Consider the following 56623-nt stretch of genomic DNA (forward strand, 5'->3'; position numbering starts at 1 on the left):
ACGAAGCGATACGGCGCGCCAGCATGTCGACGAAGCCATCGAGCTCGGCGTCGGGAAGAGCGCGGTTCACATAGCCATAGCGCTCGGCGAGTTCGCCATCGATATCGTTTCCGCTGAGCAGGATTTCAAGCGCGCGGCCGCGGCCGATGAGACGCGGGAGCCGCGCCATCGGCCCCCCGCCCGGCACGAAGCCGGCTCCGATCTCGAACTGGGAGAGGATGGCCTTTTCACGGCTGGCAAAGCGCATGTCACTGGCCAGCGCCAGCTCGCTGCCGACGCCGGTTGCACGGCCACGGATCGACACGATCGAAACGACCGGAGCCTTGCTGAGGCGGACAAGCATGTCGGGTAGTTGAGGAAGGCCCGTCGGTCCGAGTGGCAAGCTCGTTGTCTGTTCGAGTGGCACGGTGAAATCGTAATGTGTCAGGAAGAAGCCTGGGATGGCGCTGTCGAATACAACGACCTTCAGGGCGGGATCGCTTTCGATCGCCGTGATGACGCGATTGAGGGGCGCCATTGAATCCGGTCCGTAAATGTTGAACGGCGGCTTGTCGATCGTGACCCGCCAGTAGGCCGGTGTCACCTTGGCGATGCGAAACTGTTCGCTCTGTGCGGCCGACACCTCTGCGGAAACCGCCACAGGTGGCTTGGATAGAACCGCACCGGCAATCGCCAGTCCCGCCAGTGGCAACGTCGTCATGAGCAGGCGTGTGAATTTCATTTGTCCGTCCTTTCGAAAAAGCTGTTCGGGACGGAAGATACGCAGGTGCGGGCGGCACTCCAATTGCACCTAGGTATTGCAAGCTCCGAAGGAAATGACCAGCGCACTTACCTTCCGCGAACACGGCCCCGAGGCCAAGCTCGTTCGCGATAGCTCGCCGGAACTCGTCAATTGTCTCTTTGAAGAGTGGGACCAATCTAATCTCGGTAGGCAGACCTATCTGGAATAGCTGCTGGGGGCCTTTGCTGAGGGATACCTCGGGATACCAGTGCACAATTGAATGACCCGCTCACACAGATCGCCTATATTGAGGTATTAGGTCAAAAAAACGCAGGTTTTGCGAATTGAAATCCATGTCTAGTTTCTTTTCCTGCAGCATTTCAGATTATGCATGTCGTCAACTTGCAGAAGTCGAAATCTAAGAGCAGTATCTTAAAGCATTTTAGTCAAGCTTTTGATGTAGAATTCGAGAGATTCAAAAAATGATCTACTGAGTAGGCGTTTTTTGTGGAAAGTTTATTATGTTGTGTCGAAGAGAGTTCTCACTGAATGTGTCAACATCACCGTTTGGATTTCGGAGGCTAAATCAACATCCGAGTTCTGCTTGGCCTACTAGCGATACAAATCTCAAGCCTGTTCCGTTGGTTTTCGAGTGACGGCTGAGACGTTGCACACCAAAATCGCGACAAATCACTCTATAACCAGCACGCTGCCGCTTCCGTGGTGCTTCCGTAACCCAAAATTAGGATCAATAGCATCAGGGTTAGTGTTGTTAAGTGATTGTATCTATGATATAAAATTGGCGCACCCGACAGGATTCGGACCTGTGACCTCTGCCTTCGTCAAGCGCGCACCTCCACTCGTTCGTTCGAAGATGGTAAGGCCTAAACGAGCCTCCATCTGGGAAATTGTCCGACTAAGCGTGGACTGTTTCACGCCAAGCGCCTGGGCAGCTTTTCTGAAACTGCCATGACTTTCCGCCGCCGCGGCAAACCGCAAATGCCTGATCTCGATGGAACGTCCGAGTTTGGGCGAACTTTGTTTCGGTAAACCGTCCTGCCTCGGCTTTTTGGTCAAGAGTTCTGTCGCTCCAGTTCGAAGGTGAGTGGAAGGTTTCCGCGCATCTCGACTGCTCGATGGTGAGAGAAGGGGGCTGGCCGTTCCCAGGAGCGACCAAAACAAGGAAGTCCGGTGAACGAACTGCCACGCGGGCGCACAGAGAAAATGGCCGGTGGGCGCACACGGCTGCCGGTATGCCCACCGGCCAAGTACCAGGAAAGCGTGGTTTCAAGCCGCTTTCCTGGTGGGGAGGACCTGAGAATAGCCGAACGTCAAAAAGCTGAGGATTTGGTCTAGTAGAACTTCGCTTTCTATCACTCTGGCAGAGCGGCGGTCACAAGAATTTCGATAAGGATGTCCGGTGACGCCATCAAGCACTGTGCTGTGGCTCGCGTCGGCGCGGCGCCGGAGGCTGTCCATGCGTTCCAGATTTCGTTCATGTCCGCGAAATCCCGGGCGATATCCTTGAGCCAGATCTGCGCAGTTAAGAGCCGACTCTTGTCAGTGCCGGCCTGCAACAGATAGTTATCGACCGTCGAAAGGACCTGCCTCGTTTGTCCCTTGATGTCCTGACTACGATCTTTAGCGGTCATGCCACCAACAAAGACAGTTCCGTTGAAGATGACAACGCGGCTGCTGCGCTGATCGGTCTCGATGCGATTTATCGTAGTCACGCTGTTTCCTCATATTTTACTGTATCAAGGAGTGTTTTCACTTGCTGTCAGCGACAAGTGGTTAGTGGTGGAGCACTTGGCTCAGAAACAGTTTGGTTCGCTCGTGACGGGAATTCTTGAAGAAATCCTCGGGGTTGTTCTCTTCAACAATTCTGCCGCCATCCATGAACACGATCCGATCGGCCACCTGACGGGCAAAGCCCATTTCATGTGTGACGCAGACCATCGTCATGCCTTCACCGGCCAGTGCGACCATGGTGTCGAGCACCTCCTTGATCATTTCAGGATCAAGTGCAGAGGTCGGCTCGTCGAACAGCATGACACGGGGCCGCATGCAAAGTGAGCGAGCGATCGCTACCCGCTGTTGTTGGCCACCGGAGAGCTGAATGGGGTATTTGTGGGCTTGCTCGGGGATTTTGACTTTCTCGAGAAAGTGCATCGCCACCGCCTCGGCGTCCTTCCTCGACATCTTCCTCACAAAAATCGGGGCCAATGTGCAGTTTTCGAGAATTGTCAGGTGGGGAAAGAGATTGAAGTGCTGGAACACCATGCCAACCTCACGCCGCACCTCGTTTATGCTCTTCATGTCGTCATGCAAGGGATGTCCCTCAACCTCGATCGTGCCGGACTGATGCGGCTCAAGCGCGTTTATGCAACGGATCAGGGTGGACTTGCCCGAGCCAGACGGTCCGCAAACAACGATGCGTTCGCCGTTTTCAACCGTCAGGTTCACATCATGCAGCACCTGATAGGCTCCGAACCATTTGCTCAGATCTTGAATGCAGATTGCTGGCACATCAGGAACGGGCTTCTTTAACAGGGCTGTCACTGCTCTCTCTTTCATTATCTTAGGCAGACTTGAGGATGACGCATTTGCTTCGCCAAGGTATTCGAATTGCATTCACCTTGCCGCATGCGTCGCAATATCGTCTTCTTCAGCAGGATCATCCGCCAGCTCAGCGGCAATCACGCCCAAAGACATCGGCTTCAAGGGCGGACGTATCCGAAAGTAGCCGGTTTGTTGCATGGACTGGCCAAGGGTCTCTGCGACGACTTCGCTAACAGCCAGCCCGCAAACCCGTCCCTGACAGGGCCCCATACCGGCACGAAGCATGAATTTCACCTGATTTGGTCCCGGTGCCCCGTCGCGAACCGCCTGTCGAATCCGACCTGCAGTCACCGCTTCGCAGCGACATAAGACAGTTGTGTCCGCCGGTTTACGCAGGTGTTTCGCGGGCCTGTAGAGACTGTCGAGAAAGGGGCGCGTGGAATTTGCGCGGGCAAGCGCACGCCTCAAACCAGACGTCTCCAGACCCGCGATATGGCGGCCAACAAATGTCCCTTCAAGCCAGGCAACCTCGGCACCACCAATGCGCGCGCCGTCACCGGCCATATAGAGGTCTTTGTCAACCCGCATTTCCTGATCCCGGTCGGGAAGAAATGCATGCTGCGCAGTGCTCCAGGTGTGAGGGAGACGCAAAAGACGGCTTGCCTGCTGATTTGGGACCACCCCGCCATGCAGCCCGACGGTCTCAGCTTTTATGCACCGCTCACGACCCCGCCAATCGCGGAACCTCAGCGCCCGCGCCCGGAAATCTCCATCGATGTGCAAGTCTGTTGCAGCCAGATGGATCGGGACACCGGCTTGGCGGACCTTGGTGATAAGGCCGAGACCTTTTTTCAAGGGTCCGGGATATCTTAAGGCGGAAGGCAGCTTCCAGGACGCCGAAAGGTAATCCATGGCTCCAACGCATTCAACAACCGCTAGCGGCGGCGTGCCGGCTTTGATCATCTGGGCCGCCAATAGCCACAAAAGCGGACCGGCTCCGGCCAGAACTGCCTTATCCGAACTCAATTGCGCGGATTTAAGCAAAATTTGCAGTCCGCCGGCCGTCATGACACCAGGGAGTGTCCATCCGGGTACTGGAATAGGGCGCTCCACCGCGCCTGTTGCAAGCAGAAGCCTGTCAGGACGCACGATCCGGGAACCGTCCGGTCCGGCACAGTGCAGTACAATCCCATCATCGTCTATCTCGATATGCCACAAGGTATGCTGCGGCAGATAGTGCGCTCCACAGGAGAGAAACTGCTGCACGCGGTCCCGCCCCTCCACATATTCGGGACCCATGCGTTCCGCATGAGTCGGCGCAGCGCTACCTGCGGCGCGCCAGATCTGTCCCCCGGGCTCGAGCTGATCGTCAATGACCGTAACATCAAGACCCGCCTCACGCGCGGCGATCGCGGCCCCGAGGCCAGCCGGGCCGGCTCCGACAATACCCAGATGAAGTTTGGTGCCTGGTTTTCTCATTTGCGAGCGCCCCGCTGCGTGCAGATACGCATGCCTTCGGTCAGTCTGACTTGGCATGCCTGCCGGTTGGGGATGCCATCCACTTCGACCAGGCACTCAAAACACGTTCCCATCATGCAAAAGGGGGCTCTTGGCTCGTCCGTCACTGGGTGTATCCGGCTCGACCGGACACCTGCTCCGATCAAAGCCGCGGCCACAGTGTCTCCAGATCGCCCGGTCAGTTCTCTGCCGTTCCATAAAAAGCTTATTTCCTGCCCATTCCCGGCAGGTGCGGCATTAATGCGCTTGAACATGAAATCTCCGGGCAGACATGGCTTCAACTTGAGGGGTTATGGCGCTCTCGGCGATCATCGGTGCCAGGCGCATGGCATGTACTGGCGCCAGGGTGACACCCGAGTGGCAATTCGCAGCGAAAAGGCCTGGATAACCGGGGAAAGTATCGTAGATGGGGAAACTGTCTTCGGTCATGGAGCGGATACCACCCCAAGAGCGCACGAGATTGATTTCCGACAACCAGGGGAACATCTGAATGCCGCGGCGGGCGACTTCACGGATCACTGATGCTGATGACCGGTCATCTGATCCGGCTTCCGGCTCCTTGCTGTCACCCAAAAGGATGGTACCTGCCTCGGTCTGCCTCACCTTGTGAGTGGGGAGGGCGATGCGTGAGGTAACACGCTCGGAAACAAGAATCTGTCCTTTGAGGGGAAACACGGGAATGTCCAACCCAAGCGACTGACCGAGAGCCTTGTTCCCGGTTCCGGCAGCCAGTACGAGCGAAGGACACTCGAAGCGTTCCTCACCAGAATGAACTGTCCATATTCCACTCTTCTGGCTGAGGTCGGTAACCTGGCGATTCGACAAGATCCTTCCGCCGGACTTGAGGATCGATCGCTGCATCGAGAGCAAGAGAGCGTGCGGACTGACGTGGCCGTCCTGCCCGCAATATCCGGCACCTACAACATCAGACCCAATGCCGGGCAGTAATTCAGCCGTTTCCTTATGATCTAGAATTCGAAGATCGAGCGCGTTTCCGCCTTCGATGCGCCGCATCCTTTCAAACAGCGCGCGCCGATCGTCCAGTTCCGCTTCGTTCAAACACAGGTGAAGGCCGCCTTCTCCAAGGAAGCTGCAGGAAATGCCTGTTTCGTTGAGCAAATCGTCCTGGAATTCCGGCCACAGATGCAGTGCTTCACGTGTCCAGCGTGCGTAATCCGGCAGGCTATCGCCTTTCGACTGCCCCCATACTAGACCGAAATTCGCCCGTGCAGCCCGTTCGGCTTCATCGGATCCATCGAGAACGGTGACGTTAAGGCCTAGGCGTGCCAGGCCCACGGCAATGGCCGATCCGACCATGCCACCACCGACAATAAGAGTGTCGCACCGATGGGTCATTCGTTCGGCCTCGCGATCAACTCGAGGAACCGCCGGCTACGCTCCGCCTTGGGAGCAGTGAAGAAGTCGTCAGGCTTGGCTACTTCAACGATTTCCCCCTTGTCCATGAAGATGATCCGGTCCGCCGCGCTTTTGGCAAAACCCATTTCATGAGTGACGCAAATCATCGTCGTTCCCGCTTCGGCCAACTGGCGCATCACAGTCAGCACCTCACCAACCATTTCCGGATCGAGTGCGGAGGTGGGTTCGTCGAACAAGATCGCCTTGGGCTGCATCGCCAGCGCACGGCAAATCGCGATACGCTGTTGCTGACCACCGGAGAGTGCGCCAACCGGCGAGCGTTCCTTCTCGGCTAGTCCCACCAGTCTAAGCAACCGGCGAGCCTCAGTTTCAGCTTCCGCGCGTTTCATTACGCCCGCCCTCACAGGTGCCAGAGTGATATTGTGAAGAACGTTAAGATGAGGGAACAGCGCATAGTTCTGGAATACCATTCCTACCTCGAGCCGCACCTTGCGCCAGCTCCGTTCGGAATGGCCGTTGACCTTCTCTCCCGCGATCCGGATCGTGCCCGAGGTTATTTCCTCAAGTCCGTTGATGCAGCGGATCAGCGTGGACTTGCCGGAGCCCGAGGGCCCAAGCACAACCACGACCTCTCCTTTCGCAACGGTCAGGTCAACGTTGTTCAATGCACGAATTCCGCTACGAAACTGCTTGCAGAGCGAAGTAACTTGAATGAGAGGTGCCGTCATCATTTGACCTCTCCAGATGTGCGGGTTTGCCGGTTTCGCCTGATAGTGCGAGCACGGATGAATTGGTAATGGTTCATTAGCCTCTCTCCACCGCTGGAATCGGTTCTACCATCGGTTCGGATTCAGCTACGGTTTGATGATGCACTGTTCTGGCGGACACGATGCGTCGCTCCATCCAGGCTGTAAGCATGTTCAAACTGAAGCAGATTACAAAATAGACGCAGAGAACAAATGCGTAGACAGCGAACGCTGGGCTGTCCCCGGTCATCATCGTGGTGCGTTCCACGATGATTTTCGCGGTCCGCAGGAACTCAGCCGTTCCGACCAAAGTGGCAAGTGATGTCGCCTGTATCAGAAGAGAGAACAGGCCCGTGAAAGACGGCAATATCGGCAGTAAGATCTGCGGTACAAGCACGAGAAAAAGCGTTTCCCAGGACCGCAATCCGAGCGCGAGTGCACTCTCGCGCTGATGCTTGGGAATGGCATTGAAGCCACCTCTAATTATTTCAGAACCGTTTGCGCTACCCCAGCTTGTGAGGCTCACCAAAGCGCCTGTGAAGGGGCTAAGAGATAGGCCAATCAACGGCGCGCCGAAATAGACGAATAGCAGATTAACAACCAAAGGTATGTCGCGAAACACTTCGACGTAGATCAGAGCGACCCACCTGAGAAATCGGTAGCGCGACACCGACATAATGCCGAATACGAGTGAGATGATTACGGTCAAAAACAAAGTGAGCGAAGCCAGTTGGAAAGTAACGAATAGTCCACGTCCCAACAGCGGTAGGCTGTCGATAATCAGTTGCATATTGTCCACCTCACGCGGTGCGGAACGGCGCATGCAGCACCGTTTCAAGCCGCCGAACGCCGCCGGAAAGCAACAGAACGATGGCCAGATAGATCACGCCAATCGAAAAGAACATCTCAAGAGTTCTGAAATCCATGGAAACACGGTTCATCGCAACGAACGTGAGTTCCGCGACACCGATTGCCTGCAGATAGGACGAATTCTTGAGAACAGAGACTGCTGTGTTCAGAAGGGCTGGAATGGCCACTCGCAGGCCGATTGGCAGCGCGACAAGCCGCAGGTACTGAATAGGTCTCAAACCGAGTGAGAATGCAGCTTCCCGAAGGCCTTTGTCTACGGCAGCCAGGCCCCCTCTAATGTTCTCGGTATTGTAGGCGCCGCCCCATAGCGAAAGAGCTAGGACACCGGACCAGAAGCCGTCCAACCCCAATCCCAGTGATGCCAGCCCGTAATAGATGAAAAAAAGTTGGACGAGCAGTGGAGTGGAACGAATAAAATGCACATAGGCGGAAGCAAGCTGTGAGAGCAGCGGGATTTTGAACAAGCGGACGCTTGCGCAGACCGTGCCGATGACGACCGAGAAAGCGATCGATATCAGGCTGATCAGGATTGTCATCCAGAGGCCGCTAAGGAGATCTGGCGCCGCTCCCCAAATATAGGGAAAATTGAAGTCGTAGTTCATGTGCATTCTTCCGGGTAGCAGAGCATCGTCAATTCGGAAGAGCGAGGGGGATGCTCTAACACTTTAAGATCGCTTGTCTCTCAGTAACTCAATCGTTTTAAATTGAGTGTCCGATGATCGAGGGAGCGGACCTGTTCAGCAGGTCCGCTCCGCCGTGGTATAGGGAGGAGTCCCACGGCACTTATTCGGTCGGCTTTTTCGACATATCCCAGAAATTCAATTTCACATCGATATCGTCGCCTTCATAGTAAGCTTCGAACCACTCACGGAATTTGCCTTCAGCGGCCATCTTGCTCAGTGATGCATTTACGAAGTCGAGGAATTCGCTTTCGCCCTTACGGACGGCCGCAGCCCGCAGTGTTATTTTGAATTGCTCATCAAGCAGTCGCAGTTTTTGGTTTTGAGCTGTTAGGGTCATCAGCACAGGCGTATCGTGGGCATAGCCTTCCACGCGTTCTTGCAGGAGAACCTGGATGCTGTCCGAAACACCGTCGAGCAATGTACGTGTGATGTTGGGGTAGTTTTCCTCGAAGTACGGAATTGCCAAGGCTCCCTTCACAAACACGACGTTCTTTCCGTCGAGATCCGCGACCGTCTTGTAGGGATCATCAGCACGCACAACCATGCCTTGGGATGCCCAGGCATAGGGCTGGCTAAAGTTCACGACTTCGGCCCGCTCGGGGGTAATGCCCATGGTGGCGATCAGAAGGTCCACCTGCCCGCCAACGAGTAGCGGAACGCGGTTGGCACTGGTGACACAGACGATCACCGCCTTTGCGTCGTTACCGAAGGCATACTGGGCAATCTGATGTCCCATGGCCACCTCGACTCCCACAGGAGTTCCGGAATTGTCGAGGAAACCCTCCGGCGGATAATCACATTTCGCACCGACACGGATAACACCTTCGTTCTGGATGGCCTCGGGTACCGTCGGCAAATCTTGAGCGGCGGCAACTGTTACGCTAGCGAGAACCGCAATTACGCCAGCGGCAATCTTTGGAGCGGAAAGTCTTAACGTCATGAAGATCCCCTTCTTGGTTGGCTTTCCAGCCCTGTCGAAACATATCTCTGAGTAGGGCTGTTATTAAGTCAGCGTATGTAGCCCCTCGTTTCTTCGTCGAATTGAGCTTCCTAGTTTTCGGGCTTAGTGTAAATAAAGTCAAAGAATAAAATATCATTAAGATATAACTTCAAGTCATGCATATGGGCGGCGCAAATATCCTCAATATCTGGAGGTGTGCGGACATCCCGAAATCACCGGCGAGCCAACAGTTCAGAAATGATTTTGTTAATTCGATCATGCGACAGCTGCGGCCGCGCCAGAGAAAACTGCCCATCTACGGCGGGCATTCATCTGCAATAAGCAGCGTTTTGGAATCGCCAGGACAACGAACAATTTTCGTCAGATTGATCTGATCCATTGCTGGTCATGAGTAGCCCTAGCGCGACCAGATGAGCCGCGACTTCCTCAGATTTTTTCCCTCACCTAGCCGCGCAAGGTCTCTCAGATAAATCAATACCCTGGAAAAACAGCCTTGCTCCATGAAACTGGTATCATCCGAAGGGACACCTAAGGGGGTATCTACCCCGCGAGCCGCACGGCCTAATTGACCGGGGGCACATTATTGGTGATAAAAACCTGCGAGTTAAGCAGAAGCGCGGCCATGCTAACGGCTTGAGTGAGTGCGCAAATTACAACGCCAGCGGAATCATAGAGCCCTACGGTATGGCATTCTTCAAGAGTGCCGCTGGTGACATCGAACACCGTAGTGAAACCAGCGTTTCGCAGTTGTGCGAGGATTGGTGCTGGGTCATAGCCGGCATTCTTGATAATCTGTGCTGCGGGCTCCTCCAATGCTCTGGAGATGCATTTCAGGGCGAGTGGATCATGAAACTCAAGTTCCGTTTGCTTGCGGACGGCATCCATTGCTTGCAATAGACTTACACCACCTCCAACTATCGCCCCGCTTTTGCGAACCATGGCAACAGCACGAAGCGCTGTGCTAATCCGGTCACGAGCTTCCTTGGCCTCGATTTCTGTGTGCCCACCGACATTGATAACAACAGACCGGCCTTCAAGATTGGCTAGCCGTTGCTCTAGCGCTTTATGGCCTCCTGAAGTATTCACCAATTCGGTACGTAATCCTTTGCAATGCTCTTCCAATGGAACCGGCCTCGGCCCAGGGTGCTGTATCAGCAGCACGTTGCGGTCAAAATGCAGTTGCAGGTCGGCCATCGTGCCTGCGGCACCCTCAATTCCGAGTGTTTGAACAAACTCCTTGCGATATACCGAAGCACCCGTCGCAGCCGAAAGGTCCGCAAGGAGGTCTTTTAACAGGAGGCTCGGCTTTGCCGCCTTGAAAGCAAAGATCCGGGCAACGTCCTCGCTCCGGTTCAAGACGAGCCCTGCCCGGGCTGCTCCTAGAATGTTTTCCGCAACGACGACGAGAGGGCGGCCCTTGGACGCCATTTCAATTACCGGCACAAGGGAGCCGAAGTCGTCAATCACCCCATCAAAAAGGTAGAATATCGGATTGTAGAGCGTTTCAGCCGTAACCTTCTTGGAAATTGCTAGTTCGGTGCATATGGGTGCAAGTTCCACGCGAATACCCTCAATGGTTACCATTGTGGTTTCACTCCGGTTGGCCACCTGTGCCAGCACCATTCCGTTTCCCGCCGAACTGACCGCCCGTGCAGCCAAACGTCCGAGCACACTATCACCGTTGGCGGCGTTTGTAGCCAACCGTTCAAGCTGACTGTTATCGCCTAACGATTTAGCGTTGCGTTCAAGCTCATGTGTGGCCTCAGCGGCAATGGCTTCAAGGATGGCTGTAAATTGACCGGCATCCACGCCTGATGCCAGATACCGTTGCCCTTCCCGCATAAGGGCATGGAACAAGATGCTGGCCGTGGCCGTTCCATCACCAGCAATATCACTGGTCTGAACGGCAAGATCCCGCACGAAGGCAATGCCCATACCCTTGAGGTGAGGCATTGGACTAAGCGCACGGATGGCGCTGACGGCATCCCTCATGATGGGGACGCCATAAGCCCGGTCAGCAACGACATAACGCCCCATGGGCCCTATCGTTATCGAAGCGATACGCGCCGCTAGAGTTATCCCTTCCATCACGCCGGAGACTGCGTCCTTCCCGGAATGAACTGTTTTTCCCATCCCCGTACTCCCTCCGGCCGGAAGGCCTATTCGGCAGCCAGCACAAACGGCGCCGGGGCCTGGTCCAAATCAGGCTTCAGCACGATGGTGTCCTGATAGCGCCAGCGAAGGGTTACTTGCTCACCTTTTCCGGGGACGAGGCGGGCCGAGTCGCTCAATTCTTGGCAGGTGAAGGTCGACCCGTCCGCAAGTTGAACGTAATGTTTGAGCACTCCCCCGAAGCTGATGCTGTCTACGAGATGGCCGCTCAGAACGTTCCAGCCGGCTTCAGCCACTGCCGTGGTGCTGCTCAACGATAGGCTTTCCGGACGGATCATGACGATCGCCTGCTGGTCTTGCCCGATTTGTGGGGTGGGGCGCGATGAATGAATGGCTCCGGTATCACATTGAACGGTACAGCCGCTAGCCGTTGCGGTCAGCTTGCCTTGCGCGACATTGGAGTCGCCCAGGAATGTGGCTGCGAACACCGTCTTGGGTTCGAAGTACATTTCCCGTGGCGTGCCCAACTGCTCGATCGCCCCTTTGTTCATTAGAACAATACGATCCGACATGGTGAGCGCCTCTTCCTGATCATGTGTCACATAGAGCGCCGTAATGTTGAGCTCTTCGTGCAGGCGCTTGATTTCTAGCTGCATTTCTTCACGCAGTTTTTTATCGAGAGCGCCAAGCGGTTCGTCCATCAGGATGATCGACGGCTTATAGACAAGGCAACGGGCGATCGCGATACGCTGCTGCTGGCCGCCGGAAAGTTCGGAAGGTTTGCGCAACGCCAAATTGGGCAGTCTGACTGTCTCCAATACTTCGCTAACCCGCCGCTTTATTTCTGCTGCGGCCACCTTTCGCACGCGCAATGGATAGGCCACATTTTCAAAGACGTTCATGTGCGGCATCAGGGCGTAATGCTGGAACACCATTCCCAGCCCGCGCTTGCCGGGCGAAGTGTGGGTGAGGTCCATTCCATCGATAATCACTTGCCCGCTATTGGGTGTGATCATGCCCGAGATAAGATTGAGGATTGTCGTTTTGCCGGATCCGCTTGGCCCCAGCAGGGTTACAAACTCTCCGTTCTTCACCGTAAGATTGGTTGATTGAAGGGCGGTAAGGTTGCCATATGTTTTTGAAACATTGACCAGCTCGACTTTGTTGTTACTCACGTTGCCTCCTGAAACAGCGTCATTCCTGATTGGCTGAAGCGTCTCCGCATGGTGTGGAGCGCGGTGTACCGGTGTGTTTGATCGATTTACGTGCTGACGGCTTTGAGCTTGCGGGATTGCCCCATCACCACGATGATCCCCACGACGAGCGCAATGATGGTCAGCAGTGTCGAAATTGCCGCCAGTACAGGCGAAATCTCGACGACGATCGAATCATACATGCGCACCGGCAGCGTTTTGGTGGAGATGCTTGTGAGGAACACGGCCAGGATCAGTTCGTCGAACGACAACAGCAACGCAAAGAGAGCGGAAGACACAAGGCCGTTTTTCATCAGCGGCAATGTCACCGTCCAGAACGTGTAAATTCTGCCCGCACCCATCGTGTAAGCAGCCCGCTCCAGCACCGGATCGACATCCCGCAACGTGGTCAGCAGCATGACGATAACAAATGGGGTCACGTAAATCGTGTGCGCCGCAATGAGGCCGATCGTCGTGCCCTGCAGACCGATTGTTGCAAAGTAGATGTACATCCCAAGAGCAACCACGATCAGCGGCACAAACATCGGGCTCAGCAGCAGAAACGTCAGAAGCTTCTTCCCGGGAAAATGGGATCGCGAGATGCCGTAGGCAGCCGTAGCGCCGAAGAACAAAGACAATGCCGACGAAAAAACGGCCACAATCAAGCTTTGCAAAGTCGCCCGCATCCATGATGTGCCGGTGAAGTATTGCTCGTAGAGGAAAAGCGAGAACTGGCGAGGCGGGAAGTACAGCTCGTTCTCGCCGCCAAACGACATCGGAATGACGATCAGGCTTGGCATAAGCAAAAAGGCCAGAATCAGCCAGGCAAACACGACCAGGGGCAGCGACGGCCGGAAGCCGCCAAGGGCATCCCCTTGAGGAATATTGACGTTGGCCATGGCTTAGGACTCCCCAAACAATTGACTACCGCGCACGCGGGAAAGCAGAACCAGCACTGAGCCGGCCAGCAAAAGTAAAACGATGGCCAGAACCGCAGCCATATTGAAGTCAAGCACATGATGCAGATGAAAGTGGATTAGGTTGGACATCATCATGTCCTGGCGGCCACCAAGAATTTGCGGAACCGCATACTGACCGAGGCACCGCATCACCACCAAAAACGCACCGGCAACCACACCGGGCAGGCTCAGCGGAAATATGATCGTCCAAAAGATGCGGCGGCGGCTCGCTCCCATCAGTTCGGCTGCTTTGTGGATCGCTGGATTCTGCCCCAGCAGGCTGATCAAAATCGGGAAGACCAAAAAGGGAAGCATGTCGTGCACAATCCCGATCACCACACCGAGTTTGTTGTACAGGAGCTGCAAATGGACATCTAATCCCAAAAGTGCCGACAATGTTGTATTGATCGCTCCATTGCGGCCCAAGATCACAGAAAATCCAAAGCTCTTGACCAAGATCGAAGTATAGAACGGCAGCAACAGAAACAACGACGCGTAGACGCGTTTTCCTGGCGATAGCTTAGCCAAGTAGTAAGCCAGTGGATAACCGATCAGGAGCGTAACGATCGTTGACAGAAACGACAGCTCAACCGTATTGTATAGCACGCGGAGATACACAGGGCTTTCAAAGAACTTTTGAAAGAACTCCAGAGTCCAGGCGCCGCTGTTTTCATCTTGTATGCTGGTAACGAAGATAAAAACGAGCGGAATAACGAAAATAAGCGCCGCGAATACGGCGAAGGGCACGATAAATGCCATGACGACTCCCACGACAAGAATGAGAGACAGCAAGGTGTTCACCTTGCTGTCGACAATGGCTTAGTTCAACTGCCAGAGTTGAAAGCGACCACTCACCTCTTCAAGGTTCTCACCCCAATATGCGGGATTAATCCGGATATTGTTGGGGTTGCTCCAATCGGGAAGGTTGGCCTTCGCTTCGTTCGGAAGAGCCTCGTAGCTTGGCTTGTCAATCGGGCCATTCCCAAGGAACTTGGAGTAGTAGGCGACGTTGGCTTCCTCGTTGGTCAGCCACCAGTCGATGAACTCGATACACAGATCATAGTTCTTAACGCCCTTAAGGATCGAGAAGTTTTGCGGTTGAAGAACCGAAAGATGAGAAGCAAAGCCAACCGGGAAGTTTTGTCCTTGCGCAATCGCGACCCGGCCACTGAACGTGTAGCAATAGTCCAGTTCTCCGGTCATCAGATGCTCGATGGTCTTAGGCGTTTCTGGTACCCAGATATCAACTCTGTCTTTAACCTTGTCGAGAAAGGCGAATGCACGGTCGAGATCGAGCGGGTACAGGTCGTCGGGCGACACGCCGTCCGCGACCAGCGCTATTTCGAGTGTTTCCGATGGACGGGTCAACAGCCCGCGGCGACCAGGGAATGCCTCCGTGTTGAAGAAGTCCGCCCACGTCTGGGGAACCTTGTCGGCGGGAACATTTTCCGAGTTGTAGCCAAGTCCGCCGGTGACGCTTTGGAAGGCTACCGTGTGGTCCCACATCCAGTCCTTCGTTACAAAGCGGTCGGGATGCAGCCGTGTATAGTCAATCGTCTCTAGCAGCCCTTCTCTTGCAGCGGATAGCGAGTTCGTAGCGGTATCATTCGTGACATCGAATTCAAGATTTTCGGTATCCACCATCGCCTTCATCCGGGCCAAGCCGCGTGCGCCGAGGTAGTTTTGCACTTCAACACCGGTTTCCTGCATGTAGGGCTCAAGATAAAACTGCTTGCGCCCTTCATGTGTCTGTCCGCCATCGTCGGCCACACGCAGCACAGCTGAAGCCTGGGCGCGGCCCGGTGTGACAATCAAGGGACTGGCCATCAAACCCGCCGCCGCAGCAGCTGCCGTTCCCTGCAGGAAGTTGCGGCGGCTAGGATTCCGGACCGCCTTAGGTGCTGCACCAATAACTCGTGTCATTTCCTTTTCCCTCACTCTGGTTTGCGCCGCCTTTCAGGTGTTCATGGTCGAACTGCAGCGTTGGCTGGTTCGCAGTGGTTTTTTGGATCTTGAATATGCGACGCCCAGACTAGGATGTTTCGACACTTGTAATGATGTCAAAGAATAAATATTCATTAAAATATAACTTGAACTCATTACAAGGATAGAGGGAAAATCCAGATGCCTGACATGCGTCCTACACACCGGCAAATTGAGGCTTTTCGGGCTTTGATGCTCAGCGGTTCAATGACTGAAGCAGCTAAGCTCCTATCAGTTACTCAGCCCGCCGTTTCCAAGATCATCTCTCAACTGGAAGAAGAACTTGGTTTTGCCCTCTTCGACCGGCGACAAGGAAAACTCAGTCCCACGGATGATGCGATAAGCCTCTACTCGGAGGTTGAACTGAGTTATAGCGGGCTTGAACGCGTTGTCCGCGCAGCTAGGCGCATAAAAAATCGAACAGGCGGCAATCTTCGGCTAGTCGCCATGCCGGCAATGGCTGCAGAGTTCATAGTCAAAGTAGTATCGAACCTCATCGAAAATGGGCACGATAATGCGCATCTGTCGCTACACGCCTACGGCTCAGATGAGATCGTCGACCTTGTTGCTACCGGCTTGTACGATGTCGGCTACGCTACCACGCCGGTCGATACGACGCGGGTCTCGACCGGTCCAATACTAACCATTCCTGCCTTTTGCATTCTCCCTCCTGGCCACGCATTGGCCGCAAAAACGCAACTATCTGTGTTCGATTTTGAGGGAGAACGGTTTATAACCACAGCGGAAGGGCAGCCGAGCCGTATCCGCACTGACTCTCTATTTTCTTCAATGAACGTTTCACGTCAAATGTTCATTGAGGCCCGTTGGGCGTTGACAATTGCAGAACTCGTTCATGCAGGCCTTGGCTGCAGTATCGTAGACGGGTTCACAGCATCCCAGTTCGCCGACCGGGGCGGCATCGTGCGCCCTCTCAAAGAAAAGCTAGATTTTTCATTCACCTACGTAATGCAGAAGTCGGAATCTAGGAGCAGCATCTTAAAGCATTTCAATCAAGCGTTTAATGTGGAATTCGAGAGCTTCAAAAATCAATTATTGAGTAGGCGTTTTATGTAGAGATTATATGATGTTGCTTAGAAGGTAGATCTCGCTACATTAGTCAATACCTCCGTTTGGATGTCGGGGGCCAAATTGGATGAAGATCATCGATAACGTATGCATGAGCATGACGAATGCCGTCAATATTTCCCTCTGAGATCCAATGAGGGTGGTTGTTAGGCAATTCTGGGTGCATATGCAGCAAATACCCGTCGTCGGGTGTCTGCCAGTGGAACATACCCGTCAACAAAGCCGCCATACTGATGAACGCAAGAACCACGAATGTCGGGGACAATCCAATCGCGGCACCCAGCCAACCTGCCAGCGGATAGGTGACGAGCCAGCAGGCGTGCGATAGAGCAAATTGAGTCGCGAATAATGCAGGCCGGTCCTCCGGATGTGAGGAGCGCCGCAGCAAACGGCCAGATGGCGTTTGCGCGGCGGAATAGCCAATTCCGATCACGAACCAGAGCGATAGAAGCGTGGCAATGCCGGCCACAACAGTACCTGCGATGAGGCCGGCGACCATAATAGCAACGCCGGTGAACATTGCCGTGCGATCCGAGATGGTTTCGAGAAGGCGCGGTAATGTCAGCGCAGCCACCATGGATCCGCCGCCGAATGCCGCCAACGCTAAAGCAGTCGATTGCTGCAACAGACCGAACGTGCCTTGCACTATGACCACAGTGTTGACGACGATCATCGCACCGGTTGTGGCGACGGCCATGTTGACCGCCAGCAAACCGCGCAACCGGGGTGTAGCCAGATAGATGCGGAGCCCGCGCATGGTCCGTTCAAAGATAGGGCGCGGCGTGCTCGGCCTTGGGTTGGGGAGAAGGACCGAGACAATTAAAACGGCCGATGCGAGGAAGCCGATTACTGTGCCCGCGAACAGCGCAGGAAAGCTGACCAGCGTGAGCAAAAAAACAGCCAGCATCGGGCTCGCCAAGCTTTCCAGATCATAGGCCAGTCGCGACAATGACAGCGCTTTTGTATATTCCTTCTCGTCGGATAGAATATCGGGGATTGTCGCTTGGAACGTCGGCGTAAACGCCGCTGAGGTCGACTGCAGCAGGAAGATCAGTACATAGATTTGCCAGACCTCGGTGACGAATGGTAATAGCACCGCGATACCGGCGCGCACGAAATCAAGGCTGACCAGCATCGTGCGCCTGGGAAGGTGTTCAGCAAAGGCAGCTGCAACTGGCGCTACGCCGACATAGGCAATCATCTTGATGGCGAGCGCAGTGCCGAGGACCGTTCCTGCATCGGCCCCCGCAAAATCGAAGGCCAATAGCCCGAGAGCGACAGTTGCCAGTCCCGTGCCGATCAGGGCGATGATTTGTGCGCCGAAGAGATGTCGATAGGTGCGGTTCGAGAGAATTTTGAGCATCGGCGTTTCACAGATACTTTGTGATCGCCTTGAACTCTGCGATTGATTGTTTCTGTTCTTCTGGCAAGGTCTTCGCCGCTTCGCCCAGGCAATGATCAAGGTGGTCTCGGATCAGCGTTTTCTTGGCTTCCGCAATCGCTTTTTCGACAGCATGAAGTTGCTGTGCGAGGTTGAGGCAAGGCTGGCCGTCCTCGATCATGCCGATGACGCTTTGCAGATGGCCTCCTGCGCGTTTGAGACGCTTGATTATGGCGGAATGAGTGGAATGGGCTGCTTTTGTCATGCATAGATCTTATCCCCCTGGGGGGATAGAGTCAAAAGCACTGAGCGTAACAGATACTCTCGTTCTGTGCTCGTCCTGTTGATTTTCACCGAGAACTGGCTCAGACGCACATTTGCTGACGTGTAGCTCTTAGGATGCGCCAATCAAACGTGTGCCTTCGGAGAGTTAAGTGTCATTGATCAGGATGTAGCCGTCGAATTGGTTGATCATGCCCCAACCGGCGCTTTCGTTTAGCGAAAACCGTTTCAAATCGTCCAATTGAAACGGTGCGACGTGTCTAACTCACTGAGAATTCTGGTGACCCCGGCGCGATTCGAACGCGCGACCCTCAGATTAGGAAAGAAAGCGTCTACAAATCTTGAGCGATTCACGTCTCGCCTGTGATGCATACCAACTCTGCATCGATTTGTTCTGCGACATATTCGTTCAAAAAGTTGATCTGCTGACCATCACGCTGAGCAACCTCAATCCCCAGACGCATCTCGGCTTTGCGCTATTCGATCTGACACGCATTGAGCACGGTCAGACATGGGGTCAGAATTCGATTGTCACGTCTGCTGTTGGCAGGTTTCTTGAGGTCCTCGATTGCGCAAGACTGACTGTCGCTGCAGCCTTCGTCAAAGGTGCGGACGATCTTCGATTTCTGCGCAGAATCCTTCGGTGTGACCGAGAGTACTATATCTCAGATTGCCGGAACCCGCCGCGCCCAGGCTGCGATCCGATCGGTCCGAAAGACCCGGCCACGCGTTATGTTTTGGAAGACTTTCCGTTTGTCCTCGTACCCATCGTCTACCTTGGACAGTTGTGTGGAGTTGGGACACCGCTTCACCAGTGCGGTATCGACATCCTGAGCGCTTGCTACAGCCGCGATTTTTCGGCAGATAACGACCTTCTCTCCGAAATCGAGCAACTGGATTACAAAACTCTTCCAGAGATCACCCGTGACGGATACCCGGATTGCTGAGTGATGACGCCTGCATTCTGCGCAGGATCCTTGCCCAACAGATAGGTTATCGAAGCCGTCACGAGACCGAGGTTGAAAGTGGTCATGGCGAGACGTTGCGAAGACAGGCTGGACAGATGCGACTGTGAAGTCGCGCCGATTTTCAGGAGCGCTTCGATGGCCTCATCCGGATAGGCAACGTAGTCGGTTTTCGATTTGTGCTTTTTTGAGCGCCTGGTTCTTGCCGGGACGCCGACAAGGCGGCGCCCGTTGACCGGATGCGGATACTCCTCAGATCTCAGTGGAAGCGCATTCCCTTCTGGCGGCTTCGCGCCTTCATCAATATCCAGATCGATGACGCCGAAGCTGCGATCCATGTCGTCTCCTCCGAAGGTCATTGAACGCTTGGCATGACTTCCGTGAGGACAGGCACATGATCTGAACCAAAGTGCCGTCCGCGCTCCGCGAATTCCGGATCCGGAACCGTTTGCGCCGCCTTTGCCTGCGACGCCAGCGGGCCGGCGATGTAGATGTTGTCGATCGGGGAATCCGCAAACTCCGTCCTGACATATGTCCGGCCGAGACCTTCTGTCAGCGCTCTGAATCTGATGCCGTCGATCAGGCCACTCTGCAGGATCCAGTGGGTTTCGTCGTAACCTTCGCTGCCCTGGCACGTATCGGGGAAGGCACGGCGTTCACAGGTGGCTAGCGCCACACATTCGTTGCCCTCCAGTTCAATGTCCGAACCGGTGCGCGAGGGTTCGTTCAGCGGAATGTTGAAATCACCGAGGATTAGCGCTGACTTTCCGGCTGCGATGTCCTGACCGGCGAGATGGATGGTTGCGCTGATGACGTTTTCCCGTTGTTCGGCATTGCTGATGCGTCCGGCGGCAACCAGCTGCGCGAAAATGTCCTCGCTCGGCCGATCTGTTTCGGACATGCGGCAGGCCTCAGGCGTACCTGACTTAAGGTGCACGCCGTAGACCACGAGGTCTCCGGGCAACTCGATGCGCAGGACGCCCCGGAATCCCAGATTGATGATGTTCTTGTTCACCGCCCGGGGGACGGTGAGCAGTTCTTCCGCGGCTGGAATGGCATGGTGCCCGGAATGCGTCTGCGGAGCCCGGCCGTTCAGGCTCGAGGTCTCGAACTCGGTGGCCGATACAATCGGCAGATTGGAAATGACGGCCACTTCCAGTGCTTCAAACCACTCCGCACTGTCGTCACTCCAGTCCGAGATTGCGATATCCGCGTCTCCCATTCCCATGAAGCGTGCAATCTCTCTGGCGGCTGACAACGACGTGACTTCCTCCAAGACGAGGACATCGGGTCTGATGGTCTTTCCGGCGGCAATCAGCGCTCCCTTGCGCCGGGCTACGTCGCTGTCGGTGCCCTTGAACACGTTCCAGGTCACGACCCGCAACGGGTCTTTTGCGAAGTCGCGTTCACCTACCGGTGTTCCGGATGCCGAAGAGGCGGGATCCGGCAATGGTATCGACTTCACGACCGACGTACCCGACGCCAGAAACGGACGCATTTCGAATTCGGGCGAAGAAGGGAGTTCCGCGACGCGTTCACATGAGGGGCGCACGTCTTCGCGCGTTGCGCCTTGGCGATACTCGTCGAAGTGCATGACCAGCGTCCCGACATTGGGCACCATATCGCGGTAAATGCCGTGCTTGAAATACTGGGTCATGCGTTCGGGCAGCGTTGCGCCGAGCGCGTATCCGAGATTGCCCCGAACAGTGACCACATGCCTGTCGTTGGCCCAGATCTCGATTTCGCCTGGCGTCTTCGGTCCGGACTGGTTGTCTGTCCGTCCGCCCTTGATGCGATATTGCATATCAACCCAGTTGTCGGTCGGGTCGGGCAGCGTCGGTGAGGGTCCCAGTTCCCAGTCGAGATCGGCTTGGGTGTATTGGAATTTAGGTTCCTGGATGCAGTTGAATTCGGGAGCGTATTCGCTGAGCTGTTTCGCCAGCGGCAACTCCGCCGTGTCGTCGGCAATCAGCGATCCGACGCTGGACAGGGTCTTCATTACCGAAAACAGTCCGGGATTGCGCATCGCCATCGGTGCGAGCGATTTGGTCGCCTCCACGATGTCAGTGGCGTCCCTGTCTGTGGGGTTGATCTCCGCCAGAATGCGCTGCAGCTCTTCGATCGCATGAGGGTTGCCCGTGCTGCATGCCACCGTGCGCCGAGAGTCGTTGTCCTGAACGGTGATATGGAAAACGCCGTTGTCGTAGCGTTGAGCCAGGAACGGACTGTCGTCAGCCGGTGACTTCCACTGGTTTATAACGGTGCGCAGGCTGTCCGTACGGTTGGTGTCTCCGGACATCTTGAAGGAAAACCCGTACCAGCGTTCGTCACCCCATTGCGGGCGGTGCGGTTTGCGGTCGCGCACTTCCGCTCTCTGGCATGTGTCGCCGCAGGTATCGTTATGACTGTGTTCCCGGGCGGTGATCCGGGACGAGGTGCGACCGCATCGCCTGTCGTCGTCGGCATAGGCCAACTGGCTGTGCGGATCGTCTGCCCGGAAGTAGATGTCCTTGTAGTCCCAGACGGATGTATCCGGGGTCTGGTATTCGAATGTGTCCGAGATGAACTCCTCGGCCAGTACGTGTTGTGCTGAAAGCGCGAAAAGCGGGATGATCAAAAGGAATATACGAAACATTGCAATTCTCCCCACCTGCAATGGCAAGGATAGTAACGCAAGGTAAAGGGAATGCAACCTGGGATACTTTCCGGAGAAGCCGCGTCGAAGCGCAACCGGGATTTCGGCAGAAAGACGGGTCTTCCGAAGCCGCCCGCCGGTAACTCGTCACCTCATCATCCGCGCAGCTCGGATCCATCTCTAACGAAGGCGCCGGTCTGCTCGGGCATCCACTGTGAAACGGATGCTTGCAAAACCACCGCCAGGATACATTCTTGTTCATTGCAACCTGCCTGTTCGATGAATTCGAAATTGCAGCCGGATCAATTCAAGGTGCCGTGCCGGGGGGAGACGATGACAAGGAAGACACTCAAGCGCTCGCTCAATCAGTCCCGAACCCGAGCGACCGGGCGACGCGGGAAGAAGGCTCCTGCCTTCATTGCCGAGGCGCACGGGACGGTGAAGACCGTTCTTGCCGCGACCGAAACCCTGCCGGAGTTCCGACTGTCCGAAGACCTCCTCGACGGCGAGAAGAAAATCAGGCTGGTTCGGCAGGGCATCGTTCTCCTTCAGCAAAACTACGTTCATCTTCCTCTCAAGGAAAGCATGCACGCTGTTCGTCCTGTTCAGGCGTTGAAGCTGTTGCTGCAAAGACTGGAATCCTCGAACGATCTGATGTCAGACCTCGAGTTCCACGCGGAGATGCTGAAGACATTCACCTCCGTCCGGGACCTGCACACGAACTACTTTCTGCCGGCGCCCTACAACGAGAAGACGGCCTATGTTCCGTTTCTGATGGAAGCCTATTTCGAAGGCGGCGAGCGTCGCTACCTCGTTTCCCACATGGTCGCCGGATTCAGCCAGCCGCCCTTTGTGCCTGGCGTCGAGGTCACATCCTGGAACGGCGCGCCGATCGACCTGGCCGTCGCTGCGAATGCCAACCGCTTTGCCGGTTCCAACGCCGAGGCACGACGTGCTCGCGGCATCGAACGAATGACTATTCGTCCTCTGATCCAGTCGCTTCCTCCCGACGAGGATTTTGTGCTTGTCGGATTCAGGACTTCCGATGGAAAGGACCATGAAATCCGCTTGAACTGGCTGGTGTTTTCGCCGGATCCGACGGGTTCGGTGGTTGCTCAGTTAAAAGATCATGGTGCTTCCGCGTTTGCGATTGGGATCGACATTGATGCGCAATTGGCGGGCATGGCCAAGAAGATGCTTTTTGCACCACAGGTTATTGCAGCCTCGGAAGCGGTGAAAGGGAACCGACCTTCGAACAAGGGCAGAAAGCCCGGCGAGGGTGATACGGTCATGTCCGACATGCCGGAAGTGTTCAGTGCCAAAACAGTCAGAACCGAAAAGGGTGAATTCGGGCACATTAGGATTTTCACGTTCAGCGTCGACGATGCCGATGCATTCGTCGGCGAGTTCGTTCGGCTGACCGAGCTTCTGCCGCAGAACGGTCTGATAGTCGATGTGCGTGGAAACGGCGGGGGACTGATCTATGCCGGCGAGTGTCTGTTGCAGTTATTGACGCCTCAGAGCATCGAGACCGAGCGAATGCAGTTCATCAACACGTCGCTGAATCTCGACATCGTTCGAAAGAACTCGCCCTCGTCCTCTGTGGCTGATCTGGATCTGAAACCCTGGAAGGCCTCGATGGAGGAGTCCGTTTCGACGGGCGCGGTCTATTCACGTGCCTACCCGATAACCGATGTTAAATGGGCAAACGGAATCGGGCAGCGATACCAGGGGCCTGTCGTTCTGATAACGGACGCGAAGTGCTATTCAACAACTGACATATTCGCCGCTGGATTCCAGGATCACGGAATAGGGCCCGTCATCGGCGTGGATGGGAACACCGGTGCAGGTGGTGCCAATGTCTGGACGCATTCTCTGCTGAGGCGGCTGACCGGCCGAAACGGGCCCTACGAGAGCCTTCCGAACGGTGCAAACATGCGCGTCGCGATACGCCGTACGTTGCGGGTGAAGGATCGCTCGGGAACTCCCGTCGAGGACCTCGGCGTTCAGCCCGACATTCTGTACAAAATGACGCGCAATGATCTGCTCAACGGCAATGAGGATCTTGTCAGATTTGCCGTGGACGTACTTTCGAAACTCCCGGTCAGAAGGCTGCGGGCAGAAGTCACCGGTCGACAGGATGACAGCCTCACGATTTCGATCAGTACCGGTAGCCTTTCGCGTGTGGACGTCTATCTGGGCAAGCGTCCCATCGGAGCGCTGGACGTGACCGATGGAGACAATGAACTGACGATCGAAGGCGTCGCACACCCGGAGACACTGTTCCTGCAGGGATTTGCAGATGACGAGCTTGCGGCGGCATGGAGACTGGACATCTAGCTCTTTCGTCCGGCTCCCAGGCAATTCGAGAAAAGGTTGGGAAAATACATGGCCGACTACACCAGAGTTCATCCAAGCAGTCGACATTTTGCGCACCTGATTGATCTGTTTCTGTTCAAGGGTGCGCCGACAAATGAGGATGAAGACAATGAAGTCTCCGTTCTCATCAATCACGGATACATTGCCGGCTATTGTGCCAAGAGGTTTCAGCCTCTTTGGTCAGCCTATCGGGTCGCTCGTGCCGATCGGGACGTGGGATATGACCGTCCGCATCTCTACTATGCCGACGAACGCATTCCAGTAGGTCAGAGGCTGACTTCCAGGACGTTCGGGAAAAAGAACGGCATATCCTATCATGTCGGGCACATGGTTCCCAATGAAGCGATTAATCGTCAGTTCGGACGCCTGGCTCAGCTCGAAACGTTCCTGATGACCAACATGAGCCCTCAAAGAGGCAGTCTGAACACCGGGGTCTGGCTCGATCTGGAAGACAAAATCAGAAACATCGAAGATACTCGAGACAAGGATCATGTCTGGGCGATCGCAGGTCCGGTCTTTGGCGATGACCCCGAAACCATCGAGCGAGACGGGGTCAGCGTGCCGATCCCGTCTGCCTATTACTATATCTCCGTAGATCCTTTCCGTTATCCCTGGGATCGAGAGTCGAATGTGGACATTGCCTGTTTCCTGTTTCCGCAGGATGCGGTTCCCGGCACCCCTTTGGAAAACTTTCTGGTGGACCTGCTGGACATCGAGGAAGCGACAAGACTTAGGTTCTTCCCCGGCTGGGACTATTCAGTCGATCTTTCGTCAGCGATGGCGACATCCGCTGTGGCGCAGGTGCGCCATCGACTTCTGCGTCAGCTGTAGCAACACACTGCTCCCGATACGGACCGGGTTCAGCGAACTGGCCTTGCGTACGCACGTTTCCCGAATGGAAATGGCTCGAGAAACGAGCCACGCCGCCTCTCCTGCCCATGACCTTCATTCAGGCACCTTGCCGCACCCTGAACGAAAAGGGATTGTCACCGAAATCCCAGCTGATGGCTCCCGTGCGGCAGCGCGAGGACATAATTGGTTAGATCGCGGAACGGGATGCGGAGAGTGCTCGCATCCAGAACGCGATCAGTGAGACCGAAATCCAGATCCTTCGGATCGAAAGGGAATTCAGACAGACGGTGCTGACCGAACTGCGGCAGGTCGAACAGGAAATCAACAGTCAACGACATGACTCAGTAGCTTCATGCCACACTTGAACAGCTCAAGCGCGTCGACATCACGGCACCGGTTGCCGGCATCGTTCATGAACTCAGCGTGTTCACAATCGGTGGTGTCATCGGTCCTGGCGATCCTGTTCTACAAATCATTCCCCAGGACGGGAACTACGAAATCGAGGCGAGCATCGAACCGCAGTTTGTCGACGAGTTGCATCCGGGACAGGCAGCCAGGCAACGCTTTTCGGCATTCAACCAGCGCACCACGCCTGAAATCGAGGGAGTGCTGAAGACTGTCTCCGCCAATGTGGTTGTTAACGAGCAGACCGGCCAGTCCTTCTACAGGTTCGCATCGCCATTCCGGAAGCCGGGCTGGCTCTTTTGGGCGATCACACATTGGTTTCCGGGGTGCCCGTCGGGGTTTTTATCAAGACCAGGGACCGGACCGCACTCAACTATTTTATTAAACCGATGATGGATCAGATCAACAGGGCCTTCCGTGAGGAGTGATGAACACGTTTTCAGCCAAGTACTCTTCAGGGTCTTCCTCGTCAGCGTAATCATCTGCCTGCAGTCTTTCGTGGAGGATCTTGAACGCCTCTGAAGTGTATTTCAGGAAGATAGACCGAGCGGGTCATGCTTGTATTCAGAAGGTTCAAGATTGCCGCGCAACTTGTCGGCCGCGTTGAAGAGATCGGCTGCGAAATCGAGATCGGATTTGGTGGTTGCAGATGTAGACATGAATTTTTTTGGTCGATCGGTGGGACATAGAGCGAAGAACACTCTTGCCCCCAAATGGACGATTCGGTGAGAGTGTAACAAGAATCAAGTCATGGTTGCACTGTTTTGATTGAGAGCAGATGGTCGAGGGAACATCACTGGAGATCGCCAGGTATCTTGTCGAACGGGCGGGAGCAGGAAGCGGTGCGCGCACCACATACGAGCAGGTGGCAGAAGCAATAGGGTGGCCTCATCCTACTGGCCGTGGTCTTGGCAAGCACCTTGGGGAAATTCTCGAATATTGCCACGAGAAAGGGCTGCCCGCGCTTACGACCATTGTTTGTCAAAAAGGAACAAGAAGCCCTACGGCCAAGGCTCTGGAACACATAAGGAATGCTCTGGGCGATATCGATATCGCAGCCGAGCAGGATAGGGTTTTTGCTTTCGATTGGTCCGATGTTGATGAGATAGCGCCAATAAAAGGCGAACTGCTTTATGGCCGCTCCGTTTGGCTGACGTCATTTTGGGGATTTGATCCCAAGAATTGGGGTTGCATTGGTTTTGCTACAGAAGCGAAGAGAAACTTCTTCCTTAAAAATTTCGTAGCAGGGGGCTTGGTCGTCATCTATGTCACGAAAGGTAAAGGCCCTGAGAAGATGCGCGGCAAGGTCGTCGGAATTCTCGAGGTTTCTCACAAGGTAGGGAATGCATCAGAATTTATCTCTGGAGACCACTGGGCAGCTAAGGAAGCGGATCCCGAAACTCGAAATAAATGGCTACATGCTGTTGAGGTAACGCGGGCTTGGCGTATAGCGGAAGAGGATTGGCAGCCGGTCGAGCACCTCTTCCCTAAGACCTATAGATCCAATCATCCGGAATATATCGGAGCACAAGGCGTTCCGATTGATCCTGGCGAGGCGAACAAACTTCTAAGCCTTACGCTTTATGAGGTGCAGGCCTATGGGCAAAAAGGACGTATTGATAGCGGTATTCAGAACCTACAAAACGTCCTGAAGCCAAGTCGGGCGATCCAGCCCGCTAAGGAACCTTATTGGGTGGGCGAAACCGACGGTCCAAAGCACCTATATATTCTCAAGCTGTCAGGTAACCTCTCAGCCTATCTAGGTAGATCGGCGGAAGAGTTAGAGGACAAGCTGATCGTAAAGGTTGGCTTCTCAAAAAGCCCCTTGGCGCGACGTGATCAGATCCAAAGTGCCTACCCTGCTGGAACGTTCAATTGGGAAGTTCTGTTCCCGAAGACGATTCCGGACGAACCTCCCTACCCAAATGCCGAAGTCGCGATTGCTGGCGAAGACGCGATGAAAAAACGTCTTCAGGAAGATGGTGGAGAAAGCCTCGGTGGAGAGTTCTTCTTTGCGGAAGAAGGTTTGGTGCTGCGTACTTGGGCCGCTGGTGCAAACGCAGCGGAGAAGAAATTGGGAGAGGTCGAAAAAAATGAATGAAACCGCGTGTGTCCCTGCTTTGTATATAAATCTCGTATCGGTCGCCGGAAGCTGGGCAGCGATCATCACCGCTATCGTCGCTTTCTTTGGGTATGGAGCATATCGCTGCGACATTGTGAAAAAGCGGCTCTGTCTTGAAAAATACCTCAAGAGCGAACAGCTGAAGGGGAGCGATAAGGGCCAACGGTCAATTCTCCACATAGTGGCAAGAATTGGTATGACTGAGACAGAGATCCTCCAGGCGAGCTTTCGCAGCAAGCACATTTTGCGAAAAATTGCCTCAAATGATGGGACCGGCCGTGCTGAAGCGATCCTCATAGAATGGGTCGAATAACCGCTTTGGTGGTTACTTTTCGAAAGTCAACATTCACGAATTTAGGCTAAGTTATTGAAAAATATGGTGCGCCAAAAGAATTCGAACCTGTGACCTCTGCCTTCGGAGGCTTGCAGCACAGAAAAGGAGTGACAGGCGAAAGTCGGACCTTCTGCCAATCGTACTCAACTGCTCTAAACGTCACTCTTATATCTGCGCCGGCAACAGCGACCTGGAACGCATCTGCTTGACCTCACGAACAGACAAAACTTCACCGCCCTTCAGCAAGCGGGCAATTTCGACCGCTACCTGATCAGCAGCAATGACGAGCGCAGTGTCGAGATGCACATATCGCTGAGTTACACCGCGTGGTGCATGTCCGAGGAGGCCCGAAATCGTCAATTCGCTGAAGCCCTGTGAAGCGGCCATGCTTGCGAATGTGTGCCTTAGAACATGTGGGGTCACATCTCTCAGTCCGGCCCGCCTGCATACCCGATCAAGCACACGCACGACACCGATGAAGTGACCTTCCCCGATATCGGCTGGAAAGACGAATGGAGTCGAATTGGATTTCGCAGTTTCGAGCAGATGTGCGACGGCCGCATCTCCGATGGCCCGCAATTGCGGTCCTGATTTCGTTTCGGGAAAGGCAACGCAGTTGTTTTCCGGCTCGATCCAGTCTTTGCGCATGCCGAGGACTTCCATTCGCCGGAACCCGGTCAGAAACATGGCGCGGATCGCAGCAAGACCGGTCGGATGTTCTCCTTCTTGTTCCATCTGCATCATCACTTTGCCGAGGTGGCGAATTTCCCCTGCGCTCAGTCGGCGTTTGAGTTTTTCCGAAGCGATTACCCTGACACCGTTTGCCGGGCTTTGTTCGATCAGTCCAAGGCGGCGTGCATGATTGAGTAAACTGCGCAATGTGCTGATCGCTCTTCCTGCGACCCCGGCTCCACCTGACGTTTGCCCGCCGCGGCCCGGGCGGGGTGGACGGGCCGTTTTCCCCGCTGCGATGTCGCCCTGAAGTCTTTCAATGTCAGCAAGCCGTAAGTGACTGATGATACGCGTACCGATCAAGGGTTTGATGTGCTGTTCGATCCGGCTGCGATCGCCTGCCACGGACGAGGCTTTGATCGGTCGTCTGTTACGGCCGAGGAGACGGCCAGCTTCAGCCTCTTCGAGGTACCAGTCACAGATTTCCGCGACTGTCATGCCCTCACGCGCGGCCCGGCGTTCGGCCGAAGGGTCGCTACCGTCTATCACTGCGGCCAGCTTCTTTCTGGCAAGGTCGCGGGCGTTTTCAACAGTCAAGACACCGAACTGCCCGATGACGAACCGGCGAGTTCGTCGTTCCGAGTTTCGGTACTGGATCAGGAACGTCTTGGTGCCCGATGGCTTGACGCGAATCCCGAAACCACGGACTTCGGTGTCCCATATGAATTGGTCGCGTTTCGGGTCTTGCTGCAGCGCATCGACAAGTCTCTTGGTGAGTTTGGGCATTGCCGGTTTCCTTTTTTCTTTAAATGTCGTTTGAAGTCAGTGGACTGCTGCGAACGAGGAGAGCGGTGACAGCGAAATCTGCTTCCCCACGCAGGTGCAGCATGAGCGGGGAAGCAGGGGGGAAGCAGATGAATGGAAATCAGGGGTTTTTCTAGCGTACCGGCGGCGGAGCGCCAGTCAATGTAAGCTATTGACTGATCGTAGGTTTTCGCGTTATTGCGTAGAAAAACTTGGTGTGGCGAAAACGATCTGGTCCGGTTGCCAAGGTTGGGGTCGAGGGTTCGAATCCCTTCGCCCGCTCCAGTTCGGCCGAATGGCCCGAGAAACCGGCTTTCGAAAGAAAGCCGGTTTTTTCGTTTTGGGGCTCATTTTCTTTTTGAGACTTCAAGCGCCGGTTTCCGCGGGTTTCGCAGCGGTATTTCACGTTTCGCATAAACATTGATGCAAACACCGGCGGCAGCCTGAACGAAGTGTCAGGCGGAGTGGTCTAGTGTCGGGTTGCGAGCGACGGAGAGGCGGTCTGAGTTGTGGCTGCCGCCGCTGTTTGCATTGCCTCAAGTACCCAACCTTGTTGCGGCGGGACCAGCCGGTTCCGTCGCAGCACTCGTTTGGGAAGGTTGCTGCATGCGGCAATGTGCGTTTCATGTGCTGTGACACCCCGGACAATCGAAGCGCAGATCCGGGGCCTACTCGCTCCCGGAACATTGGTTTGCGTGGTGCACGCGTCTAGTCCGGATCTGAGAAAGATCTCTTCAGCAAGTTGCAATGAGAGTAGGCCCCGGCTCTTCGCTTGCGCGCGGCCGGGGTGACGCTGAGTATGTTGCCTCACCAGGGGTTTCAACGGCGAAGCAGGGCTGTCTTGCTTATCTGGTCAAGCCTTCAAGAACCGTCCGTTCTCGACATGGGACCGTTCGGCAAGGTCGAGGGCGACCTGCAATCTCGCACCGTGTTCGAAATCCGGATCGGCAGGTAGGCCGTCCGTAATGGCTGCAGCGAAGCGCTGGTAGACGGTCGGCACCGGATCGACGGTGATGTCCGTCCAGGTGCCGGTCTCCAGGTTTTCGCCCGCACAAAGGCGCAGACCTTCGACCCTGTTTTCGAACCGGACTTCCAGCCCGCCCCTCTCGCCATAAAGCCTGAGGCGCAGGTCGTTGAGGTGGCCGGAGGCAAAGCGGGTGGCGGCGATGGTGCCAAGGGCGCCGTTCTGGAGTTCCGCCTGCAGGGTGGCGCTGTCATTGGCATCGAGCGTATAGACGCCGATGCGTCCGCCGTCCGCCTTGTCGAAGGTCTTCAGGCGGCAGGAGAGTTCGGAAACCGGGCTGCTGGCGGCAAAGGTGACGAAGTCCAGGATATGAATGCCGACATCGCCGAGCACACCCTTGGAGCCGTGTTCCGTCGACAGGCGCCACAGCCATTGCGGTTCCGTCTTCCAGTCGCCCCAGGCGGGCTGGGTCAGCCAGCTTTGCAGGTAGGACGCCTCGAAATGGCGCAGCGCGCCGATGGTTCCGGACCGCACCAGCTCTGCCGCCTTTTGCAGGACGGCGACATTGCGGTAGCTGAGATTGACCATGCCGATGAGGCCCTTGGCAGCGGCAACGTCGGCCATTTCCCTGGCATCGGCCGCGTTGGTCGCCAGCGGCTTTTCGCATAGCACATGTTTGCCGGCGTTCAGCAGCGCCAGCGTCGTCGCATGATGAGCGGCATCCGGAGTGACGTTGGCGGCGGCATCGAAACCGCCCCAGGCAATGGCGTCCTCCAGGCTGGCGAAGCTTTCGGGGATGCCGAAATCGGCGCAGAACCCGGCCAGCACCTCCGGCCGGTTATCGACCCCGGCGACAAGCTCGACACCGTCGATCTTCTGGAAGGCCTCGGCATGGGTGCGGGCCATGTTGCCGGTTCCAAGGATCAGGATCCGGAGGGGAGAGAGGGAAGAGTTCAAGGGGAAACTCCCACGGCAGGAAACGGGTGGCGGACCGGCGGTCCTGCCGCCGGTCCGGACTTTCTTTCGTCAGCGGTAGCCTTCTTCGCCCGCTGCATGGAGCTTCGGCCCGCGTTCCTCGATCTTCTCGGGTGCGGCATCGACCGGCACGTTGGGCGCTCCCACCGGGTCGGCGAGGCGGGCCATCGGGTTGAAGGCCCATTTGACGCCGTTCTTCAGGACGGTCTGAACATGGGCGTTGTGATAGGTCGGGTAGGTCTCGTGGCCGGGCCGGAAATAGAAGACGTTGCCGGCGCCGCGCTTGTAGGTGAGGCCGGAGCGGAACACCTCGCCGCCCTGGAACCAGGAGATGAAGACGGTTTCCAGAGGTTCCGGCACGCCGAAGGGCTCGCCGTACATTTCCTCCATTTCCAGTTCGAAACTGTCCGGCAGACCCTTTGTGATCGGGTGGTTGCGGCTGGTGACCCACAGGCGCTCGCGCTCACCGGCCTCGCGCCAGGTGAGATTGCACGGGCCTCCCATCAGCCGCTTGAACGGCTTGGCGAAATGGGCCGAATGCAGGAAGACGATGCCCATGCCGGACCAGACGGCTTCGCAGACCCGCTCGGTCACCTCGTCGGAGACATCGCCATGGGCGGCATGGCCCCACCACAGCAGCACGTCGGTTTCGGCAAGGCGTTCCGCGGTCAGGCCGTGTTCCGGCTCCTGCAACGTTGCGGTGGTGGCGGTGATCTCGGGATCGAGGTTCAGGGCATCGGCGATGCATTGGTGCATGCCATCCGGGTAAATCCCGGCGACGATCTTGTTGTGATGCTCGTGGACGTTTTCGCCCCAGACGACGGTTCTGATCGGCATTGCAGCCTCTCCCGTGGTTCAAATGTGCATGTTTTGGCAGATGGGTTGTCAGCGCTCTAACCTTGTCTCCAAAGCGCTTTGGGTAGCGGTATCACCGGTATTTTGGACTGTCAAACACACAATCGCCTGAAGCAAAAGAAAGGTGGAGTGGCCGGCGGGCGGAACAGGAATTTCAGCCGGTAGTTCAAAGGGGGCTTAGTCCGCTGCCGCGGAAGGGGCCATAGGGCGCAAACCTTCGTTTCCCCCGATTGTCGTCCCTAGCGGCGCGAAGCGCTGACCCGGACGTCAGGGCGCCCGGGAGGACCTTTTGGGGCAAACCGGCTGGCCGTGAAGTTTCCTGTGCCTCGTTTTCACGGGGATGACACCCGAAAGAGTGTCCGACACCGTGCAGAACCGACAACCTAAACCGATGTCCCGGCTGCCAGTGGCGCAGCGCGACCGCACGCCGCACTGGCACGCAGTCAGATAATCTGTAACATACCATGTGTTATGGTATGGAAATCGAAATGATACGGGAGCTGGACATGAGCGTGAATTATCTTCTTCTGGGTGCTGCCGGCCTGTCGGCGGCGGTCTGCCTCATTCACACCTTTGCCGGCGGGCGCACCATCGCGCGTCCGTTGCTGAAGGCGCAGGATCTGCATCCGGTGCCGAAATACGTCACCTACTATTGCTGGCACATCGTCACCATCGTGCTGGCGATGACAGCGGTGATGTTCGCACTTGCCGGTCTCAGGGCCGAAAGCCTCGATCTCGGCTGGACCGCCACCGCGCTGACGGCTTCTTTCTGTCTGCTCGGGCTTGCGGTGCCGCCGCTGAAGAAGCAGAAATACGCCCATATGCCGCAGGGCTGGCTGTTCCTGCCGGTGGTCGTTCTGGGTGTTCTGGGCGGAGTGAGCTGAGCTGAAAAAGAGGTTCGAGAAGACGGACTGGCTGAACCTGGGGCTCAGCCAGTTGGCAAAAAACGGCCCGCCGGGCCTGACGGTGGACGCGCTGTGTGCGGCCGCGTCGCGCACGCGCGGGTCCTTCTATCACCATTTCGACGACCATGGCGCCTTCATCGCCGGGCTGATGGAGGCGTGGAAACAGCGGCACACGCTGGATGTCGCCGAGGCGGCGCTGGCAGAAGCCGGCAAGGACCGCGCCCAAAAGCTCTCAAACCTTGCCAACCACCTCAATCACGGGCTTGAGCGGGCCGTTCGTCAGTTTGCGCAGGGAAATGACATTGCGAGAGAGGTCGTCCGAGAGGTGGACGATCTCAGAACCGGGTTCATCGCGCGGCTTTATGAAAGCAGCGGCCTCGGTGAAGAAGATGCCCGGGATATCGCGCGGATCGAATATGCGGCCTTTGTCGGCAGCCAGATTATCTGGCCGGATATGCCCGCTGCCGAGCGCATGGCTCTCGACCGGCGTTTTGCCGGGCTGGTTGAAAAGGCGATTGGGCTGGAAAAATAGGCGGTTTCCGGGAACCGCCGCCTTCTCTGCCGTTATTCCGCGCAAAGGGGAGCGCAGACCCGGGAGACCCCGCGCGGACATTAGGTGCCAAACGGCAGCCTATGAGGTTTCCTGGGTCCCCGTTTTCACGGGGATGACAGGAGAAGGACGTGGCGGGCCCAGTAAACGAGCCCCGGGAACGAACCTTGGGAACGATCCCCGGGGACGAAACCAGGGAACGAGCCCGCCCTCATTTGCAGCTTTTCCCTCAATAGCCCGCAGCCAGAGCGCCCGGGCGGCGCGGGTCGGAAGCGCCGGCGAGGATGCCGTCAGCGAGCATGATCGACTGGGTCGAGCCCATGGCGTTCTGGACGTCGACCTTGTGGCCGCGGGCTTCCAGCAGCTTGATCGTGTCCGGCGACAGCCCTTCCTCGATGCGGATTTCGTCGGGCAGCCATTGATTATGAATGCGCGGGGCGGCGGTGGCTTCGGCAATGTTCATGCCGTGATCGACGACATTCAGGATGATCTGCAGCGTCGTGGTGATGATGCGGCTGCCGCCGGGCGAGCCGGTGGCGAGGAACAGCTTGCCGTCCTTGAAGACCAGAGTCGGGCTCATGGAGGAAAGCGGCCGCTTGCGGCCCTCAATCGCGTTGGCGGTGCCGCCGACAAGTCCGTAGGCATTGGGGACGCCGGGCTTGGCGGAAAAGTCGTCGAGCTCGTTGTTGAGCAGGACACCGGTACCGTCCGCCGTCAGGCCGACACCATAGGAGAAATTCAGCGTGTAGGTGTTGGAGACCGCGTTTCCCTGGCTGTCGACGACGGAGTAGTGCGTGGTCTGGTCGCTTTCATAAGGGAAAGGATCGCCGGGCTTGACGTCGATTGAGGGCGTTGCCGCATCCATGCGAATGGTCTTGACGAGCTCGGCCGCGTAACTGGGCGACGTCAGTCCCTCGACCGGAACCTCGACAAAGTCCGGATCGCCCAGATATTTCGACCGGTCCGCATAGGCGCGGCGCATGGTTTCCGACATCACATGGATGCTGTCGGCGGAATTGGGGCCGAATTCTTCCAGCGGATAACTTTCCAGCATGTTGAGGATCTGGACGATATGGGTGCCGCCTGAGGAGGGGGGCGGCATGGAGGCGATATCGTAGCCGCGGTAGCTGCCGGTGACCGGTTCACGCCAGACGGCCTTGTAGCCGCTGAGATCCTCCACGGTCATTCCGCCGCCTGCAGCCTGCACCTTTTCGGCGACCTTCCCGGCAATCTCACCGGTATAGAAGCCGGCCGCGCCCTTGTCGGCGATCAGTTGCAGCGTTTTGGCAAGATCTTCCTGTTTCAGGGTCTCGCCGGGAAGATAGGGCAGGCCGCCTGTCTTGAAGAAGATCCCGGCCGAGGCCGGATCGGCAAGCAATCGTTTGGCCGATGCGACGAGCGAGGCCGAGAGATCCGGCGTTACGTTGATGCCCTCTCCGGCCAGGGCAATCGCCGGGGCGACCAGCTCGGCCCAGGTCAGCTTGCCGCTGCCGTGTTTTTCAAAAGCTTCGGCGAAACCGGCGACGGTTCCCGGAACGCCGACAGCGAGGCCGGAAAAGCGCGATTTCTGATCGTCCGGTTCGCCGTCCTCTCCCAGGAACATGTCCCTGAAGGCCGCGGCCGGTGCCATTTCCCTGTAATCGAGGGCCTTGGTCTCGCCGCTGCCGGCCAGATGGATGAGCATGAAGCCGCCGCCGCCGAGATTGCCCGCGCGCGGCAGGGAGACCGCCAGCGCAAACCCGGTGGCGATCGCAGCATCAACTGCATTGCCGCCCCTCTTCAGGATATCGACCCCCACCTGGCTGGCAACGGCCTCCTGGCTCGCCACCATGCCGTTCTGGGCGGTGACAGGCTGGAAGCGGTCCCTCAGGGAATAGATCGGCGTATCCTGGGCGAGTGACGGGACGGCGCCCGCTGTGCCTATCGCGAGTCCGAGGGCCACGGCAACGGCCTGGGTTTTCAGAAAATGCTTCATGGGTCCCTCCGGAAGTCTGTTTGGCAGGAGTTTGCAGGAGGCCAGCGGGAGGAGCAACATGGAACACGCAGAGATTGCATTTTCAGGGTTGATCCAACGCAAGGTCTTTTGTGGAGATAGGCGGCATTCTGGTCTGTGCAAGATCGCACTGCTTGCGGTCCAGGTCGGAGGAGGTTTGATGTCCCTTGCATCCGGAACTTTGAAAAAGCACCGGGCCGCCGCGTGCGGTCTCCTGACGGCAGCCGCCGCTGTTCTTGCCGTGGCTGGATCCGGCATGGCTCTCGCGGGAGACGCGGCGACCGGCAAGGCGCTGGCATTGCAATGGTGCGCGGCCTGCCACCTGGTGGCCGAAGACCAGCCGAAAGCCTCCAGCGCAACGCTGCCGAGCTTTTATGACATGGCGAAGGACCCGGACTGGTCGGAGGTCAAGCTCGCGACCTTCCTTGCCAATCCGCATCCGACCATGCCGAATATGGCTCTCAGCAATACGGAAATCGCCGATCTTGCGAGCTATATTGGATCGCTGAAGCCTTGAAGAACCTGGCTATCCCAAACAATCCCGACACCTCATCCTGAGGAAGAGTGTTAGCGCTGTCTCGAAGGGTGGGCGGCACACTCCTGACCCCGCGGCCCATCCTTCGAGACGGACCTTGCGGTCCTCCTCAGGATGAGGTGGTGGGGTCCTTGTGCTGCCTTAATCCAGACGAGATCTCGCAGGAGAATGAAACGCTCAACGGTGGTTGCTAAACCTCGAACTCGGCCCGCATGGCGGCATGAAACGAGCCGGCATAGCCATCCTTGTCCGGGTGATAGACCTCGTCCGGCAGACTGGCATTGAACACCTTGAAGCCTGTGGTCCGGTGGGTCATTGCGGCGCTGGCGAGAATGTGGTCCAGCGCCTGGCCGCGTCCCTTGTGAATGACGGTTGTGCGCTCTTCGGCCGGCAGGGCCGCGTCGAGCTGGTAGAGCCGGCGTGCGGCAAGGTGCGGGGAGCCCGTGTCGTCCGGGTCGGCGCGAAGGAGCCGCAGCGTGCCGGTCTCGCCGGTGGCGTTGAAATCGCCCGCCAGCACGATGAGCGCCTCCTCGTCCTCGTCGAAAAGGGCTTCCACCGCCAGCCGCAGTTCCAGCGCCTGGGCGGTCTGTTTCAGCACAGACAGCTGATAGCCTTCCGCCCAGGCGGAAACGGTCTTCCAGGTGCGGTCGGAGCGTTTGCAGCCGCGGATCATCGCGGCGATCGGCGCTCGCAAATGCACGCCGAAGAGATGCAGCGGCTTTTCCCGGCCGATGTCGATTTCCGTCTGCAGCACCGGCCGGTCGAAGAGGATCGTCTGCGGTTCGTCAAAGCCGGGGCTGGCGAAGGCCGGCTGCCAGAGTGGCGGATGGGCGTGGCTCTGGTAGAGACTGTCGAAGCTGCGGATCGGATAGCGGGAGAGGATCACCAGATTGTGCCGGTCGCCGGGCCCCTTGCCGGAGGGCCGCTCGCTGGTGGCGCGATGGAAATCCCGGTAGGGGGTTCCTTCCAAAAGCAGGTCGAGCGCCCGGAACTGCCGGGCCGTTTCGCCCTTCACCTTCTGCGCATTCACTTCCTGCAGGCACAGGATATCCGCCTCAAGCTCCAGAATGCGCGGCCGCAGGGCATGCAGCCTCGGAGACAGGGCGTCCCTGTCATGCTTGTCGTCGCCGAAGGATTCCATGTTGAACGTGGCAATTTTCATGCAGCCCCCTGTTGTGCAAACCATAGCCGCCCGCTTGGCCGAGTGGTAGAGAGCATTCAGGAACCGGAACGGGAGAGAAAACATGGCGGCTGACGGATGCCCCTGTGGCAGCGGCAGAAATTTCGATCTTTGCTGCGGTCCCTATCTGGAGGGCAAGGCAAAGCCGGAAACCGCCGAAGCGCTGATGCGCTCGCGCTACAGCGCCTATGTGCGCCAGCAGATCCCCTACCTGAAAGAAACGCTCTGGCCGAAATACCAGGTGGACTTCGATGCGGTCGCGACCGGCCGTTGGGCGGCGGAGAGCCACTGGACCGGACTTTCGGTTCTGGAGACGGCAAAGGGGGGCCCAAGCGAGCGCGAAGGCACCGTGCTTTTCGAAGCGAAATATCTCGCCGGCGGCAAGCTGCATACGCACCGGGAGATGAGCCTTTTCCGGAAAAAGGCCGGACGCTGGTATTACGTCGAAGGCCTGCCCGAGTAGGGGGACTACCGGCGGGGCGGCGGTTTCCTACTAGATCCCAAACTTTCCAGCGTCATCCCGGCCAAGCGAAGCGCGAGCCGGGACCGGAGAGCCACAAGCAACAGTTGGTTGGACAGCTCTCGATAGGCTTCGGCTCACCGGTCCCGGATCTTCGCTTCGCTGCGTCCGGGATGACGATGGTGAGATTATTGTGTGACGTTGGAATTGGGACCGTTACCTAATTCCGCCCGGCCATCACACCGCCGTCCACGTCCCAGATAGCGCCGGTGACCCAGCCAGCATCCTCCGACAGCAGGAAGGAAATCGCCGCGGCGACATCGTCTGCCGTGCCGATGCGGCCGATCGGGTGGAAGGCGTCGAAGCCTTCATGGAGGGCGCTGGCAATCTGGTCCTCCGGGATGAAGGCGCCATAGATCGGCGTTTCCACCACGGCCGGCGCGACCGTATTCACCCGGATGCCTTTGTCGCCGAGTTCCATCGCCAGATGTTGCGTCAGTGCGTGGAGGCCGGCCTTGGCCATGGAATAGGCTGAAGACGGGGTCGCCTTGACGGCCTGATGCGCCCACATGGAGCCAATATTGACGATGGCGCCCTTGCCTGCCGCCGCCATCTTGCGCGCGGCCGCCTGAGTGATGAGGAAAGTGCCCCGGTTGAAGGCGTGATAGCGGTCATAGTCGTCGCCGCTGTGGTCGAGAAAGGCCTTCGGACTGAAGTAACCGGCCGCGTTCACCAGGTAACCGATGGGCCGGTCCATGGCGTCGATCCGCCCAACAAGCGTTTCGACATCGGCCGGATCGGTGACATCACCCTGCCAGGTTTCAACGCCGATGGCGTGGGTCCGGGTGATCTGCTCTTTGGCAGCTTTCAGCTTTTCCGCGCTGCGTCCGGTCAGGATCAGGGAAATGCCCCGCCCCGCCAGCCGATGGGCGGTGGCCAGTCCCATGCCCGAGGAACCGCCCTGAATGAGGGCTAATGCGTCTGTCATGCTTTCGTCTCCATTTTATCTATCTACTGATAGGTAGATTTCAATGAAGGGCATATTGGTGTTGCGGCGTGTGCTGTCAAGGCCTATCTATCAGTCGATAGATGATGAGGTTCAGATGACGACCCAATCGGGCAAGCAAACGGGCGGCGAAACGGAAGCCAGGATCCTGGATCTGGCGGAAGCCATGATCCGCCGCAACGGCTATAACGGCTTCAGCTTTCGCGAGATCGCTGCGGAAGTCGGGGTGAAAAGCTCCAGTGTGCATTATTACTTTCCCGCCAAGGCAGATCTCGGCGCAAAGGTGGCCCGCCGTTATGCGGACAGGTTTCTGGTAACGCTGGGAGAAACCTCCGATCCACAAGGCGAGGCGGCCGACGTCCTCGGCAAGATCCACGACGCCTTCGCCAGAGCACTCGGCGAGGACGGACAGATGTGCCTCTGCGGCGTGCTGGCGGCCGAATCCGGCGGTTTGCCGGAGGAAGTCGCCGTTGAGGCGCGGCGCTTCTTCGATCTGACGGCAGGATGGTTGACGGACCGGCTAAGCGTGACTTCCTGGGGACGGTCGAAGAGCCGGGTTACAGTCGAAGAAAAGGCCCTCGCCGTGCTCGCACAATTGGAGGGCGGGCTGCTGATTGCCCGGGTTCATGGCCGCCCGGAGCTGTTTGCGAAGTTGCGGCCGGAGTTGGATTGAGCACCCTATTCCAAATGGGTGCCCAGGTGCGGAGGCGTGCTCCGCTTTGCAGGGCAGCTTCCATTGGAGGTCCATCTAACCGCTTGCACCCCTCTCCCGCCTTGCGGGGGAGATGTTCGGAAACCGGACAGAGGGGGGGGGTGAACCCTCCCGGATCGGATCACCAAGGCCGAACTAAGCTGCAAGGCTGTCACCCCCCTCTGTTTCCTCGCGGAGACATCTCCCCCGCAAGGCGGGAGAGGGGAACAAGCGGCACGATCCGGAGAAATTCCTCAAACCTTGTGTAGAAGAGCGAATTGTCGCCGCCAAACGCAAAAGGCCGCCCGGAGGCGGCCTTTCTTGTTCTTATCAGGGCGTGATCAGACCAGGCCGGCTTTCGCCAGCGGCAGGGTGGTGATCCACTCGCCCTTGGCGGCGGCGATCGCGTTGGCGACGGCCGGGCCGATGGGCGGCGTGCCGGGTTCGCCGATGCCGGTCGGGTGCTCGTTCGAGGCAACGATGTGCACTTCGACTTCCGGCATGTCGGAGAAGCGAAGCGGCTCGTAGGTGTCGAAGTTGGTTTCCTCGACAACCCCGTCCACCAGCGTCACCTGGTTACGCAGGATCGCGCCGAGGCCGTAGCCGATGCCGCCCTCGACCTGGGCCCGGATGTTGTCCGGGTTGACCGGGGTGCCGCAGTCGACGGCTGCCACCACCTTCTCCACCTTCACCGTGCCGTCGTCGCGGAAGGAGATTTCCGCCACTTCCGCCACATAGGAGCCGAAGGACTTGTGCACGGCGACGCCGCGATGGCGGCCTTCCGGCAAGGGCTGGTCCCAGCCGGCCTTTTCGGCCGCGAGCTTCAGGACACCGGCCTTGCGCGGATCGTCCTTCATCATTTCCAGGCGATAGGCGACCGGATCCTTGCCGGCTTCCTTCGCCAGCCGGTCCATCATGGTTTCCATGACATAGGCCGTGTGGGTGTGCCCAACCGAGCGCCACCAGAGCACGGGCACCTTGGTCTCCTGGAAGGCCTGGTCCATGTTCATGAGCGGGAAGGCGTAGGACGTGTCATGCGCGCCTTCCGTCATGTTGTGGTCGACGCCATCCTTCATCAGCATGGCTTCGAACGGTGTGCCCTTGACGATGGACTTGGCCGCGATGTTGTACTTGAACGCGGTGACATTGCCGTTGTCGTCAAGTCCGACGCGGATCCTATGCGCCGACATCGGGCGGTAGTAACCGCCGGCCATGTCGTCCTCGCGGGTCCAGACGATCTTCACCGGAGCCGGTGCCATGCCGGCGGCCTGCATGGCCTTGGCAAGGGTCGTGATTTCCACGACCGGATGGGCATCGGCCTGGGCGCGGCGGCCGAAGGAGCCGCCTGCCCACAAGGTGTTGATCTTCACTTTCTCGAACGGAATGCCGAGCACAGTGGCAGCGACATTGTGGTCGATGGTCTGGATCTGCGAACCGAACCAGAATTCCGCCGTTTCGCCATCGAACTTCATTGCGATGTCGAGCGGCTCCATGGCACCGTGCGCCAGGAACGGGAACTCATAGTCGGCCTCGATCACCCTGGCGGCAGAGGCCAGAGCGGCATCGACGTCGCCATCCTCACGCACCTTGAGGCCGGGCTTCGCGGTCAGCTCCTTCAGTTCGGCGGTCAGGGCGTCGCTGGAACGGGTCTCGGCTTCGCTGTCGTCCCACTCGATCTCCAGCAGTGACCGGCCCTTGATCGCAGGCCAGGTGGAGGTGGCCAGCACCGCGACCCCGTTCGGGATCTGCAGCACGTTGACGACGCCGGGAACTTGCCTGGCCGCTGTCGCATCGAAGGACTTCACCTTGCCGCCGAAGCGGGGCGACCGCGCAACGGTTGCGACCAGGAGACCGTCCATCTGGACGTCCATGGTGTAGGTCTTCGGCGCGCCGACCGTCTTGTTCTCAACGTCCAGGCGCTTGAACGACTTGCCGATATAGACCCACTGGTCCGGCGTCTTGAGTTTGGGCTCGGCCGGCACGTCCTCACCGGCAGCAAGGCCTGCCAGTTCGCCCAGGGTCGCGGACTTGCCGGACCCATGGGAGACGACGCCATTGGAAACCGTGATCTCGGATGCCGGAACGCCCCAGTCCCTGGCGGCGGCGGCAACGATCATGGCCTTTGCCGCGGCACCGGCTGCCCGGTACTGCATGAAGGAATTGGCCATGGCGGTGGAGCCGCCGGTTCCCTGCACGCCGAACAGCGTGTTGGCATAGACCTGCGGATTGGACGGGGCGAATTCGGCCCGGACCTGATCCCACGAAGCGTCAAGCTCGTCCGCGACGAGGGTGGCAAGACCTGTCGCCGCGCCCTGACCCTTGTCGAGATGCTTGGAAAGGACCACGACCGTGTTGTCCGGGCGGATATGGACGAAGGGCTGGATGAGTTCGCCCTCTGCTGCCAGGGCAGCCGAGCGCGGCAGGTTCATTGCGAGAACGAGGCCGCCCACGGTGCCTGCGGAAATCTTCAGGAAGGTCCGGCGGGTCGGTTTGGCGGCTTCAAGCGGTTGTTGCAGGAGATGCAGCATGGATCAGCCCTCCATCTTGTCGGAAGCAAGGTGGATCGCCTTGCGGATGCGGGCATAGGTGGCGCAGCGGCAGACATTGCCGTCCATGGCCGCGTCGATGTCCTCGTCGGTCGGCTTCGGTGTTTCGGCAAGCAGCGCGGTCGCGGCCATGATCTGGCCGGACTGGCAGTAGCCGCATTGCGGTACGTCCAGTTCGTTCCACGCGGCCTGGACGGCGGTTGCCGCCTTGCTGTCGATGCCTTCGATGGTGGTGATGGATGCGCCTTCAAGGTCGCCGACGAATGTCTGGCAAGACCGGATCGGGACGCCGTCCATGTGAACCGTGCAGGCACCGCAGGATGCAATGCCGCAACCGAATTTCGTCCCCGTCATTCCCAGCTCGTCGCGCAGGGCCCACAGCAGCGGGCTCTCGGGATCGGCGTCGAGCGTACGCGTTTCCCCGTTGATTGTTAGTGTCACTGACATGAGGAGGCGTCTCCTTTGGCTGGCCAAATCTGGCTAAAGGATGTAAACTACACCGTGCAGTTTAATCGCTGCGGGTGCGTCTGTAAACGCCCTAGTTTACATAGGGTGCGTTTTTTGGGATGTAAGGGAGGGGCTTGCATTCTCTTGACACTACGGTGCCGAGAGGGAACTGGATTACAGCAAATGATGTCCGTGTCGGATCAGAAAAAGAAGCAGATCGTGCAGGCGGCGATCGCCGAGTTCCAGGAAAAGGGCTACGCTGGCGCCAGCATGGACCGCATCTCCGAACGCGCGCAGGTGTCGAAGCGCACGGTCTACAATCATTTTGAAAGCAAGGACGTCCTTTTCAAGGACATCGGCCAGTGCCTTGCAGATCAGGTCAACTCGGCACTGGAACTGCCCTACGATCCAGATTTGCCGATCCGCGACGCGCTCGTCCGCCTCGGCTGGGCGGAAGGCGAGCTCATGATCAATCCCTGCTTCATGAGTCTTGCCCGCATGGTCTTCAGCGAAACGATCCGCGATCCGGAGCTTGCAGCCGATCTCGACAGCCGCATGACCAAGCTTTCCGTCTTCACCGAATTCGTCGAGCGCGCGGCAAGCGAAGGCAAGCTGAACGTGGACAACACGGCGGTCGCCGCAGCCCAGTTTCTGGGGCTGATCAAGTCCCGCGCCTTCTTCCCGAATATACATATCGGCCGCGTTCCAGAACGCGACGAGGTGGCAGCGATCATCGAAGACAGTGTCGACATGTTCCTGGCGCGCTATGGAAAGGCTTCGATCGGGAAAGCCGCCGCCGGGTAGGCCCTGCGACCATTTCCAGCCCCTCCGGAACGAAGCTCAAGCCGATGTCTTCCGAAATCCTTGTTCTTGCGCCCGACCCGATCAAAAACCGCCTTGCCGGTCTCAGCGTGCCGGCGGCCGTCGCGCTGGCTGTCGTCTTTGTTCTTGTCGCCATCTTTCAGAGTCTTGAGCTTGACCCGCTCTTCAGTTTCGCAGCCGTCGCCGGATTCCTTGCCTTTCTGCTGATGCTGTGGCGGGCCAGGCCGAGAAAAGGCCATATCGAGCTACACCGCGACGGGCTGGTGCTGGTAACGGAGGCCGGCCGGAGCATGCAGAAATGGTCCGGTCTTGCGCGGATAACGCTGCTGGAGGAACTTTCCAGGGACACCGACGGAAAAAAGAACATCGGCTCGCACTACCTCGCCCTCCGTCGCCTGCGCTCCGGCGAGGACAATCCGGATGAAGCAACCGATGAGGTCCGGGCGGATACGCTGATCCCGATCGATCTCTATATCAGCCAGCATCGCTATTCCGGCCGCTCGCAGGCCCAGGAAGAGGCTTGCAAGTCGCCGCAGGACCTTGCCGACACGGTCAATGCCTGGCGGGATTTCGCGCTCAACCTGGAAATGGGCGCGGTGCCGACGCCGGTCCTTCAAAAGGAACACCTGAGCGGCGATCTGGAACTGAAGATCTATTCAAGGCCGGTTTGATCCTGGCGGTCGATCAGCCCTCGTCGCCCAAAGGTTTGGCCAGAAGCTCGCCCCAGCGGGTGCGGTCGGACATCTGCTGGCGGGTCTTGTCGGATATCAGGCCCTTGACGTTGTCCGGTGCCCAGCCGCCGCCGAGGCCCTTGTAGACCGCGATCAGGTTGGTCAGCACATTGGCATCGGCCGCGATCAGGCGGGCTTCGGCCAGATAGAGGCTTCGCTGGGCATCGACGACGCGGTTATAGGATGCCGTGCCGTCCTCATATTGCGCACCGACTTCCGAAACCGCCGCGCGGGCGGAATTCACGCTCCGGCGCAGGTAGACCGCTTCCTGCTTGGAACGCAGGAAGCCGGTGAGGGCATTTTCCACTTCCGAATAGGCTGACAGCACCGTGTTCTCGTAGTTGAGCAACGCTTGCTGGAACTTGGCGTCCTGCACCCTGACATTGTTCTGGATGCGGCCGTAATTGAGAAAGTTCCAGGAAAAACCGGGATTGATGAATCCGGCCATGGTGCCGTTGTTGAAGAGATTGGCGAAATCGTCGGCGCGTACGCCGATGGCCCCGGAAATGGAAAAGGCCGGATAAAGATCCGCCTTGGCGACGCCGATCTGGGCCGACTGGGCGGCGGCGACATATTCCGCATAGCGGATATCCGGCCTCCGGCGCAGCATGTCCGCCGGCACGCCGACGGCAACCTCCGCCGGCACGCGCGGGAACCTCGCCCTGGTGCCGAGGCGGGCCTTCATGCCGCCGGGAGCTTCGCTCAGGAGAACGCTGAGGGCGTTATAGGCCTGGGCCAGCTCTGCCTCGTAGGCCGGGATGGTGGCGAGCGTGTTGTTGTAGAGGACCGTCGCCTCGTTGACGTCCAGCTTGGTGGCGGCGCCGTTTTCCAGCCGCAGCTGGGTGATGTCCAGCGACTTCTTCTGCAGGGCGGCGTTGGCCTTCGCTGCAGCGATCAGCTGCTGCAGCTCGCGCACCGTGACATAGGTTGCGGCGATGTCGCCGGTCAGCGTCACCAGCGCATCGTCATAGGAGGCAAGGCTGGCCTTCAGATTGGCGTCGGCGGACTGGACATCGCGGCGGATCTTGCCCCAGACGTCGATCTCCCAGCCGGCGTCAAAGCCGGTCTGCACCCGGGTGATGTGGTCGTTGACAAGGCCAATACGCTCCAGGTCGCGGATGAACGGGTCCTTGGCGCTGAAGCGGATGCTCTTGGAGCTGCCGTTGATCTCCTGCACCTGCGGGAACAGCTCGCCCCGGGCAATGCCGAACTGGGCTCTCGCCTCGTAGACGCGCACGCCCGCTCCCTGCAGGCCGACATTCTGCCGGTAGGCTTCGGCAATGAGGCTGTTGAGGGTTTCGTCCTTGAAGACATGCCACCAGGCAACGGAGCTGGCGCTGCGGGTGGTGAAGCCGGTGCGGTTGTCGACCGGCAGGTTGGCGCCCTTGCTCCAGCTGTCGAGAACCGGTGCGTCCGGACGCTCGAAATCCGGCCCGACCATGCAGCCGGCAAGCAACAGTACGCCTGCCAGGGTCGCCAGCTGGACCGTCCATTGCAACGTTTTTTGAAGACGCCCCATGCCGATCCTCACAGGTCGAACGGTACAATGAAATTGACCCAGGAATAGAGCCGCATGTTGACCCGCCGCAGCACGGCGACCCAATTGCCGCCGCCGCCGGTATAGATCGCCGCGGCGCCATGGGCTCCGGCCGGATAGCGCTTCAGCGCCGGATCGGCGTCAAGGTCGATCTCGACCGCGAAACGGCCCTGCGGCTTCATGAACAGAAACTCCGGCACCTGGCCGTGGGGCACGATCTGGCCCTGGCCGGTGCCGTCCCAGATGGACTTGACCTTGCCCTCGAAGATCTGCCCGGGATAGATGTCGAGCGCGACTTCCACCGGCATGCCCGGTTCCACGAATTTCAGGTGCTCCTGGTAGAAGGTTGCCAGGAAATAGGGATCGGCATCGGCGATGAAGCCGGCAATCGCCCCGACACGGAACCCGCCGACCACCAGGCCCGGCCGCGCCTGCTGCGAGATGATGATCCCGTCTTCCGGTGCATAAATCGTGGTCTGATCGACGTAGTATTGCGCCTGGTCGACCTGGGCCTTTGCAGCGGCCACCTGCGAATTGACGCCATCGATCTGGGCATCGACCGCCAGTTGCGCCTTTGTGACGTCGGCTTCGGCTTCGGCCACCTGTGCCTTGGCGGAGGATAGTTTGGACGTCCACTCGTCCAGCGTCTCCTGTTTGGCGCCGCCCTTGGGCACCAGATCCGAGTAACGGGTCACCTGTTGCTGCGCGTAGGCCTCGTTGGCGTTGGCCTCATCGAGGGAATCCTGCGCCTGATCGACATTCTCCACCAGGATCTTGGCGTTCTGCTCCGCGCTGACGAGGTTCGCCTGGGCCTCCGCCAGCTGGGCGGCATAGAGCGTCGCGTCGAACTGATAGAGCTTGTCGCCCTTCTTCACCTTCTGGTTCTGGGCAACGAAAACCTCTTCGAGCAAGGTCGGATGCGGCAGGCGCGGCGCGATCTGGATCGTCTGGCGGATGACATGGCCGTCGATGGTGTAGGGCGTATAGAAGCGCAGGAAGACCACCAGCAGGAAGAGGACATGGAAGCCCACCCAGAAGGTGACGACGCCCCAGGCGATGTTGAATTTCAGCCAGCGGAACTTGTAGAAAACCAGCCACATGAAAATGGCATAGACGCCGAGGATCAGCAGCGCGACGGTCATGCAGCGCCTCCGTCGCGGGGCGTGCCAGGCGGTAGCACCTCTTCTGTCTCGGCCTCCGGCCGCGGCTTGGGAACGGACGTTGCCTCAAGCGTTTCGACACCGGTGCCGGTGTCCTGAGCCCCCTCGGTCTCGCCTCCCTTCGGCATCTTGCGGATGTCGACGGTCATCGAGTCGTGATAGGCCCACATCAGCGCATGGAACCAGGGAAATACCGTGAATAGCCCGATCCAGCCGCCGAGCTTGACCGATTCCGCATGCGGGTGCTTGCGCTGTTCGGCAAGTTTGCCGGGCAGGCCTCCAAGGGTAATCATCACGTAGAAGAAGGCGATGACACCGCCCAGCAGAATGGCGAAGGTCAGGTAGTCATACGCATCGAGTTCGAAATCGATCAGACCCATGCCACCTCCCCAGGTGCCGGCAGGCTTGGCCAGACGATCTGTTTGGGCAGCCCGGCTAGCGCTTTGTTCACACTCTGTTAATACCCTCGGCTGCCTCGCGGTCAATTGCAAGTTTCAACTGCAGGCGGCGATCCCGCTTTGCGTTTCGGCAGTCCTCCGTTTCCAGTTTCGAGGAGGTGTCGGCCAACTCCTTGAAACCTCTCCTGTTGGAAGAGGTTGGCGCGGCGCGCCGGTTGAGGGGACAAACCTCTCCGCATCAATCCGCTTCTGTCTCCTCACCTCAGCCTTCTTCCGGCGGAAGAGGGGCTTTTCCGGATACCAGGGCGGGTCTTCGCCCGGCAGCATCGAAGGGCTTGCACAGAGAGAAGAACCGGCTAAATTGCGGCCAATTTTCCACCTCAGCGGTATTCCCCGCGAAAACGACGAACTGGACCTTCCCCGACATGGCGTATGGTGACATCAAGAAAGTCGTGCTGGCCTATTCCGGCGGCCTCGACACCTCCATCATCCTGAAGTGGCTGCAGACCGAACTCGGCTGCGAGGTGGTGACCTTCACCGCCGATCTCGGCCAGGGCGAGGAGCTGGAACCGGCGCGCAAGAAGGCCGAGATGCTTGGCATCAAGGAAATCTATGTCGACGACCTGCGCGAGGAATTCATCCGCGATTTCGTCTTCCCGATGTTCCGCGCCAATGCCGTCTATGAAGGTGTCTATCTGCTCGGCACGTCGATCGCCCGGCCGCTCATCTCCAAGCGCCTGATCGAGATCGCCGCCGAGACCGGCGCAGACGCGATTGCCCATGGCGCCACCGGCAAGGGCAACGACCAGGTCCGTTTCGAGCTTTCCGCCTATGCCCTCAACCCGGACATCAAGGTGATCGCTCCCTGGCGCGACTGGACCTTCAAGTCCCGCACCGACCTTCTGGAATTCGCCGAGCAGCACCAGATCCCTGTGCCGAAGGACAAGCGCGGCGAAGCCCCGTTCTCCGTCGACGCCAACATGCTGCACTCCTCATCCGAAGGGAAGGTCCTGGAAGACCCGGCCGAGGAAGCGCCGAACTATGTCTATCAGCGCACGGTCGATCCGACCGAGGCTCCGGACGAGGTGACCTATATCGAGATCGGCTTCGAGAAGGGCGACGCGGTCTCCCTCAACGGCGAAAAGATGTCGCCGGCAACGCTCTTTGCCAAGCTCAACGAATATGGCCGCGACAACGGCATCGGCCGTCTCGACATGGTCGAGAACCGCTTCGTCGGCATGAAGAGCCGCGGTGTCTACGAGACCCCGGGCGGCACGATCCTCCTCACCGCGCACCGCGCCATGGAATCGATCACGCTCGACCGCGGCGCGTCGCACCTGAAGGACGAGCTGATGCCGCGTTATGCGGAGCTGATCTATAACGGCTTCTGGTTCTCGCCGGAGCGCGAAATGCTGCAGGCGCTGATCGACAAGAGCCAGGAGCATGTCACCGGGTCAGTCCGGCTGAAGCTCTACAAGGGCAATGTCATCCTGGTCGGCCGCTCCTCGCCCTATTCGCTCTATTCGGAAGAACTGGTCACCTTCGAGGACGACCAGGGCGCCTATGACCAGAAGGATGCTGCCGGCTTCATCAAGCTCAACGCCCTGCGCCTGCGCACGCTGGCCAAGCGCAACCGGCTCGGCTGAGAGGCCCTGAAATGACAGAACCGGCGGCAGCGGCGCTGAACGAGGCCCTCGCTGCCGCCGGTTTTTTTTGTCTCGGCGGCTTTGTGCCGAAGGCTGAAGACGATATTCCCGCGCTGTCGGACGGGCGCGTGACGCAAACGCTGCTGCTGATCGGCAGCACGGGACCGTCGATCTGGCCGGTGCTGACGGCAAGTCCGGAATACCAAGACGGAAAGGCCGACCCGCTCGACCGGTACACGAAGCGCACGCTACTGGCCGTCGCAGACCCTTTCGGCTTCGAGGCCCTGTTCCCCTTCGAAGGTCCGCCTTACCATCCCTTCCAGCAATGGGCGCTCAACTGCGGCGGCTTTTCCAGGAGCCCGATGGGCGTTCTGGCGCACCGGCATTTCGGACCCTGGGCCGGATTTCGCGCGGTGTTTCTTGTCCCGGAACTTTTGGCCGGCCTCACGACACCTCCCGGGCAGGGACCTTGCGAGAATTGCACCGCAAAACCCTGCCTGCCTGCCTGCCCGGTAGAGGCCTTGTCGCTGACGAGCGGATACGACGTCCCGAAATGCCGAGACTACCTGGCAGCTTCTCCGGAAGCTCCCTGCCGGACGGGCTGCCTTGCCCGCCGGGCCTGCCCCGTCGGCGATGCCTATCGGCCGGGCCCGGACATGGGCCGGTTTCACATGGACCGGTTTGTCTCGCCCAACGGGTTCTGACAGCGCCTCGCTTTGACATGTGCCGACATCAGTGCCGGGCTTTCCTCTTCCCGAAGAGCCCCTGGTAACAGGGGCGCCGGGCATTCACCACGGCAACGGCAACGGCCAGCACCGTTCCGGACAGGACGTCGACGAGATAATGCCCGCCGAAAACGGGAACCGCGGGGAGCATCACCACCACAAATGCCGTGACGTACCAGAACAGCCGGGTCCGGTAGAAAGCGGCGATCAAAAGAAGTCCGCCAGCGGTATGAAAAGACGGAAAGGCAGCGAGTCCTTCCGCGGCAAGAAGGTTGATCGTGGGAACCGCCACTTCCCTAACCGATAGGAGCTGTTCCACGTGCGCGACACCTGGAACCTCGTCGAAACCCGGGATAGGGGCGATATCGCCGAAGTAATAGGCGACAGCTGCAACAGCCGGAAAGAACATGGCAATCGCTATGGTTATTGATGCGGTGATCAGGAAGATTTCGCAAAAGTAGCGTGCGCGGGCGGGCCTATCCATGCATGTCAGCGCTATGAAGCAGAACAGGCTGGCACCGTCGAAGGCGACATAGGCAACCTTCAGCACCGTGCTCAGGAATGGATGCGTCTGAACGAAGGTGAAATACGCCATCCAGTCGAATCCGAGTGCCTTGTCCCAGCCGTCCAGCTGTTCGTCAACCAGAGGAAGGGCGAGGCTCATCGTCAGGTGGTTGAAGGCTCGCAGCAGCGCGAGAGTGACGAAAATGAACACAAACCCGTTCAACAGCAGATGCAGGCGCTGCCGCAGGGTTTCGCTATCGGGCTTGCGCCAGCTCAACAAGGCATTGAGCAGGATGCATGTCAGCACGATGACCACATAGGGTGTGAAGGAGTCGGGATCGATATTGACGCCCCTGACAAGTGCCAGGCAAAGCGTCGTCAATCCGACGGCTGCGAATAGGACGCAGTTCACGGTACCTGGAAAGGCAACCGGGCTCCTGTCGGCGGTAGTGGCAACGGTACGTGTTTGGGAAGGGGTGTGAAGCGACAGGCCGTGAGTTTCGCCGGCCTCAAGACTGGTAGAAATAGTCATTTAAAAAACCACAACGCAGAATTGAATTTATCTGCGGTCGAATACAATCTGAGTTTTTAAAAATTGGTTTCTGCACCTGATATTTATGACGAGGAAATCGGGCGGATTTCATGAAAACACCAGCCTCTGGTGCAATGTTAAAAATCGCAATCAGAAAATAGGTGCGTTTTTCCACCACACCTAGTGAGGCCGCCGGTTGCAATCGATTGTCCGCGAAATTGCTGCCGCGCGGCTGGTGGTTTCGAGGTTGGCAGGGCTGAAGCGGCGTTCTTCGAGCGCAATCACGCCCGGTGGTCTAATGACGCCGGGATGAAGAAAACCTTGGGCAGAAAGGCCTGGAGGTTACCGTGTGCCGTTAGGCAGGGTAGCTGCCATTGTCTGTGACTGGAGCCGGGGTTTCGGCTTCAGGTGGAGCCAGGCTACACGGCCGGGCACAAACATCTTGCGGGCGCTGCGGGAGAAAAGCGGCGGATGGTGGTCGCCGGCGATTACGATTTCCGTATTGGCAAGCTGCTCGTCAAGGGCGATGGCCTTGACCAGATGGGAGACATGCAGCCACTGCTCCGACATGCGGCAGAGTTCGACATCATTGAAGATGCCGCCGCCGTCGTCGCAGTTCAGCCGGGCCGGCACTTCGCCCGGCATCACGGGTTTGTGGGAATTGAGCGTGAGCCAATAGGCGAATTTGCGCTCGCCCTCGCCCTCAAGCAGGAAATTGCCGACCGCTTCCGCAGCGTCCGTGTCGCAATAGCCTTCAAAGGCGATCCCGCAAGTGGACAGCTTCCGGTCTTTGTCGAAGCCGAGCCTGTTCTCCATGAAATAGAGGTCCTGGAAGCCGATTTTCGGGTACCAGTCGAACCGCTCGAAAAACTCACCGGTAAAGGCGTGGAAGGCAGCGGTCCGGTATCCGGCCTTCGCGGCTTTCAGCGGCAGGCAAGCGCCCTCATCGCGCTCGCGGAAGTCCCGGTAATCGGCCTTGAGATTGCAGAGTTCCCGCATTTCGCCTGCTGTCGTCGAGCCGAAATAGACCGCATCGCCGTCGCTCACCTCGTAGCGCTCCGCCACATCGGCTTCCTTCAGCGGCTGCCAGATGAGATCGCGCAGGTCCTGCGAGGTGAAAGCGCCAAGGCCTTCGACAACGACGACGAGCACGTTGCGCTTCGGCTCGTCATTCAGGTGCTCTTCAAGCTTGCCGTACGCGGTGCCGGCGTCTTCGGTCGGCACATAGCTTTCCGAAACGCTGTTGGCCGCGATCGCGAATTCCGACGGCAGCGAATTCACCCACCAGTCGGTCCCGCCGTAAAGCGCCAGAAGCAGCAGAAAGGGTACGAAATTGATTGCCGTCTTGTGCCGCTTCGCTTTCACCACCCCTAGAAAGGTTGCGATGAAGGAAGCGAACAAAACGCAGATGGCTGCGAGATAGAGGACCGAATTCCAGAGGTCGAGCTTGCCGGCAAACTGCAGGGAATCGATCAGCATCGGCAGCGGCATCTGAAAGAAATTCGATATCAGCACAAGTGCGTCAACCGTCATGGTGAGCAGCAGCAGCGCGAAGAAGACCGAAGGATGCACATAGAGGCCGAGCAGGCAGATCAAGGAGAGAAGAACGACAAAGAAGCTTCTGAAGGGGCAATAGAAGAAACTGAAAAGAATGTAGATTGCATTAGGGGTTAATATCGACCATAGCGCGAACCTGATCGAGTGTTTGTTCAAAGCCCCTTTCTCGCTCAGGTAATTAACAGCGTTTTTGACAAGTGTCATAACTTCGAATCCGGCCCTTCCTGAGGCCGGATCTTGGCGCGCAAATCTTAACTTTGCGTGTGGGTTCCCCGGGGCAAAGGTTGCTGGTCTGCAAAATGCCCTTTTTGCGGGAGTTCTCTAGTCTTCCAGCCGGACGACGCCCGCCTGGTCGGGACAGGTTTCAAGGGCCTGCATTGCCGTTCTGCCATCGCCAAGCGGTGCGTCCGGCCAGATCTCGGCGAGCGGTATCAGCACAAAGGCGCGGTCGCCCATGCGCGGATGGGGGATTTCCAGGTCCGCCTCGGTCACCTTCTGCAGGCCGTAGATCAGAACGTCGACGTCGATGGTGCGCGGCCCCCAGCGGACATCGCGGACGCGGCCAAGCTCGGTTTCGACCTCCAGGCAGCGTCTGAGCAGCGCCTGAGGAGAGAGGGTCGTGTCGATCATTACGCAGCAGTTGCGGAAATCGTCTTGCGGCACCGGCCCCCAGGGCGGCGTGCGGTAGTCGGAAGAGCGGGCGATCAGGGTAACGCCGCCGGTGTCTTCCAGCCGGCGGATGGCTTCGTCCAGATTAGCTTTCGGATCGCCGAGATTGGAGCCGAGACCCAAGGCGCAGCGGGTGGGGGCGCAGCGGGTGGGGGCGCCGTCGGTGGGGGAGCGGCGGGTAGAGGCGTCGGTCTGTCCGGTCATGCCGTCGGGTTCCGTTCCAGGCGGGTTGCCTCCAGCATACGCGCGCAATCGGCATGCGGACGCACGTCGTGGGCCCGGACGATGGCGGCGCCCTTCAGCATGGCGGTCAGGTGCACCGCGACGGAGCCGTAAAGCCGGTCTTCCATCTCCGCCTGTAGAACCGCGCCAACCATGCGTTTGCGCGAAGCGCCCGCAAGCAAAGGCAGGCCGTGCTTTTTCAGGGTGTCGAAGCGGTTCAGGACGATGAAATTCTGGTCGATGGTCTTGCCAAAGCCGAAACCCGGATCGAGGATCTGCTTGTCCCGTGGAATGCCCGCCCTAGCGGCCAGCTCCATCGAGGTTTCAAAGAAGCAATCGATGTCCGCAATGATGTCGATCTCCGGATCAGCGGCAAGACGGTTATGCATCATAACGACATGAGCGCCGGCTTCGGCGACAACATCCGCCATCGCCGGATCTTTCTGCAGGCCCCAGACGTCGTTGACGATGACGGCACCTGCCCTGCAGGCCCGCCGTGCGATTTCCGCCTTGTAGGTGTCGATGGAAACGGGCGTTCCCATGGCGATCACCTGATCGAGGATCGGCTCGATCCGCGACCACTCGACGTCAAGGCTGACGGGCTCCGAACCGGGCCGGGTGCTTTCGCCGCCGAGATCCAGGATATCAGCCCCTTCCGCGATCATTTCCCGGGCATGCTGAAGCGCTGCCGGGGCCTTGCTGTGACGGCCGCCATCGGAAAAGGAATCCGGCGTCACGTTCAGGATCCCCATCACATGCGGGCGTTGGCTGGTGCCATCGAAGCGCGGCAATTCATAGGGAGAGCGGGTCGGCATTTTCGCGTCCTTGTGAGCGTAGGTCCCGTGTTTGGCGCGTCGGGTGCGGCGGGTCAAGCGGCGGAGGCGACACCGTCATGAAAAATTCGGACAACGGTCTTCAAACGGACATCGCGCTGTCATCGACTTTCAGCACCTGATGGTCCTGCCAAGGGCGCCGTCTCTCCGGTCCCCCAGCCATGGAGTATTTCAATGTCTGCTCGTCTTTCCCGCCGCAATTTTCTTAAAAGTTCCGCCGCGACCGGCCTTGTGCTGGCCTCGCCGCTGGCGATGCCTTCCCTTTCCCGCGCCTCTTCCCGCCCGCAGATCACCCACGGCCTGCAGTCAGGCGACGTCGATGCCAATTCCGGCATGATCTGGGCGCGGGCCGATCGCCCGGCGAAGATGCTGGTCGAAGTCGACACCACCGGCTCCTTCGAGGCGCCGCACCGTCTGGCGCCCATCGATGCACTGCCGGAGAGCGACTTTGCTGTCAAACGCCTGCTTGAGAACCTGCCGTCCGACCAGGAAATCTTCTACCGCGTCGCCTTTGCCGACCTCAATGATGTCAACGCGATTTCCGAACCGATGACCGGCCGCTTCCGCACCGCGCCGGCCTCCCGCCGCAACATCCGCTTCGCCTGGTCCGGCGACACCGCCGGCCAGGGCTGGGGCATCGACACCGACCGCGGCGGCATGACGACCTATGCCACCATGGTCAAGCACCAGCCGGACTTCTTCATCCACTCCGGCGACACGATCTATGCCGACGGCCCGATGAAGGAAACCGTCGAGCTCAACGACGGCACTGTCTGGAAGAACGTCCTGATCGAGGAAAAGACCAAGGTTGCCGAGACGCTGGACGAATACCGCGGCCAGTGGAAATACAATCTGCTCGACGAGAACCTGCGCGCCTTCAATGCCGAAGTGCCGACCTTCTTCCAGTGGGACGACCATGAGGTCGTCAACAACTGGTCGTCTTCCAAGGATCTGCTTTCCGACGACCGCTATTCGGAAAAGAACGTCCACCTGCTGGCTGCCCGCGCAGGCCGCGCCTTTCACGAGCTGACGCCGATCCGCTACACCCCGGCAGAGCCCGGCCGTGTCTACCGCAAGATCGCCTACGGCCCGCTGCTCGATGTGTTCTTCCTGGATCTTCGCTCCTATCGCGGAGCGAACGGGCCGGCGATGGAAGAGGCGATGACGCCAGCCTCCCGCATTCTCGGCGCCGAACAGCTCGCCTGGCTGAAGCGTGAGCTGCTCAACTCCAGGGCCACCTGGAAGGTGATCGCCTGTGACATGCCGATCGGCCTGATCGTCTGGGACAACTGGAAGGAACAGGCCGGTGCCGAGGCCGTTGCCAACGGCGACCACGGTGCACCGAAGGGCCGCGAACTGGAATTCGCCGACCTGCTGCGCTTCATCAAGACCGCCGACATCGACAACATCGTCTGGCTGACCGCGGACGTGCACTACACCGCGGCCCATTACTACAACCCGGACAAGGCGCAGTTCCAGGACTTCAAGCCGTTCTGGGAATTCGTCTCCGGCCCGATCCATGCCGGCACCTTCGGCCCGAACGATCTCGACATGACCTTTGGTCCGGAACTGAAATACGTGAAGGCGCCGACAGCCGAGCAGGGCGCCAACCTGCCACCGTCCATGGGTCTGCAGTTCTTCGGCCTCGTCGACATCGACGGGCAGACGGAGCAACTCACCGTCCGCCTGATGGATCGTGACGACGTCGAGTTGCATGCCGTCACTCTGGACCCGGTTCGCCAGGGCTGATCAGGAGCTGGATTGACGAAGAGCGGGCCGGGAAACCGGCCCGTTTATTGTTCCAAACACAACTTCCGGCGTCATCCCGGACGCAGCGAAGCGGAGATCCGGGACCGGAGAGCCGAGGTGTTTCCGAATGAGACTTACCGGTCGGCACTGTGCCTCCCCGGTCCCGGCTCGCGCTGCGCTTGGCCGGGATGACCGAAGGAGGGGGGACCTTTCCGCCTACTCCGCCGCGGCCGTCTGCCGGGCCTGGCTGCGCAGGGCCAGATAGAGCAGGATGCCGGCGATCGGCATACCGGGCAGGATGAAGGCAAGGCCCATTACCGGTTCTCCAAGCGCGGCGATCGCAAGACTGGCGACAATGCCGCCACCGAACTGCAGGAAGCCCAGCATCGACGAGGCAGCCCCGGCGATATGCGGGAACGGCGCCATGGATTCGGTGAAGCTTGCCGGCAGCACCAGCGCAAGGGCGAACACGAACAGCATGACCGGTCCCATGACTGTCAGGATCGACGGCTCGAGCATCAAGGTGACAGCGCACATCAGCGTAGAGGAAACGGCCCAGAGCCCGAGCCCCCAGGGTACGAGCCTCTGAGCCTCGATATAGCGTAATAGCCGGCCGGTCAGGACCGTGCCGGCAATGAACGAGCCGGACTGCAGTATCATGGTGACGCCGAACTGGGACGGTGTCAGGCCGACTTCATAAATGAGAATGAAGGGCAGGACCGTCGCCAGGGCATAGAGGTTGCCGAGGCCAAAGCCGATCAGCAGGCTGGGGGCCAGGAAGCGCGGGTCCTTGAGCAGCGTGGCGTAGTTTCTCGCCAGCTGGCGCGGG

Annotated in this window: 55 protein-coding genes (2 of these 55 only partly in view); 17 read left to right on the plus strand and 38 right to left on the minus strand. The window is 58.4% G+C overall.

Annotation, left to right across the window (positions count from 1 at the left end; translation table 11 throughout):
* The 16 genes from ACX3M4_RS20860 to ACX3M4_RS20935 all read right to left on the minus strand — a co-directional run.
* Positions 1-721, minus strand: the 5' portion of a protein-coding gene (locus tag ACX3M4_RS20860; protein ID WP_459354897.1) for an enoyl-CoA hydratase/isomerase family protein. The gene continues 233 nt to the left of window position 1, outside the view; the window shows 721 of its 954 coding nt (coding positions 1-721); the start codon lies at positions 719-721; its stop codon lies off the left edge, out of view.
* A 786-nt stretch (positions 722-1507) separates the two neighbouring features.
* Positions 1508-1903, minus strand: coding sequence for a LysR family transcriptional regulator (locus ACX3M4_RS20865; protein WP_459354898.1), 396 nt, complete (start codon positions 1901-1903; stop codon positions 1508-1510).
* A 191-nt stretch (positions 1904-2094) separates the two neighbouring features.
* Positions 2095-2454, minus strand: coding sequence for a RidA family protein (locus ACX3M4_RS20870; protein ID WP_459354899.1), 360 nt, complete (start codon positions 2452-2454; stop codon positions 2095-2097).
* A 61-nt stretch (positions 2455-2515) separates the two neighbouring features.
* Complete coding sequence (locus tag ACX3M4_RS20875; protein WP_459354900.1) at positions 2516-3283, minus strand: amino acid ABC transporter ATP-binding protein; 768 nt, start codon at positions 3281-3283, stop codon at positions 2516-2518.
* A gap of 72 nt (positions 3284-3355) precedes the next feature.
* The gene (locus ACX3M4_RS20880; RefSeq protein ID WP_459354901.1) at positions 3356-4762 is read right to left on the minus strand and encodes an FAD/NAD(P)-dependent oxidoreductase; all 1407 of its coding nucleotides are present in this window, start codon (positions 4760-4762) and stop codon (positions 3356-3358) included.
* Complete coding sequence (locus ACX3M4_RS20885) at positions 4759-5055, minus strand: (2Fe-2S)-binding protein (RefSeq protein WP_459354902.1); 297 nt, start codon at positions 5053-5055, stop codon at positions 4759-4761. The genes ACX3M4_RS20880 and ACX3M4_RS20885 overlap by 4 nt, the downstream gene beginning before the upstream one ends.
* On the minus strand, positions 5039-6157 hold the full coding sequence (locus tag ACX3M4_RS20890) for an NAD(P)/FAD-dependent oxidoreductase (protein ID WP_459354903.1): 1119 nt from the start codon (positions 6155-6157) through the stop codon (positions 5039-5041). Before ACX3M4_RS20890 ends, ACX3M4_RS20885 begins: the two co-directional genes overlap by 17 nt.
* Positions 6154-6909 (minus strand): amino acid ABC transporter ATP-binding protein, encoded by a 756-nt coding sequence (locus ACX3M4_RS20895; RefSeq protein ID WP_459354904.1) that lies wholly within the window; start codon positions 6907-6909, stop codon positions 6154-6156. Before ACX3M4_RS20895 ends, ACX3M4_RS20890 begins: the two co-directional genes overlap by 4 nt.
* 73 nt (positions 6910-6982) lie before the next feature.
* Positions 6983-7714, minus strand: coding sequence for an amino acid ABC transporter permease (locus ACX3M4_RS20900; RefSeq protein WP_459354905.1), 732 nt, complete (start codon positions 7712-7714; stop codon positions 6983-6985).
* Between the two features lie 10 nt (positions 7715-7724).
* Positions 7725-8396, minus strand: coding sequence for an amino acid ABC transporter permease (locus ACX3M4_RS20905; RefSeq protein WP_459354906.1), 672 nt, complete (start codon positions 8394-8396; stop codon positions 7725-7727).
* Positions 8397-8577: 181 nt separating this feature from the next.
* Entirely contained in the window at positions 8578-9417 is an 840-nt protein-coding gene (locus ACX3M4_RS20910; RefSeq protein WP_459354907.1) for a transporter substrate-binding domain-containing protein, read from the minus strand.
* A gap of 582 nt (positions 9418-9999) precedes the next feature.
* A complete protein-coding gene (locus ACX3M4_RS20915) occupies positions 10000-11571 on the minus strand; it encodes a TCP-1/cpn60 chaperonin family protein (protein ID WP_459354908.1) in 1572 nt (523 codons plus the stop codon).
* A gap of 26 nt (positions 11572-11597) precedes the next feature.
* The gene (locus ACX3M4_RS20920; protein ID WP_459354909.1) at positions 11598-12725 is read right to left on the minus strand and encodes an ABC transporter ATP-binding protein; all 1128 of its coding nucleotides are present in this window, start codon (positions 12723-12725) and stop codon (positions 11598-11600) included.
* Between the two features lie 86 nt (positions 12726-12811).
* Positions 12812-13642, minus strand: coding sequence for an ABC transporter permease (locus tag ACX3M4_RS20925; protein ID WP_459354910.1), 831 nt, complete (start codon positions 13640-13642; stop codon positions 12812-12814).
* A 3-nt stretch (positions 13643-13645) separates the two neighbouring features.
* Positions 13646-14461 (minus strand): ABC transporter permease, encoded by an 816-nt coding sequence (locus ACX3M4_RS20930; RefSeq protein WP_459354911.1) that lies wholly within the window; start codon positions 14459-14461, stop codon positions 13646-13648.
* A 60-nt stretch (positions 14462-14521) separates the two neighbouring features.
* The gene (locus ACX3M4_RS20935; protein ID WP_459354912.1) at positions 14522-15625 is read right to left on the minus strand and encodes an extracellular solute-binding protein; all 1104 of its coding nucleotides are present in this window, start codon (positions 15623-15625) and stop codon (positions 14522-14524) included.
* Positions 15626-15826: 201 nt separating this feature from the next.
* On the opposite strand from ACX3M4_RS20935, the gene ACX3M4_RS20940 reads away from it, so the two are divergent.
* Entirely contained in the window at positions 15827-16759 is a 933-nt protein-coding gene (locus ACX3M4_RS20940) for a LysR substrate-binding domain-containing protein (RefSeq protein ID WP_459354913.1), read from the plus strand.
* A 43-nt stretch (positions 16760-16802) separates the two neighbouring features.
* On the opposite strand, the gene ACX3M4_RS20945 is transcribed toward ACX3M4_RS20940, so the two are convergent.
* On the minus strand, positions 16803-18134 hold the full coding sequence (locus ACX3M4_RS20945) for an MFS transporter (RefSeq protein WP_459354914.1): 1332 nt from the start codon (positions 18132-18134) through the stop codon (positions 16803-16805).
* A 7-nt stretch (positions 18135-18141) separates the two neighbouring features.
* Positions 18142-18417, minus strand: a complete 276-nt coding sequence (locus tag ACX3M4_RS20950; protein WP_459354915.1) for a metal-sensing transcriptional repressor — start codon at positions 18415-18417, stop codon at positions 18142-18144.
* Between the two features lie 358 nt (positions 18418-18775).
* Between ACX3M4_RS20950 and ACX3M4_RS20955 the strand changes: the two genes are divergently transcribed.
* Entirely contained in the window at positions 18776-19381 is a 606-nt protein-coding gene (locus tag ACX3M4_RS20955) for an NAD/NADP octopine/nopaline dehydrogenase family protein (protein ID WP_459354916.1), read from the plus strand.
* Here the strand turns inward: ACX3M4_RS20955 and ACX3M4_RS20960 are convergent.
* Entirely contained in the window at positions 19333-19737 is a 405-nt protein-coding gene (locus tag ACX3M4_RS20960; protein ID WP_459354917.1) for a hypothetical protein, read from the minus strand. The genes ACX3M4_RS20955 and ACX3M4_RS20960 overlap by 49 nt on opposite strands.
* Before the next feature lie 17 nt (positions 19738-19754).
* Positions 19755-22034: a heparin lyase I family protein gene (locus ACX3M4_RS20965; protein ID WP_459354918.1), complete on the minus strand. Its 2280-nt coding sequence runs from the start codon at positions 22032-22034 to the stop codon at positions 19755-19757.
* 333 nt (positions 22035-22367) lie between these two features.
* On the opposite strand from ACX3M4_RS20965, the gene ACX3M4_RS20970 reads away from it, so the two are divergent.
* Both ACX3M4_RS20970 and ACX3M4_RS20975 read left to right on the plus strand, forming a co-directional pair.
* Positions 22368-24374, plus strand: a complete 2007-nt coding sequence (locus ACX3M4_RS20970) for a S41 family peptidase (protein ID WP_459354919.1) — start codon at positions 22368-22370, stop codon at positions 24372-24374.
* A 48-nt stretch (positions 24375-24422) separates the two neighbouring features.
* A complete protein-coding gene (locus ACX3M4_RS20975) occupies positions 24423-25244 on the plus strand; it encodes a DNA/RNA non-specific endonuclease (protein ID WP_459354920.1) in 822 nt (273 codons plus the stop codon).
* Positions 25245-25399: 155 nt separating this feature from the next.
* Here the strand turns inward: ACX3M4_RS20975 and ACX3M4_RS20980 are convergent, their stop codons facing one another.
* The gene (locus ACX3M4_RS20980; protein ID WP_459354921.1) at positions 25400-25597 is read right to left on the minus strand and encodes a hypothetical protein; all 198 of its coding nucleotides are present in this window, start codon (positions 25595-25597) and stop codon (positions 25400-25402) included.
* 52 nt (positions 25598-25649) lie between these two features.
* Here ACX3M4_RS20980 and ACX3M4_RS20985 point away from each other — a divergent pair, with 52 nt between their 5' ends.
* Entirely contained in the window at positions 25650-26063 is a 414-nt protein-coding gene (locus ACX3M4_RS20985; RefSeq protein ID WP_459359477.1) for an HlyD family efflux transporter periplasmic adaptor subunit, read from the plus strand.
* A gap of 137 nt (positions 26064-26200) precedes the next feature.
* Here ACX3M4_RS20985 and ACX3M4_RS20990 read toward each other — a convergent pair whose 3' ends face one another.
* Positions 26201-26329: a hypothetical protein gene (locus ACX3M4_RS20990; RefSeq protein WP_459354922.1), complete on the minus strand. Its 129-nt coding sequence runs from the start codon at positions 26327-26329 to the stop codon at positions 26201-26203.
* A 119-nt stretch (positions 26330-26448) separates the two neighbouring features.
* On the opposite strand from ACX3M4_RS20990, the gene ACX3M4_RS20995 reads away from it, so the two are divergent.
* Both ACX3M4_RS20995 and ACX3M4_RS21000 read left to right on the plus strand, forming a co-directional pair.
* Positions 26449-27771, plus strand: a complete 1323-nt coding sequence (locus tag ACX3M4_RS20995) for a hypothetical protein (protein WP_459354923.1) — start codon at positions 26449-26451, stop codon at positions 27769-27771.
* The gene (locus ACX3M4_RS21000; RefSeq protein ID WP_459354924.1) at positions 27764-28105 is read left to right on the plus strand and encodes a hypothetical protein; all 342 of its coding nucleotides are present in this window, start codon (positions 27764-27766) and stop codon (positions 28103-28105) included. Before ACX3M4_RS20995 ends, ACX3M4_RS21000 begins: the two co-directional genes overlap by 8 nt.
* Before the next feature lie 186 nt (positions 28106-28291).
* Here the strand turns inward: ACX3M4_RS21000 and ACX3M4_RS21005 are convergent, their stop codons facing one another.
* The 3 genes from ACX3M4_RS21005 to ACX3M4_RS21015 all read right to left on the minus strand — a co-directional run bounded on the left by ACX3M4_RS21005 (position 28292) and on the right by ACX3M4_RS21015 (position 32378).
* Entirely contained in the window at positions 28292-29584 is a 1293-nt protein-coding gene (locus tag ACX3M4_RS21005; RefSeq protein ID WP_459354925.1) for a tyrosine-type recombinase/integrase, read from the minus strand.
* 871 nt (positions 29585-30455) lie between these two features.
* On the minus strand, positions 30456-31523 hold the full coding sequence (locus tag ACX3M4_RS21010) for a Gfo/Idh/MocA family protein (RefSeq protein WP_459354926.1): 1068 nt from the start codon (positions 31521-31523) through the stop codon (positions 30456-30458).
* Positions 31524-31592: 69 nt separating this feature from the next.
* Positions 31593-32378: a ThuA domain-containing protein gene (locus tag ACX3M4_RS21015; protein ID WP_459354927.1), complete on the minus strand. Its 786-nt coding sequence runs from the start codon at positions 32376-32378 to the stop codon at positions 31593-31595.
* A 524-nt stretch (positions 32379-32902) separates the two neighbouring features.
* On the opposite strand from ACX3M4_RS21015, the gene ACX3M4_RS21020 reads away from it, so the two are divergent.
* A complete protein-coding gene (locus tag ACX3M4_RS21020; RefSeq protein ID WP_459354928.1) occupies positions 32903-33280 on the plus strand; it encodes a hypothetical protein in 378 nt (125 codons plus the stop codon).
* Between the two features lie 52 nt (positions 33281-33332).
* Complete coding sequence (locus ACX3M4_RS21025; protein WP_459354929.1) at positions 33333-33833, plus strand: TetR/AcrR family transcriptional regulator; 501 nt, start codon at positions 33333-33335, stop codon at positions 33831-33833.
* A gap of 247 nt (positions 33834-34080) precedes the next feature.
* Here ACX3M4_RS21025 and ggt read toward each other — a convergent pair whose 3' ends face one another.
* Positions 34081-35826 carry a gamma-glutamyltransferase gene (gene ggt, locus ACX3M4_RS21030; RefSeq protein ID WP_459354930.1) on the minus strand — a complete coding sequence of 582 codons (1746 nt, stop codon included), beginning with the start codon at positions 35824-35826 and terminating at the stop codon, positions 34081-34083.
* Between the two features lie 178 nt (positions 35827-36004).
* Here ggt and ACX3M4_RS21035 point away from each other — a divergent pair, with 178 nt between their 5' ends.
* Positions 36005-36361, plus strand: a complete 357-nt coding sequence (locus tag ACX3M4_RS21035; protein ID WP_459354931.1) for a c-type cytochrome — start codon at positions 36005-36007, stop codon at positions 36359-36361.
* Positions 36362-36569: 208 nt separating this feature from the next.
* Here the strand turns inward: ACX3M4_RS21035 and ACX3M4_RS21040 are convergent, their stop codons facing one another.
* The gene (locus ACX3M4_RS21040; RefSeq protein WP_459354932.1) at positions 36570-37541 is read right to left on the minus strand and encodes an endonuclease/exonuclease/phosphatase family protein; all 972 of its coding nucleotides are present in this window, start codon (positions 37539-37541) and stop codon (positions 36570-36572) included.
* A gap of 82 nt (positions 37542-37623) precedes the next feature.
* Between ACX3M4_RS21040 and ACX3M4_RS21045 the strand changes: the two genes are divergently transcribed.
* Positions 37624-38022, plus strand: a complete 399-nt coding sequence (locus tag ACX3M4_RS21045; protein WP_459354933.1) for a YchJ family protein — start codon at positions 37624-37626, stop codon at positions 38020-38022.
* A 217-nt stretch (positions 38023-38239) separates the two neighbouring features.
* Here the strand turns inward: ACX3M4_RS21045 and ACX3M4_RS21050 are convergent, their stop codons facing one another.
* On the minus strand, positions 38240-39007 hold the full coding sequence (locus tag ACX3M4_RS21050; RefSeq protein ID WP_459354934.1) for an SDR family NAD(P)-dependent oxidoreductase: 768 nt from the start codon (positions 39005-39007) through the stop codon (positions 38240-38242).
* Between the two features lie 115 nt (positions 39008-39122).
* Here ACX3M4_RS21050 and ACX3M4_RS21055 point away from each other — a divergent pair, with 115 nt between their 5' ends.
* On the plus strand, positions 39123-39698 hold the full coding sequence (locus ACX3M4_RS21055) for a TetR/AcrR family transcriptional regulator (RefSeq protein WP_459354935.1): 576 nt from the start codon (positions 39123-39125) through the stop codon (positions 39696-39698).
* Positions 39699-40057: 359 nt separating this feature from the next.
* Here ACX3M4_RS21055 and ACX3M4_RS21060 read toward each other — a convergent pair whose 3' ends face one another.
* Positions 40058-42244 (minus strand): xanthine dehydrogenase family protein molybdopterin-binding subunit, encoded by a 2187-nt coding sequence (locus ACX3M4_RS21060; RefSeq protein ID WP_459354936.1) that lies wholly within the window; start codon positions 42242-42244, stop codon positions 40058-40060.
* Between the two features lie 3 nt (positions 42245-42247).
* Positions 42248-42709, minus strand: coding sequence for a (2Fe-2S)-binding protein (locus tag ACX3M4_RS21065; RefSeq protein ID WP_459354937.1), 462 nt, complete (start codon positions 42707-42709; stop codon positions 42248-42250).
* A 186-nt stretch (positions 42710-42895) separates the two neighbouring features.
* Here ACX3M4_RS21065 and ACX3M4_RS21070 point away from each other — a divergent pair, with 186 nt between their 5' ends.
* Positions 42896-43513 carry a TetR/AcrR family transcriptional regulator gene (locus ACX3M4_RS21070; RefSeq protein ID WP_459359478.1) on the plus strand — a complete coding sequence of 206 codons (618 nt, stop codon included), beginning with the start codon at positions 42896-42898 and terminating at the stop codon, positions 43511-43513.
* Positions 43514-43557: 44 nt separating this feature from the next.
* On the plus strand, positions 43558-44202 hold the full coding sequence (locus tag ACX3M4_RS21075) for a hypothetical protein (RefSeq protein ID WP_459354938.1): 645 nt from the start codon (positions 43558-43560) through the stop codon (positions 44200-44202).
* Between the two features lie 13 nt (positions 44203-44215).
* On the opposite strand, the gene ACX3M4_RS21080 is transcribed toward ACX3M4_RS21075, so the two are convergent.
* Genes ACX3M4_RS21080 through ACX3M4_RS21090 form a run of 3 tightly spaced genes read right to left on the minus strand, consistent with a single transcriptional unit; the run spans position 44216 to position 47339 of the window.
* A complete protein-coding gene (locus ACX3M4_RS21080) occupies positions 44216-45781 on the minus strand; it encodes an efflux transporter outer membrane subunit (protein ID WP_459354939.1) in 1566 nt (521 codons plus the stop codon).
* A gap of 8 nt (positions 45782-45789) precedes the next feature.
* Positions 45790-46941 carry an HlyD family secretion protein gene (locus ACX3M4_RS21085; RefSeq protein ID WP_459354940.1) on the minus strand — a complete coding sequence of 384 codons (1152 nt, stop codon included), beginning with the start codon at positions 46939-46941 and terminating at the stop codon, positions 45790-45792.
* Positions 46938-47339 (minus strand): DUF3302 domain-containing protein, encoded by a 402-nt coding sequence (locus ACX3M4_RS21090; RefSeq protein WP_459354941.1) that lies wholly within the window; start codon positions 47337-47339, stop codon positions 46938-46940. The genes ACX3M4_RS21085 and ACX3M4_RS21090 overlap by 4 nt, the downstream gene beginning before the upstream one ends.
* A 443-nt stretch (positions 47340-47782) precedes the next feature.
* On the opposite strand from ACX3M4_RS21090, the gene ACX3M4_RS21095 reads away from it, so the two are divergent.
* Both ACX3M4_RS21095 and ACX3M4_RS21100 read left to right on the plus strand, forming a co-directional pair.
* Complete coding sequence (locus ACX3M4_RS21095; RefSeq protein WP_459354942.1) at positions 47783-49003, plus strand: argininosuccinate synthase; 1221 nt, start codon at positions 47783-47785, stop codon at positions 49001-49003.
* An 11-nt stretch (positions 49004-49014) separates the two neighbouring features.
* The gene (locus ACX3M4_RS21100; RefSeq protein ID WP_459354943.1) at positions 49015-49707 is read left to right on the plus strand and encodes a hypothetical protein; all 693 of its coding nucleotides are present in this window, start codon (positions 49015-49017) and stop codon (positions 49705-49707) included.
* Between the two features lie 28 nt (positions 49708-49735).
* On the opposite strand, the gene ACX3M4_RS21105 is transcribed toward ACX3M4_RS21100, so the two are convergent.
* The 4 genes from ACX3M4_RS21105 to folP all read right to left on the minus strand — a co-directional run bounded on the left by ACX3M4_RS21105 (position 49736) and on the right by folP (position 54027).
* Complete coding sequence (locus tag ACX3M4_RS21105; protein ID WP_459354944.1) at positions 49736-50764, minus strand: phosphatase PAP2 family protein; 1029 nt, start codon at positions 50762-50764, stop codon at positions 49736-49738.
* A gap of 342 nt (positions 50765-51106) precedes the next feature.
* Complete coding sequence (locus tag ACX3M4_RS21110; RefSeq protein ID WP_459354945.1) at positions 51107-52525, minus strand: sulfatase-like hydrolase/transferase; 1419 nt, start codon at positions 52523-52525, stop codon at positions 51107-51109.
* 117 nt (positions 52526-52642) lie between these two features.
* Positions 52643-53194: a 2-amino-4-hydroxy-6-hydroxymethyldihydropteridine diphosphokinase gene (gene folK / locus ACX3M4_RS21115; protein WP_459354946.1), complete on the minus strand. Its 552-nt coding sequence runs from the start codon at positions 53192-53194 to the stop codon at positions 52643-52645.
* The gene (folP, locus tag ACX3M4_RS21120; RefSeq protein ID WP_459354947.1) at positions 53191-54027 is read right to left on the minus strand and encodes a dihydropteroate synthase; all 837 of its coding nucleotides are present in this window, start codon (positions 54025-54027) and stop codon (positions 53191-53193) included. Before folP ends, folK begins: the two co-directional genes overlap by 4 nt.
* A gap of 192 nt (positions 54028-54219) precedes the next feature.
* Between folP and ACX3M4_RS21125 the strand changes: the two genes are divergently transcribed.
* Positions 54220-55794: an alkaline phosphatase D family protein gene (locus tag ACX3M4_RS21125; protein ID WP_459354948.1), complete on the plus strand. Its 1575-nt coding sequence runs from the start codon at positions 54220-54222 to the stop codon at positions 55792-55794.
* A gap of 216 nt (positions 55795-56010) precedes the next feature.
* Here ACX3M4_RS21125 and ACX3M4_RS21130 read toward each other — a convergent pair whose 3' ends face one another.
* On the minus strand, positions 56011-56623 hold the 3' portion of the coding sequence (locus tag ACX3M4_RS21130; RefSeq protein ID WP_459354949.1) for a multidrug effflux MFS transporter. The gene runs 599 nt beyond the window's last position; the window shows 613 of its 1212 coding nt (coding positions 600-1212); its start codon lies beyond the right edge, outside the window; the stop codon is at positions 56011-56013.

This window comes from Roseibium sp. M-1 (assembly GCF_054515675.1).

Coding starts and splice junctions, on each gene's coding strand:
- ACX3M4_RS20880 (WP_459354901.1), bottom strand. CDS start 4,762: ATGAGAAAACCAGGCACCAAACTTCATCTGGGTATTGTCGGAGCCGGC.
- ACX3M4_RS20885 (WP_459354902.1), bottom strand. CDS start 5,055: ATGTTCAAGCGCATTAATGCCGCACCTGCCGGGAATGGGCAGGAAATA.
- ACX3M4_RS20890 (WP_459354903.1), bottom strand. CDS start 6,157: ATGACCCATCGGTGCGACACTCTTATTGTCGGTGGTGGCATGGTCGGA.
- ACX3M4_RS20895 (WP_459354904.1), bottom strand. CDS start 6,909: ATGATGACGGCACCTCTCATTCAAGTTACTTCGCTCTGCAAGCAGTTT.
- ACX3M4_RS20900 (WP_459354905.1), bottom strand. CDS start 7,714: ATGCAACTGATTATCGACAGCCTACCGCTGTTGGGACGTGGACTATTC.
- ACX3M4_RS20905 (WP_459354906.1), bottom strand. CDS start 8,396: ATGAACTACGACTTCAATTTTCCCTATATTTGGGGAGCGGCGCCAGAT.
- ACX3M4_RS20910 (WP_459354907.1), bottom strand. CDS start 9,417: ATGACGTTAAGACTTTCCGCTCCAAAGATTGCCGCTGGCGTAATTGCG.
- ACX3M4_RS20915 (WP_459354908.1), bottom strand. CDS start 11,571: ATGGGAAAAACAGTTCATTCCGGGAAGGACGCAGTCTCCGGCGTGATG.
- ACX3M4_RS20925 (WP_459354910.1), bottom strand. CDS start 13,642: ATGGCCAACGTCAATATTCCTCAAGGGGATGCCCTTGGCGGCTTCCGG.
- ACX3M4_RS20930 (WP_459354911.1), bottom strand. CDS start 14,461: ATGGCATTTATCGTGCCCTTCGCCGTATTCGCGGCGCTTATTTTCGTT.
- ACX3M4_RS20935 (WP_459354912.1), bottom strand. CDS start 15,625: ATGACACGAGTTATTGGTGCAGCACCTAAGGCGGTCCGGAATCCTAGC.
- ACX3M4_RS20940 (WP_459354913.1), top strand. CDS start 15,827: ATGCCTGACATGCGTCCTACACACCGGCAAATTGAGGCTTTTCGGGCT.
- ACX3M4_RS20945 (WP_459354914.1), bottom strand. CDS start 18,134: ATGCTCAAAATTCTCTCGAACCGCACCTATCGACATCTCTTCGGCGCA.
- ACX3M4_RS20950 (WP_459354915.1), bottom strand. CDS start 18,417: ATGACAAAAGCAGCCCATTCCACTCATTCCGCCATAATCAAGCGTCTC.
- ACX3M4_RS20960 (WP_459354917.1), bottom strand. CDS start 19,737: ATGGATCGCAGCTTCGGCGTCATCGATCTGGATATTGATGAAGGCGCG.
- ACX3M4_RS20965 (WP_459354918.1), bottom strand. CDS start 22,034: ATGTTTCGTATATTCCTTTTGATCATCCCGCTTTTCGCGCTTTCAGCA.
- ACX3M4_RS20970 (WP_459354919.1), top strand. CDS start 22,368: ATGACAAGGAAGACACTCAAGCGCTCGCTCAATCAGTCCCGAACCCGA.
- ACX3M4_RS20975 (WP_459354920.1), top strand. CDS start 24,423: ATGGCCGACTACACCAGAGTTCATCCAAGCAGTCGACATTTTGCGCAC.
- ACX3M4_RS20990 (WP_459354922.1), bottom strand. CDS start 26,329: ATGTCTACATCTGCAACCACCAAATCCGATCTCGATTTCGCAGCCGAT.
- ACX3M4_RS20995 (WP_459354923.1), top strand. CDS start 26,449: ATGGTCGAGGGAACATCACTGGAGATCGCCAGGTATCTTGTCGAACGG.
- ACX3M4_RS21000 (WP_459354924.1), top strand. CDS start 27,764: ATGAATGAAACCGCGTGTGTCCCTGCTTTGTATATAAATCTCGTATCG.
- ACX3M4_RS21005 (WP_459354925.1), bottom strand. CDS start 29,584: ATGCCCAAACTCACCAAGAGACTTGTCGATGCGCTGCAGCAAGACCCG.
- ACX3M4_RS21015 (WP_459354927.1), bottom strand. CDS start 32,378: ATGCCGATCAGAACCGTCGTCTGGGGCGAAAACGTCCACGAGCATCAC.
- ACX3M4_RS21020 (WP_459354928.1), top strand. CDS start 32,903: ATGAGCGTGAATTATCTTCTTCTGGGTGCTGCCGGCCTGTCGGCGGCG.
- ggt (WP_459354930.1), bottom strand. CDS start 35,826: ATGAAGCATTTTCTGAAAACCCAGGCCGTTGCCGTGGCCCTCGGACTC.
- ACX3M4_RS21035 (WP_459354931.1), top strand. CDS start 36,005: ATGTCCCTTGCATCCGGAACTTTGAAAAAGCACCGGGCCGCCGCGTGC.
- ACX3M4_RS21040 (WP_459354932.1), bottom strand. CDS start 37,541: ATGAAAATTGCCACGTTCAACATGGAATCCTTCGGCGACGACAAGCAT.
- ACX3M4_RS21045 (WP_459354933.1), top strand. CDS start 37,624: ATGGCGGCTGACGGATGCCCCTGTGGCAGCGGCAGAAATTTCGATCTT.
- ACX3M4_RS21050 (WP_459354934.1), bottom strand. CDS start 39,007: ATGACAGACGCATTAGCCCTCATTCAGGGCGGTTCCTCGGGCATGGGA.
- ACX3M4_RS21055 (WP_459354935.1), top strand. CDS start 39,123: ATGACGACCCAATCGGGCAAGCAAACGGGCGGCGAAACGGAAGCCAGG.
- ACX3M4_RS21060 (WP_459354936.1), bottom strand. CDS start 42,244: ATGCTGCATCTCCTGCAACAACCGCTTGAAGCCGCCAAACCGACCCGC.
- ACX3M4_RS21065 (WP_459354937.1), bottom strand. CDS start 42,709: ATGTCAGTGACACTAACAATCAACGGGGAAACGCGTACGCTCGACGCC.
- ACX3M4_RS21070 (WP_459359478.1), top strand. CDS start 42,896: ATGTCCGTGTCGGATCAGAAAAAGAAGCAGATCGTGCAGGCGGCGATC.
- ACX3M4_RS21075 (WP_459354938.1), top strand. CDS start 43,558: ATGTCTTCCGAAATCCTTGTTCTTGCGCCCGACCCGATCAAAAACCGC.
- ACX3M4_RS21080 (WP_459354939.1), bottom strand. CDS start 45,781: ATGGGGCGTCTTCAAAAAACGTTGCAATGGACGGTCCAGCTGGCGACC.
- ACX3M4_RS21085 (WP_459354940.1), bottom strand. CDS start 46,941: ATGACCGTCGCGCTGCTGATCCTCGGCGTCTATGCCATTTTCATGTGG.
- ACX3M4_RS21090 (WP_459354941.1), bottom strand. CDS start 47,339: ATGGGTCTGATCGATTTCGAACTCGATGCGTATGACTACCTGACCTTC.
- ACX3M4_RS21095 (WP_459354942.1), top strand. CDS start 47,783: ATGGCGTATGGTGACATCAAGAAAGTCGTGCTGGCCTATTCCGGCGGC.
- ACX3M4_RS21100 (WP_459354943.1), top strand. CDS start 49,015: ATGACAGAACCGGCGGCAGCGGCGCTGAACGAGGCCCTCGCTGCCGCC.
- ACX3M4_RS21105 (WP_459354944.1), bottom strand. CDS start 50,764: ATGACTATTTCTACCAGTCTTGAGGCCGGCGAAACTCACGGCCTGTCG.
- ACX3M4_RS21110 (WP_459354945.1), bottom strand. CDS start 52,525: ATGACACTTGTCAAAAACGCTGTTAATTACCTGAGCGAGAAAGGGGCT.
- folK (WP_459354946.1), bottom strand. CDS start 53,194: ATGACCGGACAGACCGACGCCTCTACCCGCCGCTCCCCCACCGACGGC.
- folP (WP_459354947.1), bottom strand. CDS start 54,027: ATGCCGACCCGCTCTCCCTATGAATTGCCGCGCTTCGATGGCACCAGC.
- ACX3M4_RS21125 (WP_459354948.1), top strand. CDS start 54,220: ATGTCTGCTCGTCTTTCCCGCCGCAATTTTCTTAAAAGTTCCGCCGCG.